Below are 53,396 nucleotides of genomic sequence, written 5' to 3'. Positions count from 1 at the left end.
GGCGATCCTCTGCTTTGAGGCGCTCGGCAAGGGCGGCGACATCGGCCACCCGGTCGGTCGCATGATTGAAGCCATTGCCCTCGGTTGCGATCCAGGCGGCCTCGTTGGAGCGGGAGAGGAGCAGTTGATAATCCTCGAAGCCGGGCGGCTCATGCTGCCGATCGAAGGCGGAGAGGATCACCGGCAGGGCGGCGATCGCGTCAACGATCTGGACAGTCTCCCCGGCTTCATAGTGCGCCAGCACGGCCTTGGCCTTCGCGTCCAGCGGATCGCGGCTGGAGCCGAAGATACGGGCGGCGGCGTTGGCGAACTCGGCGTCGAACCGCTCGACATGGAGTTCGGACAGGAAGAATTGCGGGATCGCTTCGGGGAAGTCGAGGTGGCGATAAGCGCGGCCGGTCATCTTCAGCCGGTTGAGCGGATAGATCGCCGCCATTTCATAGCCCAGAGGCAGGAAGATGCGGGTGAAGGCGTCCTCACCGCCGGGCAGCGCGCCGGTGGTCCCATGCGGAAAACGGATCGAACGCAGCGCGCCATGGTCGAACAGTATCTTGCCGCCGCGCGCCAGAGTATCGGCGACATAGGCGTCGCCGCTCGGCACCCGGCGCAGCAGATCGTCGAACAGGGCGACGTTCATCGCCATGGCGAAGGCGGCGCGGGACACGGTGTCGCCGCGCTCGCCCAGCAGGGCGGGATCGATCGCCAGCATGTCCAGCGTCCGGCGGGCGACATCCTCGCCCAGGGTGGCGATAACCAGTCTTTCTATCGTGCCCATATTCTCATTCGACATGATATGCTCCAGATGACAACGCCCTTATCGCAAGATAGTCATGATTTTCAAAATGGCGACCTGTCATCTACTGATGCGAGTTTGGAATGAGTGTTTTCCGCAAATGGTTGCCGCCGATGAACGCGCTGACCGCTTTCGAGGCGGCGGTGCGCCATGGCGGCTTTTCCCGCGCGGGCGAGGAGATCGGCCTGACGCAGAGCGCGGTCAGCCGCCAGATCGCGCAGCTGGAGGATATGCTCCAGACGCCTCTGTTCGACCGGATCGGGCGGCGGGTGCGATTGAATGAGGCGGGACGCGCCTATGCTGAAGAATTGCTGCCCGCGCTCGACGCGATCCGCCGCGCCACCGCGCGGGCGTCGGCGCGGCCATCGCAGACGGCGTTGCGGGTCGCGACATTGCCCAGCTTCGGTATGCGCTGGCTGGCGCCGCGCCTGCCGCAACTGACGGCGCGCCATCCCGATCTGGTGATCGACTTTGCCGCCCGGTCGCAGCCCTTCGACTTCGGGCATGAGGATTTTGACGCGGCTGTCCATTTCGGTGTCGCGCAGGATTGGCCGGGCGTCGCGATGGACTTTCTGTTCCGCGAGGAAGCGGTGCCGGTCTGCGCGCCGTCTTGGCTGGCGGCAAACCCGCTGCGCACGCCCGCCGACCTGCTGCATGTGCCCTTGTTGAGCCAGACATCGCGCCGCGACGCCTGGCCGCGCTGGCTGGCGGCGGCGGGGGTGGAGGCTTCGGGTCTGGCGGCTGGACCGGCCTTCGAGCATTTCCTGATGCTGGCGCAGGCGGCGGCGGCGGGGGCAGGGGTGGCGTTGATCCCCAGCTTCCTGATCCGGCCGGAGCTGGAGGCGGGGACGCTGGTCATCCCCTTCGCCCGGCCGATGTCGACCGAGCAGGCCTATTATCTGGTGTATCCGTCCGAGGCTCTGGCCAGCCCCGCGGTCGCGCAGTTTCGCGACTGGATGCTGGAGCAGGCGAGCGTGTCGAGATAATCCGACCGTTCGTTTCGAGCCCTTCGACTGCCTGCCTGCGGCAGGCGCTCAGGATAAACTTCATCGCCTTTGGCGATGAAGTCGAGAAACGCGAGCGCAGTTCTATCCGCTTCTCGACTGCGCTCGAAACGAACGGAGGTTGGCTTTATTGAACCAACCTCAAATCTTCTTCGGCATGCAATCCGCGCCGGCGGCCTTGATGCGGGAGCAGAGGCGGCTGGCGTCGGCGCTGCTGGCGATCGGGCCGGCCTGAACGCGGGTGACGGCACCGGCCTTCACCAGATAGAGCTGATAGGCGGACAGGCCGCTGACCTTGCCGGTCAGGCGGTTCCAGAGCGCGCGGGCATTGCCTTCCTCGCCGAACGCGCCGAGTTGCACGCGCCAGCCGCCTGATGCGGCGGGCTTGGGCAGGGCATTGGTCTGTGCAGCCGGCTTGGCCGGGGCGGGCTGGGGCGGCGACGCGGCGGCGACCTGCGGCCTGGAAGCGGCAGGTTTCGGCGCTGGCGTCGGTTTCGCGGGCTTTGGCGGAGTCGAGGCGGGCAGTTCCGCCGTCCGCACGGGCGCGGGGGAGGCGCGTACCGGCGCCGGCTCTGTCGCGGCAAAACTGGCGCCCTTGCCCTGTTCGATATTGGCCGCCATGGCGAGGCCCCGCTTGCGCTGGTCCTCGGGGATATATTTGTCCATCTGGGTCAGGCTGGTCGACGCCTGCGACAGGCCCGATGCCGCCGCGCGGCTCATCAGCGCATAGGCGCGGACCCAGTCCTTGCCGACCAGATCGCCGTTGAAGAGGGCGGTGCCGACGATATATTGCGCGCGCGGTTCGCCCCGCATCGCGGCGCGTTGCAGATAGGGTATGGCGGCGGCGCGATCGCCCTGCTGGAACATCAGCAGGCCCAGATTGTCCTCGGCGCGCATATGGCCCTGAACGGCAGCCTTGCGATACCAGTCGATCGCGACCTTCAGATCCGGCTGGACGCCGCGCCCCAGCTTATAGGCCTGACCCATGTTGAACTGCGCATCGGGATCGCCTTCATTGGCGAGCGGACGCCATTCCCCGATCGCCTTGGCATAGTCGCCTTGCTGCCAGGCATCGACCCCGGTCTTCACATCGGCGAGCACCGGCACGGACAGGCCCAGCATTATGCCGGTCGCCATCATCCTCCAGAAAGGCTTCATATTCACGCTCCTGCGGCAATCCATTGCGGCTGTCATGGTCGAACAAGGTTAAGGTCCAATTAGCATAAGGGAATAGGCTATCGCGCGTCGGCATCGTGCCATGGTGGCACGCGCGGTCATCCGGCGATTAACCAAATCTTAGCGGCGGATATGGCAATTCCTCCGGGAACTGAGATTTTCCTTGGGGGTTAGGCGTGCGGATTTTGGCGTTGGCGTCGCAGAAGGGCGGGTCGGGCAAGACCACCCTGTCGGGGCATCTGGCAGTGCAGGCGCAGCGCGCCGGGGCCGGTCCGGTCGTGCTGATCGACATCGACCCGCAGGGATCGCTGGCCGACTGGTGGAACGAGCGGGAGGCGGAGTTTCCCGCCTTCGCCCAGACCACGGTCGCGCGGCTTGCCGCCGACCTGGAGATATTGCGCCAGCAGGGGTTCAAGCTGGCCGTCATCGACACGCCGCCGGCCATTACCATGGCGATCCAGAGCGTCATTTCGGTCGCCGAGCTGATCGTCGTGCCGACTCGCCCCAGCCCGCATGATCTGCGCGCGGTGGGCGCGACGGTCGACCTGTGCGAGCGCGCGGGCAAGCCGCTGATCTTCGTCGTCAACGCCGCGACGCCCAAGGCGCGCATCACCTCCGAGGCCGCCGTCGCCCTGTCGCAGCATGGCACGGTCGCGCCGGTGACGCTGCACCACCGCACCGATTTCGCCGCGTCGATGATCGACGGCCGCACGGTCATGGAGGTCGATCCCAAGGGCCGCTCCGCCGCCGAAGTGGAGGCGCTGTGGACCTATGTGTCGGACCGGCTGGAGAAGAATTTCCGCCGCACCGTCTTTTCCGTTCCCGCCGGCACCGTCGGCACGATGGGGGCCGCGCGTCCCGCCGGCGGCGGCTTCGGCCGCCGCGTGATCGGCCAGTAAGGAGGGCATCGTCATGGCAGAAGCAAAGCCGCTCGCATCGCTCACCTCCGGCCTGCTCGCCCGCAAGGGGGCAGCCCAGCCGGCGATGCGTCGTCCCATGCTCGGTTTCGGTCGCTCGGCGGTCGCGATTCAGCAGGAGTTTGGTCAGCAGGATGATCTCGGCTGGAACGACATGGGCTTCGACGTGCAGCCCGAACCGGTTCCGGTCGAACAGCCGCCGGTCGCGCTGGGCCTGACCCCGATGGGCGTCACCACGCCGGTCAGCCTGGTGGATGCCGAAGTCGAGCCAGCCCCGGTACCGGCGCCGGTCCCTGCGGTCGTGGTCGAGCGCGAGGAACTGGCCGAGAGGATCGGTGCGACGCAGGAAATCATGGCCTCCGCCGCCAAGGCCGAACGCAATCGCCCCGAACCTAATCGAAAGGCCGCCTTCACGCTGCGGCTGGATGCGGAGCGGCATCTGAAGCTGCGGCTGGCGAGCGCGCTGACTGGCCGGTCGGCGCAGCAGATGGTGACGCAGGCGCTGGACGATTTTCTCAACACGCTGCCGGAAGTGGACCGGCTGACCGAACAACTGCCGCGCCTGCGCGCGGGCAAGTGAAGCGAGGATCAGGCACAATGAACCGCAAGATGTTTGGCAAGGCGGCGCTGGCTTCGCTGATGGTCGCCACCACGATGGTCGGCTGCACCGGGTCGGCATTCCGCCCGTCCGCCTCGATCGCGCCGGCCAAGGGCGATCCGGTGAAATATGTGGCGACCGCCAACAAGGCGCTGGCCGATCGCAATGCCGTCAAGGCGGTGGAGGCGGCCGAGGCCGCCGTTCGGATCGCGCCGCAAAATGGCGAATATCGGCAGATACTGGGCCGCGCCTATGTGCTGGCGGGCCGCTTCGCTTCGGCCGAAACGGCGCTGTCCGACGCACTGGCGCTGGGCAGCACCAATGCGCGCACCATCGTCAGCCTGGCGCTAGTGCAGGTGGCGCAGGGGCGCGCCGACGCCGCGCGCAACCTGCTCGTCAGCCATGCCGATACCGTGCCCGCGTCCGACTATGGCCTGGCCATGGCGATGGCGGGCGACGCGCCGGAAGGCGTGCGCATCCTGTCAGAAGCGATTCATGATCCATCGGCGACCGCGCGGACGCGCCAGAACCTGGCCTATGCCTATGCGCTGGCCGGGCGCTGGAAGGATGCGCGGATTCTGGTCGGCATGGACCTCGATCCCAAGGATGCGAACACGCGCATCACCGATTGGGCGCAGATCGCTGAACCCTCCCTCGCACCGCAGCGCGTCGCCGCGCTGATGGGCGTCACGATCAACGGCGCCGATCAGGGCCAGCCGGCGATGCTCGCGCTCGCCGCGCCGGCGATCACGCCGGTGGACATGGCGGCTGCGGCCGCCGCGCCCGACCCCGCGCAGCCTGCTGCGGTCGAGCCGGTGCAGTTCGCCGATGCCGCGCCGGTGGTGCAGGCGCCTGCTTCGGTGGCGACGCCGGTGCCGGTTGCCAGCCCCGGCTTCACCGTTCAGGAACATGCCCGCCGGTCGGTTGCGGCGCAGCGCACCGTCGCCACGCCGATGGCGCGGGTGCAGAAGGCGGCCTTCGTCAAGTCCGCCGCCAAGGCCAGCAACTGGGTCGTCCAGCTGGGAGCCTATGACAGTCCGGCGGTGGCCAAGGAAAAATGGATGGGCATGGCGGGACGCAGCGCGTCGCTCGCCGCCCTGCCGGTGCTCACCAGTCAGGCGACGGTCGAAGGCCGCCTCTATCACCGGCTGGCGGTCAGCGGCTTTGCCAGCCGCGCCGACGCCGTGACGGCGTGCCGGACGATCCGCGCGCAGCGCGGCCAGTGCTTCGTGCGGGAAACCGCGCCGGACGCGATCGTGCAACGCTGGGCGGTCGCGACCCGCGGGCGTCAATACGCCGGACGTTGATCCTTAGAGCATCGTGCGCAAAAGCCTGTCCTGAGCCTGTCGAAGGGTGGGAACCGGTTTTGCGCTTGAAACGATGCGACAACAAAAACTTAGAGCGCGCGAACTGCGTCGGATTTAACGCCGCGCGCTCTAACTCTCTCCCAAGCAGACTGGCGCGCGGGGCCGAAAGGCTTCGCGCGCTTTTTCTTATGTTCGCGACGGGGAAGGAGCGCGCAATCGGGCGCTGCGGCGAGATTTTCGATGGTGGAAAATCTGGCTCCCCGAGTAGGATTCGAACCTACGGCCATTCGATTAACAGTCGAATGCTCTACCGCTGAGCTATCGGGGAGCGGCCCGGCTTGTGCCGGGCAGGCGCGCCTATGCATTGGCGCAGATGAAATGGCAAGGGGCTTGAAGCGCTCTGGCCAGAAAAAATCGGTCCGCGAAATCCGGAGAGATTCAAGGACTTGGGTGGCGCGCAAGGTTGATTTTTCGGGAGGGGGTTCAGCGCCGGCGGCTGAAGGAAAATCTGGCTCCCCGAGTAGGATTCGAACCTACGGCCATTCGATTAACAGTCGAATGCTCTACCGCTGAGCTATCGGGGAGCAGCCCGGCTTCCGCTGGGCAGGCCGCGCCTATAGCAGCGCTTTTCGCGCAATGGCAAGCCGCAATGTCACAAAAATTTACGCGATGAACTGTTCTGCCGCGATCCGGTCGTCCAGCGTATGTTCGGGATCGAACAACAGGGTGAGTGGCGCGGTGCGGTCGATACGGACTTCCACGCGCGCGACATCGCGCACTTCGCGCTGGTCGGCGACCGCGCTGACCGGGCGCTTGACCGGGTTGAGCACGGTGAAGCGGATCTGGGTCGCTTCGGGCAGGATCGCGCCGCGCCAGCGCCGGGGGCGGAAGGGGCTGATTGGGGTGAGCGCCACCAGCGCCGATCCCAGCGGCAGGATCGGGCCGTGGGCGGAAAGATTATAGGCGGTGGAGCCGGCCGGCGTCGCCACCAGCACGCCGTCGCACACCAGTTCGGGCAGGACGGTGCGGCCGTTCACCTCCACCTCCAGCTTGGCGGTCTGGCGGGTCTCGCGCAGCAAGGAGACTTCGTTGATGGCGGGAATCGAGAATTGCTCGCCATCGACGGTGTCGACCACCATGCGCAGCGGATTGACCTTGAAGCTTTTCGCCTTGGCCAGCCGCTGGTCGAGGCCGTCGAGCCGCCATTCGTTCATCAGGAAGCCGACGGTGCCGAGGTTCATGCCGAAGATGGGCAGGATGCGGCGGCTTTCCAGCATCGAATGGAGCGTCTGGAGCATATAGCCGTCACCGCCCAGCGCGATGATCATCTCGGCTTCTTCCACCGGCACGAAATCATAGGCGGCGCGCAGCCGTTCTTCGGCCGCGCGGGCCGCCTGGGTGGGGGACGCGACCAGGGCGCGCCGGACTTCGCTGCTCATCCGCCGGTGACGCTCATGTGACGATGGGTGGCGGGCCGTTCGCCCGCGCCGATATGGAAATCATGGGCGGCGGGTTTCAGGCGCAGGGCGCGGTCGATGAGCGGCTGGACGGCGTCCGGCCCGCCGTCGCGCAAGGCGGCCTTGAAATCGACATGGTCCTCATGGCCGAGGCACATGAAGATCTTGCCCTCGCAGGTCATGCGGATTCGGTTGCAGTCGGCGCAGAAATTGCGGGTGAGGGGCGTGATGAGGCCGAGCCGGGCGCTCAGTCCGTCGGCGGCATGGTAGCGGGCCGGGCCGCCGGTGCGGTCGGCGATGGGGGTGAGGGGGTGATGCGCATCGATCATGGCACTCACTTGCGTCAGCGGCAGATAATGGTCGGTGCGATCCTCCCCGGTTTCGCCGAGCGGCATCGTCTCGATCAGGGTGAGGTCGAAGCCCTGGCCGTCGCACCAGCGCAGCATCGGGAGGATCTCGTCCTCGTTGACGCCCTTGAGCGCCACCATGTTGATCTTGACCGCGAGGCCGGCGGCGCGGGCCGCGTCGAGGCCGGCAAGCACCTGATCCAGCTTCCCGCCGCGCGTCACATGGGCGAAGCGATCAGGATCGCGGCTGTCCAGGCTGACATTGATCCGCCGCACCCCGGCATCGAACAGGTCGATGGCATGGTCGGCGAGCCGGGTGCCGTTGGTGGTGAGGGTGAGTTCGTCGAGGCCCCGGCCCAGATGGCGGCCTATGCGGCGGACGAGGTCGCCAATGTCGCGGCGGACAAGCGGTTCGCCGCCGGTCAGGCGAATCTTCGTGATGCCGCGCGCGACAAAGAGATCGGCCAGCAGCGCAATCTCCTCCAGCGTCAATACCTGGTTCTTCGGCAGGAACTGCATCCGCTCCGCCATGCAATAGCGGCAGCGCAGGTCGCAGCGGTCCGTCACCGAAATCCGCAAATAGCTGATCCGGCGGCCCAAACCGTCAACCAGAGGTGACAGTTGGGGCTGGAGCGAAAGAGCGGCAATAGCCATGTTCCATAGCTAGGCGATGGCATGGGCGGGTGCAAGCGCCCCCGTTGCGGTATTGCGAACGGGTCGGTAACTCCTTGCTGCTAGGACGGCGCGACGCGCGGCGTCAGGGAGACAGAGTCAAGTGAGTGGTGACGCCCCAGCGGACGGGCAGCGCAGTCTATTCATCCTTTCGCCGGGGGATCGTGACGGGCTGTGCCAGGCGGCGCAGGCGGTCGGCTGGAAAGCGATCGGCGCGCGGCGGCCGGGTGATGCCCCGCAACGCTTCCTGCGCAGCGAGGCGCAGGTGGCGCTGGTCGACCTGCGCGGCGGCGAAGCCGGCAAGCTGCTGGAGCCGCTGGTTCCCGCGACCGAAGCGGGCGGCGGCGCGCTGGTGGTGCTGGTCGATGCGAGCGACGAGGGGCGGGTGCCGGCGTTGCTAGCGGCAGGGGCGACGCATTTCCTGACCATGCCCTTTACGCGCGACCGGCTGCGCGGCGTGCTGGCGTCGGCGCACCGGCTGGTCGAGAGGCTGGGCGGCGGGGTTCGACCCAGCCAGCGGGCGCAGCGTATCCGGCGCGGGGATGCGCTTTACTGGCAATTGGGGCGCGACGGCGTGCTGCGGCTGAGCGAAGCGCTGGCGCGGCATCTGGCGCTGGATGCGCCGGCGGTATCGCCCGCCATGCTGCTGCGCCGACTGCCCCGCACCGAGCGGCATGGCGTGCTGACGGCGCTGAAGGCGATGGCGCGCGCCGGGCGGCCGGCGGCGCTGGCGCATGGCCTGCCCGATCGGCCCGGCGACCGGCTGGTCCATCATCTGCGGATCGAGGACGGGCAGATTGCGGCCGATGTCGAATGGCTGTCCGAACGGCATGAGCGGGACAGTGCGAGCCGCGACTATCTGACCGGGCTGCGGTCGCGGCAGGCGGCGCTCGACTGGCTCGACCGGCGCGTCGGGCTGCCGACCACGGTGCTGCTGCTGTCGATCAGCCAGTTCGAGCGGATGAATGCCGCCTATGGGCAGGTGGTGGGGGACGCGCTGCTGGGGCGGATCGCGCGGCGGATAGAGCGGATGGTCGACGATGTCGCGCCCGGTTCGATGGTGGCGCGAATCGCGGGGACGGAGTTTCTGGTCGGCCTGACCGGCGAGGCGGCGACCGGCGAGCGGGCGACCTTCCTGGCGCGGCAACTGATCGCGGCGATCGGGCGGCCGTTCAGCGCGGGCGACCATCTGATCAGGCTGACCGCCCGCTGCGGCATCGCGCAGGCACGGGCGGAGGATGACGCGACCCTGTTGCTGCGGCGTGCGGGCACGGCGCTGGCCGACGCGCGGCAGGGCGGGGGCGAGGGGATTCGAATCCTGTCGGCCGAGAAGCAGAGCCGGCAGGTCGATCCCGACCGTCTGGAGACCGACCTGCGGCTGGCGCTGGACCGGGGCGAGATCGGCATCGTGTTCCAGCCGCAATATCCCGTCGATTCGCAGCGGATCAGCGGGGTCGAGGCGCTGGCCCGGTGGAATCATCCCCATTATGGCCCGCTGGGCGCGGGCATATTGTTCGGCACGGCGGAGCGGTCCGACTATATGCTGCCTTTGTCGGCGCACATATTGGGCGAGGCGCTGCGGCAGGCGGCCGCCTGGCCAAGGGCGCTGGCCGATCTGCGGCTGTCGATCAACGTCACGGCAGCGGACATCGCCCAGCCGCGCTTCATGACCGACCTTCTGGGGCTGGTGGATCGCAGTGGCTTCCCCCGATCCCGGCTGACGGTCGAGATTACCGAGAGCGGGCTGATCCAGGATGTGGATGCGGCCGCCGCGCTGCTTCATGCGCTGCGCAGCGAGGGGCTGGCGGTGGCGATCGACGATTTCGGGACGGGCTATTCGAGCCTTGCCTATCTCAAGAGCCTGCCGCTCGACTATCTGAAGATCGACAGCGGGCTGGCGCAGGATATCGCCGGCAGCGCGCGCGACCGGATCATCGTGCGCGGGGTCATTCACATGGCCAAGTCGCTGGGGCTGACGGTGGTCGCCGAAGGGGTGGAGACGGAGCAGCAGCTGGACCTGCTCGCCCGCGAAGGGTGCGACTATTATCAGGGTTTCCTGAGGTCGGCGGGCGTGTCTTCGGCCGATCTGCTGGCGTTGGTGTTGCGCTGACACGAAAAAGGGCGCGGGGATGAACCCGCGCCCTTTTTATTTTTCGATGCTGCTGCTTACAGCGCAGCCTTCAGCTTTTCGACCAGGTCGGTCTTCTCCCAGGGGAAGAAGTCGCCTTCGGGCTTGCGGCCGAAATGGCCATAGGCGGCGGTCGGCTGGTAGATCGGCTTGTTGAGGCCAAGATGCGTGCGGATGCCGCGCGGGGTCAGGCCGCCCAGTTCCGAAATGCCCTTGATCGCATCCTCGATCTTGTCGTCGCCGACGGTGCCGGTGCCGTGCGTGTCGACATAGAGCGACAGCGGCTCGGCCACGCCGATCGCATAGGCGATCTGGATGGTGCAGCGCTGGGCAAGGCCGGCGGCGACCACATTCTTGGCGAGGTAGCGGGTGATATAGGCGGCCGAACGGTCGACCTTGGTCGGATCCTTGCCGCTGAACGCGCCGCCGCCATGGGGCGAGGCGCCGCCATAGGTGTCGACGATGATCTTGCGGCCGGTCAGGCCGGCGTCGCCGTCGGGGCCGCCGATTTCGAAGCTGCCGGTCGGGTTGATGTGATAGACGGTTTCGTCCGAGAGCAGGTCGGCCGGGATCACCTTGGCCACCACGCCCTTCACATAGGCCTTCAGCTCGGCTTCCTTCTCACCCTCGTCATAGCCCTTGGCATGCTGGGTGGAGACGACGATGGCGGTGCAGGCGACCGGCGTGCTGCCTTCGTAGCGGAGCGTCACCTGGCTCTTGGCGTCCGGCTCCAGGAAGGGCGCGACCTTGGAATGGCGGTCGGCCGCCATGGTTTCCAGGATCTTGTGGCTGTAATAGAGTGTCGCGGGCATCAGGTCGGGCGTGTCGTTGGCGGCATAGCCGAACATGATGCCCTGGTCGCCTGCGCCTTCATCCTTGTTGCCGCTGGCGTCGACGCCCTGCGCGATGTGCGCGGACTGGGCGTGCAGGTTGTTTTCGAAGCGGAAGCTTTCCCAGTGGAAGCCTTCCTGCTCATAGCCGATGCGCTTTACGGTTTCGCGGACGGTCTTTTCGATTTCTTCCTGAGCGCCCGGCGCCCATTCGTCATTTTCGAACACGCCCTTGCAGCGGATTTCGCCGGCGAGGACGACGAGCTGGGTCGTGGTCAGCGTTTCGCAGGCGATGCGGGCTTCGGGATCCTTGGAAAGGAACAGGTCGACGATGGCGTCGGAAATCTGGTCCGCAACCTTGTCGGGATGGCCTTCGGAAACGGATTCCGAGGTGAAGAGATAGTTGGTACGCATAGGACTCCCGTAAGACGCTTGGGCGAATAGCGATATAAAGAAATGTTTATGTGCCTATTAGCTTTTGCCGCGGCGCAAGGCAATGGCCAGCCCGAGGAGCAAAATGATGAGGCCGAGGGCAGCCCAGTTACCGACAATGGCGAAGACCGTAGGAGGTAGGGCGGAAGGCAGGCCCCCGTCGAGATAGCCGGCGCGGTTGAGACCGAGCGCGCGCACGACCCGACCGCGCGCGTCGATGATCGCCGACACGCCGGTGGGGGTGGAGCGGATGATCGGCACGCCTTCCTCCAGTGCGCGCAGGCGCGCCTGCGCCAGATGCTGGACCGGACCCCAGCTGCCGAACCAGGCGTCGTTCGAGGGATTGAAGAGGAAGGCCGGGCGATTCTTCGCATCGATGACATGGCCGGAGAAGATGATCTCGTAGCAGATCTGGACGCCCATCTTCAGCTCCGGGCGGCCGAGCGTGGCGGGCAGCGTCAGGCTCCGGGCGCCGGGGCCGGGCCAGAAGTCGGCATCGCCAGGGACGAGGCGGGACAGGCCGATGGGTTCCAGGATGTTCCGCATCGGCAGATATTCGCCATAGGGAACGAGATGGGACTTGTCGTAACGGCCCGCGAGGGTCGCTTTGGGTGTCACGATCCAGACGCTGTTGTTGGCGCCGGCAAGCTTGTTCACCAGCGCGCCGTCCTGCTCGACCGGCTTGAAATAGACCTTGTCGCCGCCGGTCAGCAGCAGGTCGCCGGGGCCGAGCAGGCCGGCGAGGCGCGCGCGCCAGTCGGGTTCGAGGTCGAGATAGGCCGGAATGGCGGCTTCGGGCCAGAAGATGAGGCGCGGCGCCGGGCGGGGCTGGCCGGACAGGGTCCGCAGCTTGTTGAAATTGCGATATTCCGCCTCGACCGAATATTTCTCGTCCTGGCCGATATTGGGCTGGACCACGCGGATGCGCGGCGCGCCTTCGGGCGTCGCGGGCGCGGGGGCGAGATGGCCCCATAGCGCGAACAGCAGCAGCGGGGCGAGCAGCGCGATGGCGGGGCGGAACTGGCGGCGAGCGGCAAGCAGGATCGCGCCGGCGGCGAGGATGGCGAGCGCGCCGAGGCCGTAGGTGCCGATGATGGTCGCGGCGATCGCGGCGCCGGTCGGCAACAGGGTGACGCCGAGCGGGTTCCAGGCAAAGCCGGTGAAGAGGGTCGCGCGCAGATATTCGGCGGCGATCCATGTGGCGGCGAAGAAGAGGAGGAGGGATAGGGGCTTCCCGCCGATGCGCCGGTTCAGCCACCACGCCGCCAAGGTCGCAAGGCCCGGATAGACGGCGAGATAGAGCGACAGGAGCAGCACCGCGCCATAGCCGAACCAGTGCGGCATGCTGTCCTGGAAGGTGAAGGCGTGGGCGATCCAGTTGAGGCCCAGGGTGAAATGGCCGACGCCGAACAGCCAGCCGCGGGCGAAGGCGGCGCGGCGGTCGGGCGCGCGCTCGATCAGGAGTATCAGCAGCGCGAGGCAGGCGAGGGCGACGGGCCACAGCCTGAGCGGCTCGAAGCCGGTGGCGGACAGGAAGCCCGCCAGGAGCGCCGCGACCTTGGGGTGGCGGGCAAAGGCGTTCTGCATGGCGGCCTGTCAGCGAATCGTGGCCATGGTGGCGCCCGAGCATTTGTCGCTCTTCGCGCCGCCGCCGCTCAGCATCGATGCGGCGATGAAGCCGCCGACCAGCAGCACGAGGAAGAGGGCGGACAGGAGGGCGAGATATTTCTCGATGAACGCCTTGATCGGGCGGCCGAATTTCCAGAACAGGAAGCCCACCAGCATGAACTGGAAGGCGCGGCTCACTATGCTGGCCCAGAGGAAGGTGAAGAGCGACAATCCGATGAAGCCCGCCGTGATGGTGATGAGCTTGAAGGGGATGGGCGTCGCGCCCTTGATGAGGATGATCTCCGCGCCATAGTCGCGCAGATAGCAGGCCGCGACCGGGAATTTGGCGGCGAGGCCGAGGGCGTGCAGGATCTGCTGCCCGACCGTTTCATAGAGGAAGTGGCCGATGGCATAGCCCAGCATGCCGCCCAGCACCGAGGCGAGGGTGCAGATCAGGCCGAAGCGCAGCGCGCGCTCCGGCCGGGCCAGGCACATCAGCCCCAGCAGCGGGTGCGGCGGGATCGGGAAGAAGCTCGATTCCATGAAGGAAATGGCGAAGAGCCAGCGTTCGGCGTGGCGGTGCGCGGCCTTGGCCAGCGTCCATTGATAGAGCTTGGTGAGCATCGGCGCCGGGCCTAGCCGAGATGCACGGACGCCGCCAGCGCTTTTGCCAGAACGACCATTTCGAGCGGCGGGTCGAGCGGGATCGGAAAAGGACGCTTTTCGGCGGTGAGGACGTAGCCGCGCCGCTGATAATAAGCGATGAGTTCGGCGCGGCGGTCGATGACGGTCATTTCCATCGCGGTGGCGCCGAACAGGCGGGCGGCATGATCCTCCGCCGCGGCGATCAGCCGGCGGCCCAGGCCATCGGCCTGGCGCGCAGGATCGATGCAGAGCAGGCCGAGATAAGCGGTGCGTTCGCCCCTGTCGCTGATCTGGACGCAGCCGATCGGCGCGCCATTCTCGACGGCGACGAGCAGCCGGTCCGCCGGGCTGGCGAGGATCGCCGCCAGCGTGGCGAGATCGGTGCGCGGGCCGGCAAGCAGGTCGGATTCGAAGGTCCAGCCCGCCCGCGCCGCATCGCCGCGATAGGCGCGCTCGATGACGGGATGGAGCAGGGGCAGGTCGGCGGCGGTCGCGAGGCGGATGTCCATGGGGATGGGCTGTAGCGGCGTGGAGGCGGATGCGCCACATGCCTGACGGCACGGCTCGATTGCGCCACAGACCCGCCGGCACGGCGTTGACTGTCCGGTGCCGTCTGGGCATGACCCGTTTCCTTGATTTCTGTTCGGCCGGCGCATTTGACTTTTTCTTCGATTTCCTGGGCAAAAGTGCGGCAGCGTGCAGGTGGCGTGCTGTTCGCGCTGGTGCTGAACCTGTTGCTGTTGCTGGCGCTTTTCACCCTGTCGCCGGGTTTCCAGCCGCCCAGGGAGGATCAGCGCCTGCCCGTCACCTTCGACGTCGAAGCCGGTCCGAAGGCGGAAAAGGAGCAGGCCAAGGCCGAGAAGACGGAAAAGCGCGAGCAGGACAAGGCCAGCCCGAAGAAGCAGGCGGAGCCGGTGGTGCGGCCGCCCATTCCGGTGGAGAAGCCCGCCGAGCAGCCGCCATCGCCCTTCCCCTTCCTGACGCTGAACCGCGAGCAGATGGCGTCGGCCGATATCGGCGCCATGCCCAAGGCGGCGCAGGGCGCAGGCGACGGCAAGGGCGACAGCGCGGCGGTGCAGGGGCCGGGCGAAGGGCCGGGCGGGGTGCAACTGTTCGAGGCGGAATGGTATCGGCGGCCGACCCATGCCGAGCTGTCCACCTATCTGCCCGCCAATGCGCCGGCGCAGGGCTATGGCCTGGTCGCGTGCAAGACGGTCGACCATTATCATGTCGAAAATTGCCAGATGCTGGGCGAATCCCCGCTGGGGTCGGGCTTTGCCAAGGCGGTGCGGCTGGCGGCCTGGCAGTTCCTGGTGCTGCCGCCGCGCGTCAACGGCAAGGTTATGGTGGGCAGCTGGGTCCGCATCCGCATCGACTATACGCGCACCACCGTGCCGGCGGAGGCCGGGCGGTAGCCAATCCGGCGCAAGCGGATCGCACGGCAGGGCGGATCGGCGGGTAGGACGCATCGCTTCCATGGGAGAATAAGCGATGCGGATTGCGATATTGAGCTTTGACGGCTTCAACGAACTGGACAGTTTCGTCGCGCTGGCGCTGCTCAACCGGGTGAAGGGCTGGCGGGCCGGGATTTGCGGGCCGGGGGAGACGCTGACGTCGATGAACGGCGTGCGGGTCGCGGTGCAGCAAGGCATTGATTATATTGAAGAGGCTGATGCGGTTCTGGTCGGCAGCGGGGTGCGGACGCGCGAAGTCGTTACGGATACGAAACTGATGACGCGGTTGCGGCTGGACCCGGCGCGGCAGATTATCGGAGCGCAATGTTCGGGCGCGCTGGTGCTGGCGAAGCGGGGGCTGCTGGGCGAGGCGCCGGTGTGCACCGATGTCACCAGCAAACCCTGGGTGGTGGAGGCCGGGGCGCGGGTGATCGACGCGCCTTTCCATGCGACAGGCAATGTCGCGACGGCGGGCGGCTGCATGGCGGCGCACTATCTGGCGGCCTGGACGATCGCGCGCGGGGCGGGAGCGGCAGAGGCGCGCGCGGTGATCGACTATGTCGCGCCAGTGGGCGAGAAGGAGGAGACGGTCGAGCGGGTGATGGGCGTGGTCGGGCGGTTTCTGTGAGGGTGGGACGCGGCTGGTTGCAGGCACCCATGTCCGTTCGGCCCTTCGACAGGCTCAGGGCAAACGGAGGTTTGCGTCTGGAAGCGACCAGAAGCGGAAATTCAATTGCAAATAAACCTGTTCTAGAACCGGACTAAGCAGGATTTCGCTCCGGCCCATATAAGGGGTCGGGAATAGTCCACACAGAAGGCAAATCTGAAAAGTTTCCCCACAGGCTCCACGCTCCGTTAGCTGCATCAAACGATGCTAGTCCCCATTGGGGTGGGTCAGGCCAGCCAAACCAATCCCGATCAATCAAAAACAAGATTTCGTTGCCAAACTCGGCAACGAATCCCGTTCCCATCTTTCGCGCCCAATCATGGTCGTCTCCGAGTGCGGATATGGCTGGCCAGTCGTTTAAGCCCGCGCGCCGCCAAGTAAGCGGCCAGCTTGCGCGTTCGCGATACCCCTTCTTCATAGAACGAGATCGCAAAAAGCCCGCCTTCCATGGGTTTGATTCCCAAAACATTTGTGATTGGGCCTCTCGTGTCCGGTTCGCCTCCTTTATGCGCCGAAAGCCGACAGACCGCAAACCACCCATCCCGGTCGCTCTGCTTCCTGCCTTGTCGCTACGGCATGCGCTGCGCGATGGGGAGGCCGGTCCGGGAGGATGGGGGCTCGCGCCGATAGTTGCAATTCGAGACTGGACTGGCATGATGGGCCTGCCCGACCGTCGGTCGTCGCTTTTTCGCGATCGTTCGGATCGCCGGATGGCACGTCCGGCGCGACATCGTTTCAGGAGGAGAAACATCATGATCATCCATGGCGCCCGGCCGTCGCCCTTCGTGCGCAAGGTCATCGTCTTTGCCGCGGAGAAGGGGATCGCGATCGAGGTGAAGCCGGCGGGGTTCGGGCGGGGCGATCCGGCGTTCATGCGGGCGTCGCCCTTCGGCAAGATGCCGGCGCTGGAGGATGGCGATTTCCTGATCAGCGATTCGACCGCGATTATAACCTATATGGATGCCCTGCTGCCCGCGCCGAACCTGATCCCGACCGAGCCGAAGGCGCGGGCGCGGACGATCTGGTATGAGGAGTTTGGCGACACCATCGCGCAGGCGGCGGGCGCGCAGCTCTTCTTCAACCGGGTGGTGGGCAAGGCGCTGAAGCTGCCGCACGATCCGGCGCTGGCCGATGTGGCGGAGGCGGAAAAGATGCCGCCGCTCTATGATTATCTGGAAAGCGTGCTGCCCGATAGCGGATGGCTGGTGGAGGATCGCTTCACCCTGGCGGATATCGCCGCGGCCTGTCCGCTGATCAACGTCTGCTATTGTTCCGGGGGGCTGACGGCGGAACGCTGGCCGCGGGTCGCGGCGTGGCTGGACCGGGTGCGGGCGCGGCCGAGCTTTGCCGAAGCGCTGGCGCAGGAAGCGGCAGTCCTGGCTAAAATGGCAGCATGAAATAACCTATCTGGAACATTTCCCTTGACATCGTCACGCTCCTGTGGCAGACATGTGGATATTGGGAAAATGTGAGTCGCCACGGTGGCGGTGCAAGGGCTGGTCCTGTTCGGGGCCGGCCCTTTTGCTGTCCGGGCCGGTTCGGGCATGGGGGGCGGAGGGGCGGCGGCTCAGAGCATGATCCGATCAGATTGAATCAGATCATGCTCTGAAGGTCTTTTGTTTTCCGCATTTTGCGAGCCGTTAGCTGTTCCAGCTAACTTCAAAATGCTTTTGGGGCGTCGACGGAGGGGGGCATGGCAGAGGGGAAGAAGCGCGGGCCGCTGGTGGCGCAGCGGCAGAAGGCGGGCGGCACGGTGCGGACCCAGTTGCGCAAGGCGCGCGGGGACGGCTGGACCAGGGCGGACGTGACGGCTTTCATGGCGGTGCTGGCCGAGACGTGCAATGCGAGCGAGGCGGCGCGCGCCGTCGGCAAGTGCCGGGCGGGCGCCTATGACCGCAAGGCGCGCGATCCCGATTTTGCGCGGGCGTGGGATGCCGCGCTCGATCAGGGCTATGCCGAGATCGAGATGATGCTGATGCGTGCCGCGCTGTTCGGCAGCGAGAGCGAGGAAGTGGTGACGGACGGCGAGGGGGCGGTGAAGACGCGCAAGGTCAAGCGCGCGCCCAGCCTGACGCTGGGCCTGCAATTGTGGCAGCGCTATCGCGACCGGGTGGCGAAGATCCGGGCCGAGGCGGGCGTCGAGCGCCCCGACAGCGCCGATGCCGTCGAGCGGGTGCGCGGCGTGCTGGAGGAAATAAGGCGACGGCGGGCGGTGGCGGGCGAGTAAGTGCCGGTCGAGGCAGGTTCGGATCTGCATGCCGGCATTTCATCCTGTGAAAACAGCAGTTTGACGGCAGGCCGGTAGATCGGCGCGACTTGATGGGCATTAACCATGATCTGCGCCGGAACGGACCCTGTGCCTGGCATCTTTACTCCGACATGACGTTGGAAAGCATGATTTTACAGCGCCTTGGCGCGGGGCCGGTCCAGACTTTGGGCCTTGACGAGGCACATGGGGACGATCTGGCGCTGACGCTGAAATTCATGGTGGCGCGGCGGCAGATCTGCATGAAGGCGGGCTGGGTGTCGCTTTACTGGCATCGACATATGATCGCGCCCGCGTCCGTCCCGGTGCGGCGGGCGATCATGGTGCAGCCGGTGGCGGGCTGACCCCTGCGGCGCGCAGGCCCCGATATGGAAAAGAACCCCCGGCAGGCGCCGGGGGTCGAGGTTCAGGGGGAGTGTCAGCGGCGGCAGAGGGGGATCCGCAGAGGAGTGCCGCTGACAAGAAACGGGATAGCGGCCCTATGCTTCCCGCAGATGTCAGATTTGTAGCGCAGTCTTGAGCGGGGCGGCGGGCTTCATGTCGCTACGGCTTTTGTAACAAAGCGTTGCGGCTCAAGGCGTTGGCGCGATCCTGTTTGACGGAAATCATCAGTAGCGATACGCTACCTATGTCTGTTGAAGGAGTCCGTGATGCGTCTGGCTTATCTTCTTCCTCTTTCTTTCCTGGTCGCTGCGCCGGTGGCCGCGCAAGTCGCTGCAGTCAGGCAGGGCAATTTCGGCAACCCGTCGAAATTCAGTTCGTGGAACAGCGCGCCGGTTGGCGGTTGGGGGGCTGATGCCGGCAATTTTGGCGTCGCCAGGCTGGATTCGAACAAGCTGGGGCAGGCGCAACGGCTGGTGGCGGAGGGCCGCTATGCCGAGGCCGATCCGCTCCTGAACGAACTGATTGGCCGGACGAGCAGCCGGCATGTCCGCTTCCTGAAAGGGCTGGCGGCGCTGGGGTTGGGTGATCCTGCGACCGCGCGGCGCTTCTTCGAGCGAGCGCTGCCCGGCGGCGGGCGCGTCGGTAGTGCCGGTGTGATGTCGGGGCTGGCGCTGGCGGAGATCCGGCTGGGCAATGCGGGCGCGGCACGCGCCATATTGAACAACCTGCGCTATCAGCAGGCAAAATGCCGCAGCGATTGCGACCGGGCCGGGGCGCTGAAGCAGGCGGTGTCGATGGTCGAGCGGGAATTGACCTGAACCGGTTGGAAGATGTGGCTTGAAAGGCCGGTGCGATGAGGATCGCACCGGCCTTTTTGCGTCAATTGCTTGCGGTGATTTCCAGCGACGGGTCGACCAGCGAGGTCTTGGTCGGGGCTGGCGTCGCCGGCGTCGATGCGGGCGCGACGGCGGGTGTGACCGGCGCGGCGGGCATTGCGGCAACCGGGGCGGCCGGGGCTGCAGCGGCGAAGGCGACGCTCACATCTTCGTCGAGGAAGGCGGTGACGGGCGCGCCGAGCGGGATTTTCGCGCTGGTCCCGGTGGTGAAGAAGCCGGCGATGGGGACCAGGGCGATGGCGGCGACGACGCCGGCGGTGCCGGTGACGCCCTTGTCATCGAAGGTGCCGGTCAGGCGGATCTGGTTGCCGTTGGCGCGGACATAGAGGATGCGGCCGGTGATATGGCCGGACTTGCCCCACATGCCCTTGTTGCGGACGTCGGTGACTTCGCCCACGACCGGGCTGCCGAGCGGGATCACGGTCTGGCCGTTCAGCGTGACCGCTTCGGCCACTTCGAGCTGGACGCGCTGGCCGACGCGCAGCTTCTTGCCTTCGGTGGTGAGCGGTTCGGCGGTCTTGAGCGAGATTTGCGTGCCGGCGCGCAGGACGTTGCCGGCGGGCGTCGCGAGAATGGTGGCGACCGGCGCGGCGGGCGCGGTCGAGACCTTGGTCGAGACCTGGGCATGGATGGATGGCGCGCAGGCGCAGGCAATCACGCCGAGAACGGCGCTGGAAATGGACTTCATTGGTACCCCCCAAAATGACTCGGCTCCCCCCGGAGCCAAGGCGTGCGGTGGTGCTATCGGGCGGGGAAGTCGTCAAGCGGTAAATATTTGATCGATATTGGTCTTTGACTGGATGGAGGCTGGTGGTGCGGGAGTGCTTTACAGTCGTGTCCCAGGCGATATGAGTTTGCTCCCATGAAGACAATCATCCTGCTCGCCGCCGCTTCGGCCCTGACCACCCCTGTCCTGACTATTCCGGCCGTCGCGCAGACGAAGGCGCCCGATCCGGCGCGGTTGAAGACGACCGTCGAAAAGCTGGTGAGTTTCGGGACGCGGCATACCCTGTCTTCGGCGACCGACCCCAAGCGCGGGATCGGCGCGGCGCGCAAATGGGGGGCGGGTGAGTTCGAGAAGATCGGCAAGGGGTGCGGCGGGTGCCTGAGCGTCGAGACGATTGCGGATCGCTTCACCGGACCGCGCGCGCCCGACGGCGTCGAGGTGGTCGATGTGCTGGCGATCCAGAAGGGGACGGGTGATCCAAACCAGGTGGTGATCGTCGCGGGACATATCGACAGCCGCGTGACCGACGTCATGAACATCACGAGCGATGCGCCGGGCGCGAACGACAATGCGTCGGGCACGGCGCTGGTCATCGAGGCGGCGCGGGTGCTGGCGGGCGAAAAGTTCGACGGAACGATCGTCTATGCCTTGCTGTCGGGCGAGGAACAGGGGCTGTGGGGCGGCAAGCTGCTGGCCGATACGGCGAAGAAGCGCGGCTGGCAGGTGCGGGCGATGCTGAACAACGATATTGTCGGCAACACGCTCGGCCAGAACGGGCAGATCGTGGCGGACCGGGTGCGGGTCTTTTCCGAAGGCATCCGCTTTGCCGAGGACGCCAAGGCGAACCTGACGCGGCGGGCGATCGGCGGCGAGGATGACGGGCCGTCGCGCGCGCTGGCCAAGAAGATCGACGGCATATCGGAGGCCAATCCGCAGATCGGGCTGGACGTATTCGCGGTGCGACGCTTCGATCGCTTCGGCCGGGGCGGGGACCATTCGCCCTTCCTGGAGCTGGGCTTTCCCGCCGTGCGCTTTTCGGTCGGGATCGAGAATTATGACCGGCAGCATCAGGATCTGCGGGCCGAGAATGGCCGGGTCTATGGCGACACGGTCGAGGGGATGGACTTTCCCTATCTGGCGAAGGTGACGGCGCTGAACGTCGCGACGTTGCGGGAACTGGCGGCGGCTCCGGCGGCCCCGGCGAGCGTGTCGCTGGACGGCGCGCTGTCGATGGATACGCGGGTGTTCTGGGATTCGGTGCCGGGCGCCGCAGCCTATCGCATCTACTGGCGGCGGGCGGACGAGCAGAGATGGTCGAACAGCCGCATCGTCATCGGCGCGACCGAATATGGGCTGAAGGATGTGGTGGTGGACGACCATTTCATCGGCGTGTCGGCGTTGACGAAAAATGGGGCGGAAAGCATCGTGACCTTTGGCGGGATGGCGCCGCGGAAATAACCGATCTTCAGCCCAGGCGGGCCTGCAAAGCGCGATTTCCTGCGCTCCGGTGCTCACGTGCATTTGAGCACGCTGCGCTCCGTTGCTCGGCAATCACGCTTTTCGGCTCCGCCTGAACTGAACCTCGGTCATTTCCGGGGCGCGTATTCAGGGTGCGGAGACGCGGAGAGTTTTGGGGAGGCCGCCTGTTTTGGCGGCCTTTTTCTTTGGGTCGAGCCGTTGGAGGGAGCGATGCAGCTTTCGAATATGGAATGGCTTGCCGGAGTGGATGGGCGCGCGCAGGGGGCGATCCTGAAGCGACTGGACGCCGGGACGGCCGAGCGGCTGGCGCAGGAATGGGCGTTTCTGGCGCGGCCGGCGCAGCTGGCGCCGGCGGGCGACTGGCGCATCTGGCTGATGATGGCGGGGCGTGGGTTCGGCAAGACGCGCGCCGGGGCGGAATGGGTGCGCGGGATCGCCGAGGCTGATCCGGCGGCGCGGATCGCTCTGGTGGGCGCGACATTGGGCGAGGCGCGCAGCGTGATGGTGGAGGGGGCGTCGGGGCTGCTCTCCGTCGCGCCATGGTGGGCGCGGCCGGTCTATGCCCCGGCGCTGCGCAAGCTGACCTGGCCCAATGGCGCGGAGGCGCGACTGTTCGGTGCGGCCGAGCCGGAATCCCTGCGCGGGCCGCAGTTCAGCCATGGCTGGGCCGACGAGATCGCCAAATGGGCAGGGGGCGAGGCGGCCTGGCATAATCTGATGATGGGGATGAGGTTAGGTGCCGCGCGTGCTGGCGACGACGACGCCGCGGCCGGTGCCGCTGGTGCGGGCGCTGGTGGGGCGCGAGGCTGGCGATGTCGTGGTGACGCGGGGGCGGACGGCGGAGAATGCGGGCAATCTGGCGCCCGGCTTCGTGGCGGCGATGGCGGAAAGCTATGGCGGCACGCGGCTGGGGCGGCAGGAGCTGGACGGCGAGCTGATCGAGGAGGTGGAGGGTGCGCTCTGGACGCGTGATCTGATCGAGGCGTGCCGGGTGCGGCATGTGCCGGGGATGTTGGCGCGGGTGGTGGTGGCGGTCGATCCGCCCGCTTCGGCAGGCGGCGATGCGTGCGGCATCGTCGTTGCGGGGCTGGGCGGCGACGGGCGCGGCTATGTGATTGCCGATGCCAGTGTCGAGGGGATGCGGCCCGAAGGCTGGGCGCGCGCGGTCGCGGCGGCGGCGATGGTGCATGGCGCGGACCGGGTTGTCGCGGAGGCCAATAATGGCGGCGCGATGGTGGAAAGCGTGCTGCGCGCGGCGGAGGAGAAGATGCCGGTGAAGCTGGTCCATGCCTCGCGCGGCAAGTCTGCGCGCGCGGAACCGGTGGCGGCGCTGTATGAAGCGGGACGGGTGGCGCATCGCGGCGCCTTCCCCGAGCTGGAGGACCAGATGTGCGGCTTGCTGGCGGGCGGCGGCTATGTCGGGCCGGGGCGATCGCCCGATCGGGCCGATGCGCTGGTGTGGGCGTTGAGCGAACTGATGCTGGCGAAGAGGGGCGAGGCGCGGATCAGGGAGATGTGAGGCGGGGATTGCGACCATCGGCCTGCGGCTTCTGGTCGCGGGAAAACCGTGTTCCTAAAACCGCTTGCGCAGGAAGAACCGCTTTTGGCCGACGGGATGATCGCCGAGCGTGCCGAATATCTCGAACCCCAGCTTTTCATAGAATCCGCTGGCCTGAAATTCGTAGGTGTCGAGCCAGATCCCGATGCAACCTCCGGATCGGGCGATATCTTCTGCTTGCGCCATGAGAGCTGTTCCATAACCCCTGCCGCGATGCTCCGCCGGAACGGCAAGAAGCTCTATGAAGAGCCAATCATAGGCGCACTGGCCCCAAAGTCCGCCAACATGATTGCTCAATTCATCGGTCAACAACAAGGCGACAGGCCGGATACACGGATCGCCCGCGCTATGGACATTGTAGGCGTGTAAAGGCTTGAAGATTGCTTCATAGTCGGCATCGGATGGCTTTTCGGCTATGTTGATCAGTAACGTCATCATGCAAGCATAGTGTGAGACGGTCAGCCTGCAATGGGCAGCAGCGCGACGCCGATGAAAGCGTTCGTGTCGCGCGTGGGTTGAGCGCACGGAACCGGCGCGCGGCCCGGATCGTTGTCATGTCGTAATCAGGAGTATGTGACATGAAGATGGTGAAGCTGATGGCGGTCGCGGTGGGCGTGTCGGTGATCGCGACGCCGGTGCTGGCCGCCAGCCTCAACAGCAAGGATCGCGCGCGGGTGGCGCGGGCGGCTCCGCGCGATCGGGACGATGTGCGCTACTGCCTGCTGAAGGGCAAGCAAGGGCGCGACAAAGGCACGGTGATCGGCGCGGCCGGTGGTGCGGGTGTGGGTCTGATCGCAGGCGGCGGCGTCGGTGAGACGCTGCTGGGCGCGGGCGCGGGTGCGCTGGCGGGCCGGATGATTGGCAAGAGCGAGGGCACCAACTCCACCTGCGACCGGGTGCTGGCGCGGAACCGTTGAGGCGGATAGCCCACCCCGCTGCGACTAACGCGCTGCGCGCGTAAGTCTCGCTACCCCTCCCGTAAAACGGGAGGGAAAATGAGAGGTTTCGGTAAGCGGTGTTGCCGCTGACTTTCATCATCCTCTCCCCCGGTGGGGAGAGGATTTTTGCGTTCTGGGGATGCTCATATGAAATGGTTCGGGACGAAAGCGGCCGCATCGGGCGATGCGCGGCCGGTGCTGGCGCGTGCCTGGGGTTCTGGCGCGGTGGCGCTGGGCGAGTGGCCCGCGAGCTATGAGGCGCAGCTGCGCGCCGGGGTAATGGGTAATGCCGTGGCGCAGCGGGCGATGCGGCTGGTGTCCGAAGGCGCGGGTGCGACCGCGATCAAGGTGCGCGGGTCAAATATCGACGGTGTGGATGCGGCGCGGGTGAAGGCGCTGGTCTGCTGCACCTCTGCGGGGCAGGGGCTGGTCGAGACGCTGGCCTGCCACCTGCTGCTGCACGGCAATGGCTATGTGCAGGTGATCGCCGGCGCCGACGGGATGCCGGCCGAGCTGTTCGCATTGCGGCCCGAGCGCGTGAGCGTCGAGGCGGATGCGCGGGGATGGCCGGCGGCCTATCTCTATCGGGTGGGAGAGAGCGTGACCCGGCTGTCGCCCGAGGATGGCGTGGGGCGGACGAGTTTGCTGCACCTCAAGTCGCTGCATCCGCTGGACGATCATTATGGGCTGGGTTGCGTGGGCGCGGCGGCGGGCGCGGTGGCGATCCACAATGCGGCGAGCGTGTGGAACAAGGCGCTGCTGGACAATGCGGCGCGGCCTTCAGGCGCGATGGTCTATGATCCGGGCGACGGATCGGTGCTGTCGCCCGAACAATATGAGCGGGTGAAGCGCGAGATGGAGGTGGCCTTTGCCGGTGCGGCCAATGCCGGGCGGCCGATGCTGCTGGAGGGCGGCCTTAGCTGGAAGGCGATGAGCCTGACGCCGGCGGAGATGGATTTCGTGGGCCTGAAGAGCGCGGCGGCGCGGGAGATCGCGCTGGCCTTCGGCGTGCCGCCGATGCTGATGGGGCTGCCAGGCGACAATAGCTACGCCAATTATCGCGAGGCCAACAAGGCGCTGTGGCGGCAGGCGATCCTGCCGCTGGTGGCCTTGTGGGAGCGGGTCGTGGCGGCGGATTTCCTTTCGGCGGAAGAGAAGAAGGCGATGCTGGGAATCGCCTAATGTTCGCAGGCGGCGGTGGCTTCTGACCAGCGACCGCCGCTGTCGAGGCAGCGATCCTGGGCGAGCCAATCGCTTTGCCAAAGGCAGGCTCCAGCTGCGGCCAGGATCAGAGCAACGGGCAGAATCAGGCGTTTCATGATGGCCGGGAGAGGCTGTCGAGGCGGCAGAAGCCATTGTCCCAGTTCCAGCGGCCGCCCTGGATCAGGCAGTCGCCGGCGGTGAACAGGTCGAACTGCCAGGCGAGGAGGCCGAGGACGGCCAGGATGATGACGATCAGGGCTTTGCGAGGGGTGCGCTTCATGTGCGTCAGATAGGGCCGATGCGTGGGGATGGAAAGGAGCGCGGGATGAAAGAGGAGATGCTGGCGCGGCTCGTCGCGCAGGCGCAGGGGCGGCCGATGGAAATGGTCATGGTCCGGGCGCTGATCGAGGAGGCGAGCGATCTGGGCGCGGAGCGGGCGCTGGAGCGGCTGGGCCTCGCCGACCGGGGCGCGGAGGGCGATGTGCGGGAATTGCGCGAGCTGCTGTCCGCCTGGCGCGACGCGAAGAAGGCGGCGCGCGGGGCGGTGATCGGCTGGGCGGTAAGGATCGGCATGGCGCTGCTGCTGCTGGGCGTGGCGGTGAAGGTGGGGTTGCTGGGGCTGGTGCGGGCATGAGCGGCGAGGTGGCGCGGGCTGCTTCTCGACTTCGCTCGAAGCGAACGGAGGGAGGGGAAACGGGGGAGGTGCGCTTTGCCGGTTATGCGGCGATTTTCGACCGGGTCGACCGGGGCGGCGATGTAGTGCGGGCGGGAGCGTTCGGGCCGGATGCAGACGGCAAGCTGGCGGCGGCGGGGGTGCCCTTGCTGTGGCAGCATGGGCCGGGCAGCGTCATCGGCCGGATCGAGAAGGCGCAGGAGGATGGGCGCGGGCTGCGGGTGATCGGACGGGTGTCGCGGGCGACGGCGGCCGGGCGCGAGGCGGCGGCGGCGCTGGCGAGCGGGGCGCTGGATGGGCTGTCGTTCGGATACCGGGTGAAGGCGGCGCGGGGGGCAGGGCCGCGGGAATTGCTGGCGCTGGAGCTGGTGGAGGTCAGCCTGGTGACGCATCCGATGCAGCCGCTGGCGCGGGTGTTGAAGGTGGAGGGGTAAGTCCTTTGCCCTCATCCAACTTCGCTTAGCCAGTAAGCTGAAGGCTTAGTATCCTTCTCCCGCGGGGAGAAGGATTTCAGACGCCCAGCCATTCGAGACCGCCCGGAAGGGCATCGGCGCTATAGTCGAGTTGCAGGACGCGGCGGTGGCGGGGGGTTGTCGCGGCGTCGGAGGCGTGGAGGATCGGCGTGGCGTAGAGCCAGATGTCGCCGCGCGCCGCGAGGCAGCCATGAGTGCCGCAGCGGGTGACGAGGGCAGCGACCTCGTTTTCGGGGACGCGGCCGTGGCGGTGCGAGCCGGGCGCGATCAGCAGCGGCGCGTTGGCGGCATCGACCGGATCGAGATGGATGCGCAGGGTCAGCATGCAGTCGAGCAGCGACTGCGGCGGGGCGACATGCTGGATGCCGGACTTGCGCGTCCAGGGGCCGAAGCCCGGCGTGTCGATGCGGGCGCGCACGGCGATGGTGCGGTCCTGATGCCAGCCGAGCGCCCAGTTGGTGGCTTCGCTCTTGTCGAACAGGATGGCGCGGACGGGGCGGGTCGCTGCGCCCTGATGGGCGGCGGCGTGGCGGCCGATGGCGCCGGTGGACGCGAGGATTGCGGCGAGGGCGGGCAGGCTGGCGAGGCGCAGGCCGGGCTGGTCCGGCGGCAGATCGGCGAGCGCGGTTTCGATCGTGGCGAGTGTCGGTGCGTCGAGAGCGGCGGGGATATGCTGCGCGCCGTCGGTGGCGAGGGTCAGGGACATGGTTGCTTCTATCGGATGACTGGGCGTTCGGCGCAAGCGGGGCGCCCAGTCATCCAACTTCGCCTAGCCGCTTTGCGGCAAGGCTTCGTATCCTTCTCCCGTGGGGGGAAGGCATGTTTCGGGCGGTCCGGTGGGCCGCCCTTTTTTGTGGAGACGGGTATGACGGATCAGGTGATGGACGGGCTGGAAGCAAGCTTCGACATGGTGGCGCAGGGGGAGCGGATCGAGGGGCTGGAGAGTGAGGTTGCGGCGCTGAAGGGCGCGTTGCTGGCGCAGCAGCGGCCGGCGCTGGATGGGGTGAAGGGCGGCGCCGTCGATCCGGCGCGGTCGGCCTTCGTCGAGCGCTATCTGCGGCAGGGCATGGAAGCGGGGCTGGAACTGAAGAGCTTTTCGGGCGCGACGGGCGCTGCGGGCGGCTATGCGGTGCCGCGCGAGATCGACCAGCTGATCGGGACGACGCTGAAGGCGATCTCGCCCATTCGGTCGATCGCCAATGTGGTGCGCACCGGCACGGCGGGCTATCGCAAGCTGGTGACGTCGGGCGGCGTCGTGTCGGGCTGGGCAAGCGAGACGGGTGCGCGGGCCGAGACGGGGACGCCGAGTTTCAACGAGATCGTGCCGCCGTCGGGCGAGCTGTTCGCCAATCCGGCGGCGAGCCAGGCGATGCTGGACGATGCGCAGTTCGATGTCGAGGGCTGGCTGGCGAGCGAGATTGCCCGCGAGTTTGCGGTGGCCGAGGGCGCGGCTTTCGTCAGCGGCAATGGCACGAACAAGCCCAAGGGCTTCCTGACCTATACCACGACCAGCGAGGCGGACAGCGTGCGCGCCTTCGGATCGCTGCAATATCTGGCGTCGGGCGCGGCGGGCGCTTTCGCGGCGAACCCGCAGGACAAGCTGGTCGACCTAGTGCAGAGCCTGCGCGCGCCCTATCGTCAGGGGGCGTGCTTCGTGATGAACAGCGCGACGCTGGCGGTGATCCGCAAGATGAAGACGAGCGACGGCGCCTTCATCTGGCAACCGGGGCTGAGCGCGGCGCAGCCCGCGACCCTGCTGGGCTATCCGGTGGTCGAGGCGGAGGACATGCCCGACATTGCGGCGAACAGCCTGTCGATCGCCTTTGGCAATTTCCAGATGGGCTATGTCATCGCCGAACGCAGCGACACCAGCATCCTGCGCGATCCGTTCAGCAACAAGCCGTTCGTGCATTTCTATGCGGTCAAGCGGATCGGCGGCGGCGTGGCCAATTCGGAGGCGATCAAGCTGATGAAGTTCGCGGCGACCTGATCGGCGTCAGGTGGTGGGGCGCGGCCCCACCCCAACCCCTCCCCTGAAGGGGAGGGGCTTTTTTCTCTTTTGCTGGAGAATGGGCGTGGGGATCACGGGGCTGGAGATGGCCGACCTGGTGCGGGAGGTCTGTTACGATACCGGGCGCGGACGGTTGCGGCTGGATGGGGCGATGGCGGGCTATCGCGCTTTTGCCGGGGCGGTCGGCGTGGGGGTGGCCTTTCCCTATGTGATCATCGGGACCGGCGAGCCGCTGCAATGGGAGGCGGGGACCGGGCGGATCGATGCGGACGGGCGATTGGTGCGCGGACCGGTGGCGTCGTCGACCGATGGCGCGGCGGTGGATTTTGCCGCGGGCGAGAAGCGCGTCGGGCTGGCGGTCCATGCGGGATGGATCGCGGCGATGGAGGCGCATGGCCATGGCGTGGGCGATGTCGAGGGACTGGCCGAGACGCTGGCCGGGCGGCAGGCGGCGAGCGGGGAACTGGATGCGATTGCCGGGCTGGCCGGCGCGGCGTTCGGCCGGTCGCTGCTGACGCAAACGAGCGCGGCGGGGGTGCGGGCGAGCATCGGCGCGCTGGGCACGACCGGCGGGCAGCGCATGAGCGCGGCTGAACTTTATATCAATACGGTCGGCGCGGATGACTATGCGGTCGAAGGGCTGCTGGGCAAGGTGAGCATCCTGGCCCCGGCCATGTCCATGTGGATGGACGGCGGGCAGGCGAGTTTCCGCGTGGCGGCGTTCGGGTCGCTGGCGAACAACCGGCTTTATCGCGCCAATGGCAGCTTCGCGGCGAGGGTCGATATCGCGACCAACGATGTGATCGGCGACTATAATAGCTGGGGCTATGTCGGGGGCGGCTTTGCGGAGCTGTCGCGCATCCGCACCACCTATATCGCGGCGTCGCCGGGCGCGACGAACCTGGCGTCGCGGCTGAGTTTCCATGTCGGGCGCAACGGGTCGGCGTCGATGCAGGAGGTGTTGCGGCTGGAATATCAGGCGCTGACGGCGTTCGGCGCGGTGGCGCCTTCTGTCGACAATGGCTTTGCGCTGGGCGGCGCGGCGGCGCGATGGTCGACCGTCTATGCCGCGAGCGGGGCGATCAGCACGTCGGACGCACGGGCCAAGCAGGATGTGGACGCGGTTGATGACGCATTGCTCGATGCGTGGGGCGCGGTGGCGTGGCGACGGTTTCGCTTTGGCGAGGCGGTGGCGGCCAAGGGCGCGGCGGCGCGATGGCATGTCGGGCTGGTGGCGCAGGATGTGCGCGACGCGATCGACGCGCGGCTGGGAGAGGGCGCAGCCGTGCGGCTGGGGCTGCTGTGCCATGACGCGTGGGATGAGGGCGACCGCTGGGGGCTGCGATATGAGGAGTGCCTGGCGCTGGAGGCGGCGTGGCAGCGGCGGCGCATGGCGCGGATCGAGGCGCGGCTGGACGCGCTGGAGGCGATCGATGCTGCAGGGTGAGGCGCTGGGCGCCGGGGTGATCGGCGCGCTGGAAGAGGCGCGGCGCGGCTGGGCGGGGCCGTGGGGCGTCGGTGTGCGGCCGGGGCAGGGCGCGCGCGCCAGGGTGGCCCCGCGGGCGTCGCAGGCGGAAGCGGAACGGGGGAGCAAGATCAGATGAGCCTGTTTGTGAAGGATCCGCAGGCGCGGATCGACCATGAGATCGACTGGTCCGCCTATCTGGCGGCGCAGACTTTGATCGCGAGCAGCTGGGCGGTGGAGCCGGAGGAGGTGGGCGGGCTGGTCGTCGAGGAAAGCGCGTTCGAGGAGCAGCGCAGCAGCGCGCGGCTGGCGGGCGGCGTGGTCGGGCGGCTCTATCGGCTGACCAATCATGTGATGCTGTCCGACGGGCAGGTGGACGAGCGATCGGTGACGATCCGGGTGGAGGAGCGCTGATGCGGACGGAAGCGGAAAGCGGGGGGCTGGCGGCGTCGCTGGCGGAATTGAAGGCCTATCTGCGGATCGAGACGGGTGGCGAGGATGCGGTGCTGGTGGGATTGCTGCGCGGCGCGGCAACATTGTGCGAACAGTTTGTCGGGCAATGGCTGATCGCGCGGGAGGCGCGCGAGACGGTGGCGGGGACAGGCGGCTGGCAGCGGCTGTCGGCGCGGCCGGTGCTGGGAATCGAGGGCGTGGCGGCGGTCGATGCCGACGGGGCGAGCGAGGATTTGCCGGTGGAGGCCTATGCGATCGATATCGATGCGGCGGGCGATGGATGGGTGCGATCGACGCGGGCGGGCGATCGGCGGGTGTTGGCGGTCCGCTATCGCGCGGGGATGGCGGGCGAGATGAACGGGCTGCCCGAAGCGCTGCGGCAGGGGATCGTGCGGCTGGCGGCGGACCATTATCTGGCGCGCGGGACCGAGAGCGCGACGCCGCCCGCCGTGGTGAGCGCGCTGTGGCGGCCGTTCCGGCGGATGCGGTTGGCATGAAGGCGGCGCTGGCGCGGATGGTCGAGGCGCGCGCGGCGTGGCGGCGGGAGCGGATCGCGGTGGCGCTGGCGGCGGAGGGCGTCGAGGCGGTGGTCGAGGGCGAGGATGTGCGCGCGTCCGGGCGGGGGCTGGCGGGACGCTGGTGGCGCGATCTGGCGCTACGCGAGGCGGGGAGAGTGCGATGAGTGCGGAGGTGGCGGTGCGGGCGGCGGTGATCGCGGCCCTGCGGGCGGATGGGGCGCTGATGGACCGGGTCAATGCTCTGTACGACGGCGAGCCGGCGCGGGCGGCGGCGCCCTACGGGGTGGTCGGCGAATGTCTGGGCGCGGACTGGGGCGGCAAGCAGGTCGAGGGGCGCGAATTGCGGCTGACCATCGGGCTGGTCGTGGCGGACGAGACGCCGGGGCGGCTGGCCGGGATGATGGCGCGGATCGATCCGGCGATCGGCGCGGCCGGCGCGCAGGATGGATGGCGGATCGTGAGTGTCGGGCTGCTGCGGTCGCGGGTGGCGCGCAATGGTGGCGCTGCGCCGGGATGGCGGGCGATGATAGATTATCGGATGCGGGCGGTGCGGGAGGGGGAGTAGGTCGATAACCTTCCGCTGAAAGAATGACAGCTGGACCCCGGCTCAAGGCCGGGGTGACGAGCCTAGAGAATGATCGCGCGTGATCCAGTCGGCTGTTCGCCGGTTAGACGTGGGATCGCGCTGAGCGGCGTCCGGATCAGCTTGGGCTGCTGCTTTCTTCGAATTCGCTGGTGATCTTGTCGACATATTCCGAAATCTGGTCGTCGGCGTCGCTGCTGGCGTCGGCGTCGGACATCTTGTCTGCCTTGTCCTGGGCGATGATGGCGGCGCGGAAGGCGGCTTCCTTGTCGGCGCAGGCTTTCTTGATGGTGGACTGGAAGTCGCCGACGGTCAGCTTCTTGTCGAGAGAGGGCTGAATCTGGGCGCTGAGGCACTTGGAAAAGTCCTTGCGGCCATTGCCGACCGCGTCGGCGGACGGGGCCGCGGCAAGCATCATCACGAGCGAAGCAGCAACAAACATCGGGACCTCTCCATAAACCCCAGATTCACGCTGAGACGGGGCGCGCAGGGCGTGCCTCATGTCTCCTGTTTTTTCGCGATTTTCCGGGCCGTAGCAAGGTGCTGCGCGCGTCGGTGTCGCTTGGCTGGAGAATGCGCCATGGGCGTCGAAAAAGGAAGTGCGTTTTTGCTGAAGGTCGGCGACGGAAACGTTCCGGCAACCTATGCAACGGTGGCAGGAATGCGCACCACCCAATTGTCCGTAAACGGCGAAGCGGTGAACATCACCAGCAAGGATTCGGGCGGCTGGCGCGAATTGCTGTCGGGCGCGGGGGTGCGGTCGGTCAGCGTGTCGGCGGCGGGGCTGTTCACCGGGTCGGACGCGGAAGTCCGCATCCGCAACCATGCGCTGTCGGGCACGATCGAACATTATGAACTGAGCTTCGAGAGCGGGGAGCGGATGCGGGGGCGATTCCTGGTCACGCGGCTGGACTATGCCGGCGATTATAATGGCGAGCGCAACTATGCGCTGAGCCTGGAAAGCAGCGGCGCGGTGGTGAGCGAATGAGCGGCGTGGCAAACCCGGAACGGGGCGAGGCGGCGCTGGAGGTCGGTGGCGAGACTTTGGCGTTGCGGCCGAGTTTCGCGGCGCTGGTGGCGGCGGAGGAGGAACTGGGGCCGCTGTTCGAGCTGGTCGAGCGAGCGGCCGACGGGAAGCTGTCGCTGGGCGATCTGGTGGCCCTGTTCTGGCATTGCCTGGTCGATCGCGACCGGCTGACGCGCGAGGCGCTGGGCGAGGCGGTGCTGGCGGTCGGGCTGGCACGGGTGACGCCGGTGCTGAAGGCCATTTTGCAGCAGATATTGGCGGGGAAATGACGCGGTTTCGCGAGGCGGCCGGGCGGTTGGCGGGGGTGGCCGGGTGGCTGCTCGGCTGGCGGCCCGACGAATTCTGGCGTGCGACCCCGGCGGAACTGGCGGCGGTGCTGCGCGCGGCGCGCGGCGAGGAAGCGCCGGGGGAGGGCGTGGATGGGGTGGAGTTGCGGCGGTTGATGGGGGTGATGCCGGATTGAGGCGAGCGTCGGGTGGGAGTGGGGAGCATGGACGAGGAAATCGAGACTTTGGTGGTGCGGGTGCGGGCCGATACGCAGGGGCTGAACCGCGACGTCGAGGCGATGCGCGGGACTCTGGAGGGGCCGCTGGCGACAGGGGCGGAGCGAGCCGGGCAGCGGATCGAGCAGGGACTGTTGCGCGCGGTGCGGACCGGGAAGTTCGGCTTCGAGGATCTGAAGCGGATCGCGCTCAGCGTGCTGAACGACATTGCGGCGAGCGCGCTGCGGTCGGCGACGGGCGGCGGGAGCGGCGGGCTGTTCGACCTGGGAACGACGGTGCTGTCGTCGGCGCTGGGGCTGCCGGGGCGTGCGACGGGCGGACCGGTGACACCGGGGCGGGCCTATATGGTCGGCGAGCGCGGGCCGGAGGTCTTTGTGCCGACGACGAGCGGGCAGGTCGTCGCGAACGGGGGCATGTCAGGGAGTGGGGGCGCGCGTGATGTGCGGGTGAGCATCGCGGTTAGCGGGCGCGGCGGGGAGAGCGAGCCGCGACTGCTGGCGCGGAGCGCGCGGCAGGTGGCGCGGGCGGTGAGGGGAGCGCTGGAGCGATGAATATGGGCTATTGGCTGGCCGATGCGCGGCGGGGGCAGGAGGCGGGTTTCCTCAAGCGCTTTGCCGCGACGCACTGGACGGTGAATTTTCCCCGGCCGATGATGGCGAGCGTCGTCACCACCGCGCCCGATGCGGTGCGGGTGGATACGGTCTTTTACGGGTCGGGCGATCTGGCGGGGCTGATCTGGGAGTCAGAGGATCGGTGGAGCCATAAGCTGCTGGCCTATGAGACCAGCCGGGATTTTCGGGACTGTATGCTGTCCTTTCGCTGGCGCTCGTCCGGGCTGCGCAGGCTGGACGAGACGCATGGGCCGACGCTGACGATCGAGGGGAGGGACGAGGCGGGCGTGGCGCGGGCCTGGTATGTGCGGCTGTGGAACCATGCGAGCGGCGGGCCGGAAGATGCGGTGGTGACGCTGGATTTTTCGGCGCTCGTCGGTGGATACGATCTGCCGGAGGATAGTGATCCGGTGTGGGCGGGGGATGTGGACCGGATGTTCATCTCGCTCGTGCCGCCGGATTATGATGAGGGGGATACGCCCTTTCCCGTCGCGGTCGAGGGCTGGGCGGAGCTGAGCGATATAAGGTGCGATGGCGCGGGGTCGGTGCTGGCGGTCGGCGATGTGATGCTGCCCGAACATGGGCTGTCGATGGCGACCGGCTATGATGACGGCTTCAACCAGACGCCGGAGCGGATCATCGCTGCGATCCATGCGCTGGGCTATCGCGGGGCGATCAACCATTATGTCGGGATGAGCCATTATTTCCGGCTGGAGCGGTCGGGAGCGGAGCTGTTCGTCAGTCTGGCGGAGGGCGTGCTGAACGGGCCGTGCGCGGCGTGGCACAGGGATTTTGCGGTAAGGGCGAAGGCGCTGGGGTTCGGCGTCATCTGGTCGCTATCCTATGAACTGTTCGATGCGCATTGTTGGAACGACTGGAAGCAGAGGGCGGAGAATGGCGATCCGGCGCTGACCGGATGGGCGCCGCCCTCTACCCTGCTGTCGCCAGCGCATATGGGAGCGATGGCCTATTTGCAGGCGGTGGCGGGCGCGTTCGTTGCCATCGGGTTGGAGGCGGGATTGCCGATCCTGTTTCAGGTCGGGGAACCCTGGTGGTGGGTGATGCCGGGGGATGGGCGGATATGTCTGTACGACGATGCGGCGCGGGCGGCATTTGGCGGCGCGCCGGTGTCGATACCGAATGTATGGGGTGCGTTGAGTGCGGCGCAGTGCGACCTGCTGGATGCCGCGGGGGCTTTGCTGGCGGCGTCGACGGCGGCGCTCTGTGCAGCGGTCAAGCTGGTCGCGCCGGGGGCGGTGACGCATCTGCTCGCCTATCTGCCGACCATCCTCGATCCGCGCGCGCCGGAGGCCAAGCGGGCGAACATGCCGGTGGGCTGGGCTTTCCCGGCTTTCGATGTGCTGCAGCTGGAGGATTATGACTGGGTGACGGAAGGGCGGCCCAATCTGACGGCGCGGGGCGTAGAACTGGCGACGGCGCAGCTCGGCTATCCGATTGAGGAACAGCATTATTTTTCTGGCTTCGTGCTGTTGCCGGAGCAGGCCGGGCAGTGGCGCGAGATTATGGCGGCGGCGCGGGCGTCGGTGGCGCGCGGGACGGCGGCGACCTTCATCTGGGCGCTGCCGCAGGTCTGCCGCGACGGCTTTACCTGTTTCAGGATCGATGGGGAGGATGATGTGCAGGCCTTTGATGATGTGCTGTTCCCGATCGCTATCGGCCGCGAGGCGAGCCTGGCGCCGGCCTTTTCGACGCAGATCGTCGAAAGTCCGTCCGGGCATGAGCGGCGGTCGAGCGACTGGGCCGATGCGCGCCTGTCCTATGATGCCGGGCCGGGGGTCAGGTCCGAGGCGGATATCGCGACACTGATCGAGTTTTTCCGGGCAAGGCGCGGCGCGGCGCGCGGGTTCCGCTTTACCGATCCCTATGACGATCGCAGCGGTGCGCCGGGGGCAGCGCCCTCGCCGCTCGACCAGCGGCTGGGCGTGGGCGACGGGGTGCGGTCCGAGTTTCGGCTGATGCGCTATTATGGTGCGGGCGAGGCGGCGCAGGCGCGGATCATCACCCGGCCGGTGGCGGGGAGCATCCGCGTCGCGGCTGATGGCGTCGAGATGGCGAGCGGCTGGAACCATGCGGGGCTGGGCGTGATCGCGTTCGATGTGGCGCCTGCGGCTGGCGTGGTGCTGAGTGCGGGCTATCGTTTTGATGTGCCGGTGCGCTTTGCCGAGGATCGGCTGGAGATTAGCCGCGCGACCTTTGCCGCGGGGGAGGCGGTGTCGGTGCCGCTGGTGGAGATACGCGAATGAGCGGGGGGCTGGACGAGCCGCTGTGCACGCTGGCCTTTTGCTGGCGGATCGAGCGGCGGGACGGGGTGACGATCGGCCTCACCAGCCATGATCGCGATCTGGAGATGGACGGCCTCCTCTATCGCGCTGCGCCGGGGATGACGCCGGCGGCGGTGCGGAGCGGCATCGGGCTGGAGGGCGAGGATAGCGATGTGGCGGGCGCGCTGTCGAGCGATGCGATCAGCGAGGCGGACCTGATGGCGGGGCGCTGGGACGGGGCGGCGCTGGAACTGCGGCTGACCCAGTGGGAAACGCCGGGCGCGCTGTGGCTGCTGCTGGCGCGGGGCGAGATCGGCGCGGTGTCGCGCAAGGGGGCGAGCTTTTCGGCCGAACTGATCGGGGCAGCGGCGGTGCTGGGGGAGCCGGTGGCGCCCTCCACATCGCCCGACTGTCGCGCAAGGCTGGGCGACCGGGCGTGCCGGGTCGATATGGCGGGGCGTCGGCGGGTCGTGACGGTGGCTGCGGTGGAGGATGCCGAGGTGACGGTCGGCGGGTTGGCGGTGGGGGCCTATGCCTTCGGTACGTTGCGCTGGATGAGCGGAGCCAATGCGGGGCTGGTGCAGGCGGTGGTCGATAATGACGGCGATGGCGTGACGCTGGCCGATCCGCCGGCCTTTGCCGTGGAGGCGGGGGCGCTGGCGCTGCTGGTCGAGGGGTGTGACCGGCAACTGGCGACCTGCGCGGCGCGGTTCGGCAATGTCGCGAACTTCCGGGGCGAGCCTTATCTGCCGGGCATGGACCTGCTGACCCGCTATCCCGGCGCATGAGCGGGGCGGTCGAGCGGGCGCGGGCGCTGGTCGGGGTGCCGTTCCGGCTGCATGGGCGGGGACGGGACGGGCTGGATTGCGTGGGGCTGGCGGCGCTGGCGCTGGGCAGGACAGGCGTGCCCGATGCCTATGGGCTGCGCAGCAGGGATATCGGGCGGGCGGAAGAATGGCTGCGGGCGGCGGGATTGCGGCCGGTCGCGTGCGGCGGGGCGGGTGAAAAGCCAGGTGATTTGGCGCTGGTGCGGCCGGGGCCGTTGCAACTGCATCTGATGGTCGGGACGGGCACGGGCTTCGTCCATGCCCATGCCGGGCTGGGGCGAGTGGTGGAGACGCCCGGCCCGTCGCCCTGGCCGGTGATTGGCTGGTGGCGGGTGCCGTAGCACATCCGTTTCTCGACCTTCGCCTGTCCTGAGCGCCTGCCTTGGCAGGCAGTCGAAGGGCTCGAAACGAACGGATGTTGGTAGGAGAATCTTATGGCGACAGTGGTGCTGACGGCGGTGGGGACGGTGCTCGGCGGGCCGGTCGGCGCGGCGATCGGGGCGGTGATCGGCAACGTCATCGACAATCAGGTCCTGTTCAAGGCGAAGGGGCGTGAAGGCGCGCGATTGTCCGACCTGCTGGTGCAGACGTCGAGCTATGGCATGCAGGTGCCGAAGATTTTCGGAACGATGCGCGTCGCCGGGACGGTGATCTGGGCGACGGACCTGAAAGAGACGAAGACGAAGAGTGGCGGCGGCAAGGGGCGGGGAAGCGTCACCAGCTACAGCTATTCGGCGAGTTTCGCCGTCGCGCTGTCGACACGGCCGATCCGGGCGATCCGGCGGATATGGGCTGATGGCAATCTGCTGCGCGGGGCGGCGGGCGATTTCAAGAGCGAGGTGTCGGCGTTTCGCGTGCATGCTGGCGGCGAGGCGCAGATGGCCGATCCGTTGATCGCCTCGGCCGAAGGGATGGCGCTGGCGCCCGCGCATCGGGGCATGGCCTATGTGTTGTTCGAGGATCTGGCGCTGGCCGACTATGGCAATCGCATACCGTCGCTGACCTTCGAGGTGGAGGCGGATGCAGCGGCGGTGACAATGGCGGAGATCGCGGCGGACCTGAGCGCCGGGCGGCTGAGTGGGACGGCTTTGCCGGGCGTCGACGGTTTTGCGGCCGGCGGCGCCGACGTGCGCGAGGCGATCGCGCCGCTGGTGGAGGCGCAGGGACTGGCGTTGCAATCGGGGGAGGCGGATTTGCGGCTGGTGGCGACGCCATCGGTGGCGGATGGCGTGGCCGGCGGCGCGGCGCTGGTGCGGCGCATCAACGGGCAGGCGGTCGATCCGGTCCAGCGATCGGGCGGCGCGGCGGACGGGGTGCCGGTCGCGATCAGCCTGCGCCATTATGATGCAGCGCGCGACTATCAGGCCGGCGTCCAGCGGGTGACGCGGCCGGGACCGGGGCGGCTGGAGAGCGGGGTCGAACTGCCCGCGGTGCTGGGGGCCGACGCAGCGCGGGCGCTGGCGGCGGCGCGGATCGGTGCGGCCTGGAGCGGGCGCGCGACGATGACGCTGCAATGCGACTGGCGCGCGCTGGCGCTGGCGCCGGGGATGGTGGTGACGGTCGCCGATGCGCCCGGCCTCTGGCGGATCGAGGAACGGGAATGGGAGGCGATGGTCGTGCGGCTGGCGTTGCGGCGGGTGCCGGGCGGCGCGGGCGCGCTGCCTGCGGGCGCTTCTTCCGGTGCGATCGTGCGGCAGGTGGATGCGCCCCATGGGGCGACGACGCTGATGCTGGCCGACCTGCCGCCGCTGCGCGACGGGCCGGCCAGTGCGCCGCTGGTGGTGGCCGCGGCCAGCGGCGGGGCGGGATGGCGCAACGCAGCGTTGTTCATGACCGGCGCGAGCGGCGAGGCGACGCCGATCGGGCGGAGCGCGCCGCGTGCGGTGATGGGGGTGGCCGGCGAGGCGTTGCCGGTGGGGACTGCGATGCTGGTAGACAGGCGCCATGCCCTGACGGTCACGCTGCTGGCGGACGATATGGAGCTGTTGTCCACCGATGAGGCGGGACTGGCGCAGGGGCGCAATCTCTGCCTGTTGGGGCATGAGTTGATCCAGTTCGGGCAGGCGGCGCGGATCGGGCCGGCAAGCTGGCGCCTGACGGCATTGCGCCGTGGTCTGCGCGGTACCGAATGGGCGATGGACGAACATGCGCCCGGCGAGCCTTTCCTGCTGATCGAGGAGGAGAGGCTGGTCGAACCGCTCGCCATGGCGGGGCGTGAGGGCGAGGCGGGCGGAGTGCTGGGCCTGCTGGCGATCGGCATCGGCGATGCCGAACCGGCCGAAGCGTCGCTGACCATCGCGGGCGAGGCGCTGATGCCGCCAGCGCCCGTGCATCTGACGGTGCGGTCGGACGGCAGCGGCGGCCAGGCGATCAGCTGGACCCGCCGCAGCCGCATCGGCTGGCGCTGGCTGGGCGGGGCCGACGTGCCGATCGCCGAGGAGAGCGAACGCTATGCGATACGGGTGATGCAGGGAACGACGCCGATCCGCAGTGCCGAGACGGGCGCGTCGAACTGGGCCTATGCGGCGGCGATGATCGCTGCGGACGGAACGGCGGGGACGGCGCTGACGGTCGAGGTGCGGCAATTGGGAAGTCTGGCGCAGGGACGGGCGGCGCGGATCGGAATGGCGGTCTGAACGACCATGGGCAAGAAGAGGAGGGCAAGAGATGGACGCAACGCCGCGCTGGGCGCTGCCGCTGCTATATGCAGGGCAGGCGCAGAAGGAAGTTTTTCATAATGAAGCGTTGGCGCTGGTCGACGCGCTGTTGCACGGAGTGGCGGAAAGTGCCGATCTGGCCGCGCCGCCGGCCGCGCCGGCAATCGGCGGATGCTGGATCGTCGCGGCGGCGGCAAGCGGCGAATGGAGCGGCCGGACAGGCATGGTCGCCTGCTGGACCGAGGGCGGATGGCGGTTCGTGGCGCCGCGAGCGGGCCTGTCCCTTCAGATCGCCGACCGCGGCCATGCGCTTTTTCATGATGGAACGGCGTGGCGCGCATCGACCATCCGGGTCGACGGCCTGTATCTGAACGACGACCGGGTCGTGGGCGAGCGGATGGCCGCTATTCCCGACGTCGGCGGCGGCGGCGTGATTGACCTGGAAGCGCGATTAACCATTAGTGCGATTTTGACGGCACTGCGGACACATGGGCTGATCGAAAGCTAATATTACCCAATTATGCTTTTCATATTGCAGCATCGCGTCAATAGCCTAGCATTGACGGCCATTAGCCTGCGAGGTCTGCATGGAGTGGGCTAGTGCGTTATTTTTGCAACGGTTTCACTAATTGTGGACTTGCCATGAAACCTTCTTGCCGATACAGGGTTTCAGCAGTCCTTCGTGACACTTTTGAAAGGGGAATTCATATGCGGAAGCTTGCCCTCGCGGCTGCGCTTGCGACCAGTGCCCTGGCCACCCCGGCCCTGGCGCGTGATAACAGCTGGTATGTTGGCGTAGACGCCGGCGTGCTCCTCGTCGAAGATCAGAATCTGACCTTCGATTCCGTTCCTGTCGGTGGTTCGGCGGTTCCGTCGATCGACTACCATAAGGGTTATGATTTCGACGCGAACATCGGTTACGACTTCGGTGGCTTCCGCCTCGAAGCCGAAGCCGCCTACAAGCGCGCTAAGATCGACATCGACAAGACCGCTGGCGGCTTTGGCGGCGCGGCTTCGGCTCTGTCGTTCATGCTGAACGGCTTGCTCGACTTCGGTCCCGATGACGGCCTGCAGGGTTTCGTCGGCGGCGGTGTCGGCGTGTCGCGCGGCAAGCTGGCTTCGGACATCGTGAACGACAGCGACACCGGCTTCGCCTGGCAGGCGATCGCGGGCGTTCGTTACCCGGTCACCAACAATGTCGACGTCTCGCTGAAGTATCGCTTCTTCAACCAGGACGATATCAAGCTGATCCCGGCCTATTCGAGCATCTACGGCAACGCCGGTTCGAACGCCGAAACCAAGCTGCGCACACACAGCCTGCTGCTCGGCCTGACCTACAACTTCGGCGCTCCGGCTGAAGCGGCTCCGCCGCCGCCGCCTCCCCCGCCGCCGCCCCCGCCACCCCCGCCGCCTCCGCCGCCCCCGCCGGCTGCTGAGTGCGCGCCTGGCCCGTACATCGTCTTCTTCGAATGGGACAAGTCGGACATCACGCCTGACGCCGCCACCATTCTGGACAACGCGGTTTCGGCCTACAGCAGCTGCGGCAGCGCCCAGGTCATGCTGGCCGGCCACGCGGACAAGTCGGGTTCGGCTTCGTACAACGTCGGCCTGTCGCAGCGCCGCGCTGACGCGACCAAGGCCTATCTGGCCTCGAAGGGTATCCCAGATGGTGTCATGACCACCCAGGCCTTCGGTGAATCGCAGCCGCGCGTCGAAACCGCCGACGGCGTCCGCGAAGTCCAGAACCGTCGCGTGGAAATCAGCTACGGTCCGGGTTCGGGTCAGTAATCAGATAGTCCGTCCTTCAGGGGACAGACGAGAGAAGGGGGCCGGTCGCAAGATCGGCCCCTTTTTCGTTGGGTGTGCAGGTCCGTGTCATATGATCGAGTGACGGGCGGAGCCAGGCGGATGCGATGATGCTGCGCGGTCGCCATGTCGGCTGATCCGCTCGCGGCGGAGCGCTGGCTGTCCGATGCCGGATCGGGCGAGTTTCGGTTGTCTCGGTTTGTATTTGCAGCGAAGCCGATGCTGCGGTCATTGCCGCGCACCCTATGGGGCGTCGGCATCGGGTGGCATGAGGTTGCCACGTTCCGCCATTTTACCGGGCCATGAAATCATCCATGCGCGATGCCGGAATGCGCGGCGTTACCGAGGCAGGTCGCGCGCTCCAGGTTTTAGTGGTCGCATCGTTCAGGCGGAAGATAATGCGCCAGATTGTTCCGGCGTCAGGCATGCAGCGTTGGGCCGGAATGCGGGGGCGGGGAGCGGGCGGGGCGCAGGAATATGGAAACACCGGAGCGTCTGATGTCGCGGATGCCCGGACGCCCTTCGACTGTGGTGGTCGCGGCGGGCGCGCATTCAGGCGTCGGTCGTAAGCGCGGGGTAATCTTTGTCCGGTCGGGCCGGGGCAGGCTATTCCGGTGATCGAGGTGGTCGGTTGCTGCTGCGTATTGAGGGGGCTGAAAGCCGGGGTGGTGAAACGAGGCGCGGTGGAGCGTCCGTTGCTGGGCGCGTCTTTACGGATCGCGCGCTGTCCATCATGTCTCCGGTCGGCCCCAGATCCAGCTGCCGCCGATCAGCGCGGCGGCCAATGGCACGAGAAACCAGGGCCAGGGAGAAAAGAGCAGCGCAAGCAGCGCGCTGAAGGCGAAGGCGGCGAGGGCGGCCTTCTTGCCCCGGCGGCTGATCGCGCCATGTTCGCGCCAGCGGCGGATGTGTGGGCCAAAATGCTTGTGATCGAGTAGCTTCGCCTCCAGCCGCGGACTGGAGCGGGCAAAGCAGAAGGCCGCAAGAATCATGAAGGGAACGGTCGGCAGCAGCGGCAGAAAGGCGCCGATCGTACCGAGGCCGATCGATAGAAAGCCGGCTATGAGGTAGAGGTGCCGCCGCATATATCCTGTTCCTGTCGACCGGATGCGCCTTCGTGCCATGCTATTGCTTCGCAGCTGCGCGTGGATGTGGCAAGGGTTGGGGGATGCGGACGGTCATTTCGTTTGCCGGTGCAAGTGCGGATGGGCCATTCATCCGGCCGGGCGAAGCTGTATCGTTGGACAATCGGTGTGCCTCGGTTCTGCCGGAGGCGTTCCTTTCGTCAGCATGATATGCCAATGGGCGAAAAATTTGCCGAACATGCCGGACGGATTGTCTTTTGCCATTCGTGGCCATGGAGGGCGGTTCTGCAGCGCCGGAGGTCGAGGCTTGGCAAGGCTCGGGGGGAAGGTTGCTTTGTCGGGCGGCTTTCGGGCGATGTCGGTGGACAGTCACGCCTTGCCGCGATCGGCCCGATCCAGGGTCGGCGGTTCCTGTGTTTACGGTGCGCACGGCTGGCGGCCATGGTCACGGGGTGCTGCCCTGCGGTCGCGCGCAAACGAAAAGAGCCGGACCCTAGGGAAGGTCCGGCCCTGTATTTGAACCAGAAGAAAAGTCAGATCAGACGTGGCAGGCCTGTGCGCCCTTGCCGGGAACGGTGATGGTCACGTCGTTGCCCGATCCCTTGACTTCATAGCCGCCTTCGGCGGTGAAGGGCTGGCCGGCCTCGGCAGCCTTCAGCGAGGTTGCCGCGCCGTTCTTTTCGGTGCGCAGCAGCGCCGTCTTGTCGTCGCTCATGAAGTCGACGAAAAGCAGGCTGTTGTCCTTGCAGCGATACTGCTTGTTGGCTTTTACCGACGGCGGCAGTTCGACCGGCGCGGCGTTGGCAAGCTGAGCCGCCATCGGGTCGGCAGGGCCGCCCACGACTTCGGGTTCGTCACTTTTGTTGCAAGCCGACAGCAGCGCAACGCTGGCGAGGGCGATCAGGGGGAGATACTGTTTCATAGCGATCCTTTTATGTGCATGTGCAACAAGGTGCGTCAACGCAAAATGACGGGATAACCGCCATTCCCCCTGATATGACGTCATGACTGTTTGATGACAGCATTGGCCGAAGAAGGAAATGGCATATGTTATTGCCGTGTGCGGGCTTGACCGGGGCCGTAGGCGCGGCCAATGCAGGGAACATGGCTGAGGATGTTTCCACCCCCGATCTTTCGACCCTGTCTTTCGAGGATGCGTTGCGCGCCCTGGAACAGATTGTGCGCCGGCTCGAAAGCGGGGACGTACCGCTGGACGAATCGATTTCGCTCTATGCCCAGGGCGAGGAGCTGCGCAAGCGGTGCGCCGACCGGCTGCAGGCCGCCGAAGCGCGGATCGCGAAGCTGACGGTCGACGCCAATGGCGCCGTGACCGGCGCTCAGCCTTTCGGCGCGGATTGATCGCTGTGGCTGGGGGAGGGGAGGCCTCCGCAACCGCTCTGGTGAAACTGCGCGCGGCAAGCGTTGCAGGCGATATCGACGCCGCCTTCGATCGGTTGCTGGCGGTTCCGGACGATCCGCGCCGCCGGCTCTATGACGCGATGCGTCATGCCGCGATCGGCGGCGGAAAGCGGCTGCGCCCGCTGCTGGTGGTGGCAGCGAGCGACCTGTTCAACATTTCGCGCGATTCGGCGCTGCGCGTCGGCCTCGCGATCGAGTGCATCCATGTCTATTCGCTGATCCACGACGATCTGCCGGCGATGGACGATGACGATCTGCGCCGTGGCAAGCCGACCGTGCACAAGGCGTTCGACGAAGCGGCCGCGATACTGGCGGGCGACTGTCTGCACGACCTGGCGTTCGAGGTGCTGGCCGATGAGGAAACGCATCCCGATCCCTTCGTCCGGATCGAGCTGGTCAAGGCGCTGGCCGTGGCCAGTGGTCTGGCCGGCATGGCCGGCGGGCAGATGATGGATCTGGAGGCGGAAAAGACCCGCTTCGACCTGGCCACCGTCACCCGCTTGCAAAATCTCAAGACCGGGGCGCTGATCGCCTTCTGCGTGGAGGCCGCCGCGATCATGGCGCGCCTGCCGCACGACGCGCGCACGCGGCTGCACGGCTATGCCCGCGATATCGGTCTTGCCTTCCAGATCGCCGACGACCTGCTCGATGTCGAAGGGGACGCGGACCTGGCCGGCAAGGCGCTGGGCAAGGATGCGGCGGCGGGCAAGGAAACCTTCGTATCGCTGCTGGGCGTGGAGCCGGCGCGCGAGCGGGCGCTTATGCTGGTCGCTCAGGCCAAAGCGCATCTTCATGCCTATGGCGCGGAGGCGGACCTGCTGCGCGCCATTGCCGATTATATTGTGGAAAGGGACCGCTAAGTTCATGGCGAAACAGCGCATCGGCGTCTATCCCGGCACCTTCGATCCCATCACCCTGGGACATATGGATATTATTCGGCGCGGCGCGAAGCTTGTCGACAAGCTGGTGATCGGCGTCACCACCAATATCAGCAAATCGCCCATGTTCACCGACGAAGAGCGGCTGGAGATGGTGCGCCGCGAATGCGCGGGGATCGATACGGAGATCGTCGTCACCGGATTCAATTCGCTGTTGATGGATTTTGCCGAATCGCAGGGTGCGAGCGTGATAATCCGCGGTCTGCGCGCCGTCGCCGACTTCGAATATGAATATCAGATGGCGGGGATGAACCAGCAGATCAACGGCCGGGTCGAAACCGTATTCCTGATGGCGGACGTGTCGTTGCAGCCGATTGCGTCGCGGCTGGTCAAGGAAATCGCCCTTTACGGCGGACCGATCCACAAGTTCGTGAGCCCCACCGTGCGCGACGAAGTGGTTGCGCGGGTCGACGAGATCGGTCGCAAGGGGGAGTGATTCTTTGCTGGAGAACCGCACCGGCCCGCACCCCCACCCGACCGCCCAACAGGATACTGCCGTGGGTGGCCGGGCAGGGGTTCAAACGAGTCACGTGCCTCGTTTGACGGCCGGTGCCGCTCCAAAATGCGCTCTTCCGCGCATTTTGCAAAGAAGCCCTTCCGTTTCAGCCTGCGTTCAGTTGCCAATCGCGATCAGCGCGTTATCAGGGCGATGCGACCCATCGGGCAAGTTTGTTTAAGGAAAGCCTCATTCATGCGTTTCACTAGCGCGCTCAAGACCGTGGCGATCGGCTTCGCCCTCACCGCGTCCGGCGTGGCCTTCGCCCAGGGCGGGGGCGGCGGCAATGCCGAGGAGATGAAGAAGGCGGAAGCCGCTGTGCGCGCGCAGCAGAACGTCAAGTCGCTGGAATCGGACCCGACGCTCAAGCTGCCCCCGGCCACCGTGCCGGCCGATCCGCAGAATATCTGGGATCTGGACCTGTCGAGCGGCGGTCGTGTGCGGATTCAGCTTCGCCCCGATATCGCGCCGAACCATGTCAAGCGGATCAAGGAACTGACGCGCCAGGGCTTCTATAATGGCCTGAAATTCCACCGCGTCATCCCCGGCTTCATGGCGCAGGGCGGCGATCCCAAGGGCGATGGCACCGGCGGATCGCAGCTGCCCGACCTGAAGGCCGAGTTCAATCCGATGCCGCATCTGCGCGGCACGCTGTCGATGGCGCGTGCGCAGAGCGAGGACAGCGCCAACAGCCAGTTCTTCATCGTGCTGCTGCCGCGCATGCAGCTCGACAAGAAATATACCGTCCTGGGCCGCGTGATCGAAGGCATGCAATATGTCGACGCGATCCATGAGGGCGAGCCGCCGGCCGACCCGACGGTGATCCTGCAGGCATCGATCGAAAGCGATGGCAAGCCGCCGGTGACGGCCGCGCCGCCGCCACCGCCCGCGCCGCCGGCCTCGATCATCGCCGCGCCCGCTTCCAAGAAGCCGGCCCCCGTGAAGCCCGCCGCGAAGAAGAAATAAGCCGGCTCGTCCGGCCCGTCGTTATGCGCGTAGACCTGTTCGATTTCGACCTGCCGCCGGAGAATATCGCGCTCCGGCCGGCTTCGCCGCGGGACAGCGCCCGGCTGCTGCTCGTTCCCGGCGCGGACGCGATGGAGGATCGCGTCGTGCACGACCTGCCCTCGCTGCTGCGGGCGGGCGACGTGCTGGTCTTCAACGACACGCGGGTCATTCCCGCCCAGCTCGAAGGAATGCGCGGTCAGGCGAAGATCGGCGCGACCCTGCACAAGCGTATGGGGTTGCGGTCCTGGCAGGCCTTCCTGCGCAACGCCAAGCGCGTGCGCGAAGGCGACCGGATCGATTTCGGCGCGGACGTGACGGCCATTGCAGGCGCACGCGACGAAGATGGTGGGGTGACGCTGGACTTCGAGGGCGAGGAGCCGGTCGAACTGCTGCTGGAGCGGGCCGGGCGGATGCCGCTGCCGCCCTATATCGCGAGCAAGCGCCCGACCGACGAGCGCGACCGCAGCGATTACCAGACCATGTTCGCGCGGGAAGACGGGGCGGTCGCGGCACCGACCGCCGCGCTGCATTTCACGCCCGCATTGATGGCGGCGATCACCGAGGCGGGCATCGCGACCGAGACGCTGACGCTGCATGTCGGCGCGGGCACGTTCCTGCCGGTGAAGGCGGACGATACCGACGACCATCGCATGCACGCCGAATGGGGCAGGATCGACGTCGCGACCGCCGATCGCCTGAATGCCGCGCGGGCGGCTGGCGGGCGGCTGATTGCGGTCGGCACCACATCCCTGCGCCTGCTGGAAAGCGCGGCGGGCGAGGATGGGCTGCTTCGCGCCTTCGCCGATGAGACGCGCATCTTCATCACGCCCGGCTATCACTTCAGGGTCGTGGACGGACTGATGACCAATTTCCACCTGCCCAAATCGACGCTGTTCATGCTGGTCAGCGCGCTGATGGGGCGCGATCGGATGCAGACGGTCTACGCTCATGCGATCGAGACGGGCTATCGCTTCTATTCTTACGGGGATTCCAGCCTGCTTCTGCCGCAGCGATAGGAGAGTCAGGGCAGGGGCGTGTCCACCCGGTCGCCATGGCTTTTGGGCGAGGATGTCACCAATATCTCCACCGGCCTATCGCTGCGGTTCCGGGCCTGGTGCGGGATGCCGGGCGCGATCTCGATACCTTGCCCGCGGGTCAGCCGATAGGTGTGGCCGTCGACTTCCATGGTCAGTTCGCCAGTCAGAATATAGAAGAATTGCCGCGCAGCGCGATGATAATGGCGTAGCTCGGCCGATCCGGGCGCCAGCTTTTCCTCGATCACCGACAGGGCCGGCTGCTTCACCAGATGCCAGCCGTCGTTGACCATGCCCCAGACATAATGTTCGGCCCCGGCCTTCTCGATCGGTGCGGGCGGGGTTGCGGCGAGCAGGAGCAGGCAAAGGGCGGACGTCATGCCGGGATAAACGGATTTAGCCCGTCACTCCGCCATGCCGGCGGGGGGAGGGAGCGCCGATGCGTTGCCCGAAGAATTATGCGCCATATCCTGACGGCTCAGGCCCGTCCCACGAACAGGAACCCCACGGCGCCCATGATGCAGACGAAGGCGGCCAGGTGGCGCCAGTGGAGCGGTTCGCCCAATATCGTCACCATGAAGCCACCGAAGACGATCAGCGCGATCGCTTCCTGCACGATTTTGAGCTGGCCCGCGCTCCAGCCATGGGCATAACCGATGCGGTTGGCGGGCACGGCCAGGCAATATTCGATAAACGCGATGCCCCAGCTGATCAGGATGACCAGCAAGATCGGCTTTTCCATCCCGCCTTTCAGATGCCAGTACCAGGCGATGGTCATGAAGATATTGGACAGGACGAGCAGGATGATGGTCGGCATGTGGACCTCGCGCGGGACGGGGCTGATGCTTTGGCACTGTCCCCCGATGCGGCGCAAGCGGGCATGAAAGAGGCCCGGTCGTAAACACGGCCGGGCCTCTTGTCGTTCATCGGCGAGATTCAGCGATAGCGATTGCCGCTGTAGCTCGTACTGCTGCTGGCATGGCCTTCGCTGGTCCAGCCGCTGCGATCCTGATCCCGATCGCCGAACAGAGCATTCTGCTCGCGCTCGGTGCGCCAGGCCGTCTGGGCTTGCTCGGCGGTCTTTTCCAGCGTCACCTTGGTCGCGTCGACCGACTTGATCCAGCTCGACGGAATGGAATGGTGTACCCCGCCGGCATCCTGGTCGCTCTTGGTCAGGATGATCCGGTCGCCGCGCAGCTTGTCGACGGTGCCGACATGTTCGCCATCGCTGCCGACCACTTCCTGATGCTCCTTGACCTGCTGGACGGCCTGGCGCTGTTCGCCGCGGCGGTTGCGCCAAGTGCCGAATTCGCTGTTGAAGCGGTCGCGATTTTCACGCTGATATTCCGCATAGTCGCGGTCTAGTTCGTCGATCCGCTGCTGGCGCCAGCTATGATAATTGCTGTCGTGATGTGCGCCATAATCATGTTGTGCACCGAAGGCGCGGTTGCGATAGCCATGATCTTCGTTGCCATATCCACTGCGTTCGCCGCTATATGGCCTGAAGCCGCGTCCCGGCAGATAGTCGTTGCCCGATGCGGAGGCATAGCCCAGTCGGCTCGACTGATCGCGCGGATCGCCATAGGGGCGGTTATAATATTCATCGAACTCCCGGCGGCGCTCGGCGTCTTCATCGCCGAACCAGCTGCGGACTTCATCGCCCGCGCGATCGAAAAAGCCGCGTTCCTCATAATCATAGTCGGCCGGGGGGCGACGCAGATCGGGGCCGCCGAACTGGCCGCGCGTGCCGTAGCGCGAGCCACGATCGTCGCGCCAGTCGCGTTGCGCGCCATAACGGTCTCCACGGTCCCAGCCGGTCGAATAGCGATCCTCGCCATAGCGGCGTCCGCCTTGGTAACCCATCGTCCTTCTCCTTGGTCTGTTCTTGGCGACGCATCGTCGGCGTCGTCGAAGGATCAATGGTCGGGCAGGAGCATCGTTCCGGGCGTTACGCAGGGGTAATGTCCGGCCTGAACACCGCCTTGCCGCGCCGGAATCCGGCAGATTTTCGCGGGCTTGATCGAGATCAGCCAAGGCCGCAATTTTTTCCGCAAAAGACCGTTGCAAGCGCCAAATCCCTCGCCTATAGGCAGCGCTCCTTTGGGGCCTTAGCTCAGCTGGGAGAGCGCGTCGTTCGCAATGACGAGGTCAGGGGTTCGATCCCCCTAGGCTCCACCATTTTCCCAAGCATCCATTGATTTGACGGGTGGATCGGAATTCCGATCTGCCACTTGTTGCTTGGTTCCGGCGGTATCGAGCCGGTTTACGGCTTGCCGTCGGCGACGACTGTCCATGGAACGGTCAGGGATCGGCGCGTTCGAAATGGCCGACGCGCAGGAAATGGGTGATCTGATCGACCACAGGACGGGCATAGAGCATTGCCGTGTGCGCGACGGGCAGGACGATATGGTCGGTCTGGCCGACGCAATGGGTGGCGGCCACGCGGACCTTGCCGTCATTGGGCGCGCGAAAGATCAGGTTGGGAAGCAGGCCATTCAACGGTCGGTCGCCGGCAATGATGCCGAGCGGATAATCGGCCTGGCCCAGCAATGCTTCCATCGCCGGCTTGCGCTTCGTGCGCAGCAGCGCGCCGGCCTGGTGCAGGATCAGCGGATGCACGCGCAGGCGATAGGCGAGGTCGGCCAGTTCGCTGCCGCCATTGGGAGGGCCGAGCATGACCATACTGCCAAGCCGGGATGGACGGTGGCGCGCCAGATAAGCGCGCAACAGCAGGCCGCCCATGGAATGGCCGATGAAATGCACGCGCTGCGCGGCAAGGGCGGGGGAGGACGCAATGCGGCGATGGAGGTGGACCAGCACCTGCTCCGCAGACCAGCGCCAGCTCGGATAGCCGATATTGGCGACGGCATAGCCGGACTGGCGAAGGCGGCGCGCGAGCAGCGCGGTCTGGATCGGATGGCCGCCAAAACCGTGCAGCAGGACGATGCTGTCAGTTGCGGGCATGACTGTCTTCATCGTCGAGCGGTTCATAGATGCCCGTCTCGAAATTGCGCAGCCATGCCGAACCAACCGGGGCGTCGATCAGGTGCAGCCAACTGTCATCGGCTTTCAAGACCTTGCCGATGGCGATATATTCGGCCTTTCGGGCATGGAGATCTTCGTCACTCAGGTCGCGATAGTCGCCCCTGATCCGCCATCCGCTGTCAGGATGTTCGTCATTTTCACCGGCCATGTCTGGCTGGTCACGATAGATATAATAGACCGGTACGCCGTCATCGAGGACGCAACTGTCCACCATGCAGCGATCCCAATATTCGCGTCGAGGCGGCCGGGGCGGTATGTCGCGTTCGCCTTCATAGAGGAGGTCGATGATGTGGAAGGGATGGAATTTTAGGAGGCTGCCTTCGCGGAGTTGGGGCATGTCGAAAGGCGTGTTCGCCAGAGTGCCGCTCCAGCCGTCTGGCGCGATCGTTTTTACCTCTACCCACATGCGTTCGGCATCCCATTCGAGGCCGGGCGGATGGCTGCGGATGACGAGCCTGACCAGATCACCGGGTTGCAAGGCGGCGATCTCATTCTGAGGGGGCAGGAAATAGGTGTAGGGCGCGTCGGCCTGAATGGGGCGCGGATCGTCGATCGACTATGAGCCGAAAAGGCGGCGGCGCAGATTGTAGAGGCGGTGCTTGAGGCGCATTCCGAGCGAAACTAGCGGGGGCTTGCTGGAAGACAAGGCGACTGGAGGGGATATGTTGCTGTCCCCCTCATCCAACTTCGCCTAACGCGCTGCGCGCGGAAGGCTTCGTATTCTTCCCCCTTAGGGGAGAAGGTAAAAGAGAAAGGGCGACCCTCGCGGGCCGCCCTTTTCATTTCGTTATCAGAGGCGCTTATTTCGTGCCCTCGGTGGTCTTGGTCTTGCCGCCCTTCTTGCCCTTTTTGGGGGCTGCGGGGGTGATTTGGAAGGCGAGGGCCTCATCCTTCATATGGACATGGACCTCGCCGCCATGGACCAGCTTGCCGAACAGCAGTTCCTCGGCCAGCGGCTGCTTGATCTTTTCCTGCATCAGGCGGCCCATCGGGCGGGCGCCATAGAGCTTGTCATAGCCCTTCTTGGTGAGCCACGCCTTCGCGTCCTCGTCCAGGGTGATGTGGACGTCGCGGTCGGCCAGTTGCAGTTCCAGTTGCAGCACGAACTTGTCGATGACGCGGGCGACGATTTCCGGCGGCAGATAGCCGAAGGGCACGATCGCATCGAGGCGGTTGCGGAATTCGGGGGTGAAGAGCTTCTTCACCGCGTCCTCCTGCACATCCTCGCGGGTCAGTTCGCCGAAGCCGATCGATTCCTTCGCCATGTCCGACGCACCGGCATTGGTGGTCATGATGAGGATGGTGTTGCGGAAATCGACGGTCTTGCCGTGATGATCGGTCAGGCGGCCATTATCCATCACCTGCAACAGGATATTGAACAGGTCCGGGTGCGCCTTTTCGATTTCATCGAGCAGCAGCACGCTGTGCGGTTGCTGGTCGACGGCATCGGTCAGCAGGCCACCCTGATCATAACCGACATAGCCCGGAGGGGCGCCGATCAAGCGGCTGACCGAATGGCGCTCCATATATTCCGACATGTCGAACCGCTGGAGCGGGATGCCGAGCAGGGTCGCGAGCTGGCGCGCCACCTCCGTCTTGCCGACGCCGGTAGGGCCGGAGAAGAGATAGTTGCCGATCGGCTTGTCGGGATCGCGCAGGCCCGCGCGCGACAGCTTGATCGCGCTGGACAGCACCTCGATCGCCTTGTCCTGACCGAAGACGACGCGCTTGAGGTCCGTGGTTAGCGATTCCAGCACGCTCTTGTCGTCGGACGACACGGTCTTGGGGGGGATGCGGGCCATGGTCGCGATGACCTGCTCGATCTCCTTGGGCGTGATCGTCTTCTTGCGCTTGGAGGGCACCACCAGCATCTGCATCGCGCCGACCTCATCGATCACGTCGATCGCCTTGTCGGGCAGCTTGCGGTCGTTGATGTAGCGGGCCGACAATTCCACCGCCGCCTTGATCGCGTCCGGTGTGTATTTGACGTGATGATGTTCCTCGAACGCGGTGCGAAGCCCGGTCAGGATCTTGATCGTATCCTCGATCGTGGGTTCGTTGACGTCGATCTTCTGGAACCGGCGCAGCAGGGCGCGGTCCTTTTCGAAATGGTTGCGGAATTCCTTGTAGGTGGTCGAGCCGATGCAGCGGATCGTGCCGCCCGACAAAGCGGGCTTCAGCAGGTTCGACGCATCCATCGCGCCGCCGCTGGTCGCGCCCGCGCCGATCACCGTGTGGATCTCATCGATGAAGAGCACGGCGTGCGGCATCTTTTCCAGTTCGGTGACGACCGCCTTCAGCCGTTCCTCGAAATCGCCGCGATAGCGAGTGCCCGCCAGCAGCGCGCCCATGTCAAGCGAGTAGATGACCGCTTCCTTGAGCACATCGGGGACTTCGCCCTCGATGATCTTGCGCGCCAGGCCTTCCGCGATCGCGGTCTTGCCCACGCCTGGATCGCCGACATAGAGCGGGTTGTTCTTGGACCGGCGGCACAGGATCTGGATCGTGCGCTCCACCTCCGCAGTGCGGCCGATCAGCGGATCGACCTTGCCGCGATCCGCCTTTTCATTGAGGTTGACGGTGAACTGGTCGAGGGCGCTGTCCTTCTTGGCCTTACCGTCCTGCACCTTCTTTTCCTCCTCGGCGGCGCCCTTGGTCTCCTGACGCTCGGGCGTGGGCGTGCCCTTGCCGACGCCGTGGCTGATATAGCTGACGGCATCCAGACGGCTCATGTCCTGTTGTTGCAGGAAGTAGACGGCATAGGATTCGCGTTCGGAAAAGAGCGCGACCAGGACGTTGGCGCCGGTCACTTCATCCTTGCCGGACGACTGGACGTGGAGGATGGCGCGCTGGACCACGCGCTGGAACCCGCTGGTGGGGGACGGATCGCTCGACCCCTCGACCTTCAGGCTGTCCAGTTCGGTGTCGAGATAATGGGTGACGGCATCGCCCAGTTCGCCCAGTTCCACGCCGCATGCCTGCATGACCTTCGACGC

Annotated in this window: 59 protein-coding genes, 3 tRNA genes and 1 pseudogene (2 of these 63 cut by a window edge); 40 read left to right on the top strand and 23 right to left on the bottom strand. The window is 66.6% G+C overall.

The features are described 5' to 3' along the window. A protein-coding gene (locus DM806_RS21050; protein ID WP_179045113.1) for a DUF1338 domain-containing protein crosses the window boundary here: on the bottom strand, nucleotides 1-790 show its 5' portion. The gene continues 239 nt to the left of window position 1, outside the view; 790 of the gene's 1,029 nt are visible here — the first part of the coding sequence; its start codon is at nucleotides 788-790; its stop codon lies beyond the left edge, outside the window. Nucleotides 791-876: 86 nt separating this feature from the next. Here DM806_RS21050 and gcvA point away from each other — a divergent pair, with 86 nt between their 5' ends. Beyond that, entirely contained in the window at nucleotides 877-1,779 is a 903-nt protein-coding gene (gcvA, locus tag DM806_RS21045) for a transcriptional regulator GcvA (RefSeq protein ID WP_179045112.1), read from the top strand. Between the two features lie 159 nt (nucleotides 1,780-1,938). Here gcvA and DM806_RS21040 read toward each other — a convergent pair whose 3' ends face one another. Continuing rightward, entirely contained in the window at nucleotides 1,939-2,955 is a 1,017-nt protein-coding gene (locus tag DM806_RS21040) for an SPOR domain-containing protein (RefSeq protein WP_179045111.1), read from the bottom strand. A 194-nt stretch (nucleotides 2,956-3,149) separates the two neighbouring features. Here DM806_RS21040 and DM806_RS21035 point away from each other — a divergent pair, with 194 nt between their 5' ends. The 3 genes from DM806_RS21035 to DM806_RS21025 are packed head-to-tail and all read left to right on the top strand — an operon-like array spanning nucleotide 3,150 to nucleotide 5,795. Then, entirely contained in the window at nucleotides 3,150-3,872 is a 723-nt protein-coding gene (locus DM806_RS21035; RefSeq protein ID WP_179045110.1) for an AAA family ATPase, read from the top strand. Nucleotides 3,873-3,885: 13 nt separating this feature from the next. Further along, nucleotides 3,886-4,470, top strand: coding sequence for a hypothetical protein (locus DM806_RS21030; RefSeq protein WP_179045109.1), 585 nt, complete (start codon nucleotides 3,886-3,888; stop codon nucleotides 4,468-4,470). Between the two features lie 17 nt (nucleotides 4,471-4,487). Next, entirely contained in the window at nucleotides 4,488-5,795 is a 1,308-nt protein-coding gene (locus DM806_RS21025) for an SPOR domain-containing protein (protein WP_179045108.1), read from the top strand. A gap of 253 nt (nucleotides 5,796-6,048) precedes the next feature. On the opposite strand, the gene DM806_RS21020 is transcribed toward DM806_RS21025, so the two are convergent. From DM806_RS21020 to moaA, 4 genes are all read right to left on the bottom strand, one after another. Continuing rightward, nucleotides 6,049-6,123, bottom strand: a tRNA-Asn gene (locus DM806_RS21020). A gap of 181 nt (nucleotides 6,124-6,304) precedes the next feature. After that, nucleotides 6,305-6,379: transfer RNA gene (locus DM806_RS21015), tRNA-Asn, on the bottom strand. A 78-nt stretch (nucleotides 6,380-6,457) separates the two neighbouring features. Beyond that, nucleotides 6,458-7,234 carry an NAD kinase gene (locus tag DM806_RS21010; RefSeq protein WP_179045107.1) on the bottom strand — a complete coding sequence of 259 codons (777 nt, stop codon included), beginning with the start codon at nucleotides 7,232-7,234 and terminating at the stop codon, nucleotides 6,458-6,460. Then, entirely contained in the window at nucleotides 7,231-8,253 is a 1,023-nt protein-coding gene (gene moaA / locus DM806_RS21005) for a GTP 3',8-cyclase MoaA (RefSeq protein ID WP_179045106.1), read from the bottom strand. The genes DM806_RS21010 and moaA overlap by 4 nt, the downstream gene beginning before the upstream one ends. A gap of 121 nt (nucleotides 8,254-8,374) precedes the next feature. Here moaA and DM806_RS21000 point away from each other — a divergent pair, with 121 nt between their 5' ends. Further along, a complete protein-coding gene (locus DM806_RS21000) occupies nucleotides 8,375-10,381 on the top strand; it encodes a putative bifunctional diguanylate cyclase/phosphodiesterase (RefSeq protein ID WP_179045105.1) in 2,007 nt (668 codons plus the stop codon). 56 nt (nucleotides 10,382-10,437) lie between these two features. Here the strand turns inward: DM806_RS21000 and metK are convergent, their stop codons facing one another. Genes metK through DM806_RS20980 form a run of 4 tightly spaced genes read right to left on the bottom strand, consistent with a single transcriptional unit; the run spans nucleotide 10,438 to nucleotide 14,423 of the window. Further along, on the bottom strand, nucleotides 10,438-11,643 hold the full coding sequence (gene metK / locus DM806_RS20995) for a methionine adenosyltransferase (RefSeq protein ID WP_179045104.1): 1,206 nt from the start codon (nucleotides 11,641-11,643) through the stop codon (nucleotides 10,438-10,440). Nucleotides 11,644-11,700: 57 nt separating this feature from the next. Beyond that, nucleotides 11,701-13,248, bottom strand: coding sequence for an apolipoprotein N-acyltransferase (gene lnt / locus DM806_RS20990; RefSeq protein WP_179045103.1), 1,548 nt, complete (start codon nucleotides 13,246-13,248; stop codon nucleotides 11,701-11,703). A gap of 9 nt (nucleotides 13,249-13,257) precedes the next feature. Next, on the bottom strand, nucleotides 13,258-13,893 hold the full coding sequence (locus tag DM806_RS20985; RefSeq protein ID WP_179045102.1) for a YqaA family protein: 636 nt from the start codon (nucleotides 13,891-13,893) through the stop codon (nucleotides 13,258-13,260). Between the two features lie 11 nt (nucleotides 13,894-13,904). Continuing rightward, nucleotides 13,905-14,423 (bottom strand): GNAT family N-acetyltransferase, encoded by a 519-nt coding sequence (locus DM806_RS20980; protein ID WP_179045101.1) that lies wholly within the window; start codon nucleotides 14,421-14,423, stop codon nucleotides 13,905-13,907. A 147-nt stretch (nucleotides 14,424-14,570) separates the two neighbouring features. Here DM806_RS20980 and DM806_RS20975 point away from each other — a divergent pair, with 147 nt between their 5' ends. The 6 genes from DM806_RS20975 (at nucleotide 14,571) to DM806_RS20950 (ending at nucleotide 19,503) form a co-directional block, all read left to right on the top strand. Beyond that, nucleotides 14,571-15,329, top strand: coding sequence for a hypothetical protein (locus DM806_RS20975; protein ID WP_179045100.1), 759 nt, complete (start codon nucleotides 14,571-14,573; stop codon nucleotides 15,327-15,329). A gap of 76 nt (nucleotides 15,330-15,405) precedes the next feature. Further along, nucleotides 15,406-15,996 (top strand): DJ-1/PfpI family protein, encoded by a 591-nt coding sequence (locus tag DM806_RS20970; protein WP_179045099.1) that lies wholly within the window; start codon nucleotides 15,406-15,408, stop codon nucleotides 15,994-15,996. Nucleotides 15,997-16,787: 791 nt separating this feature from the next. Further along, nucleotides 16,788-17,432, top strand: a complete 645-nt coding sequence (locus tag DM806_RS20965; RefSeq protein ID WP_179045098.1) for a glutathione S-transferase family protein — start codon at nucleotides 16,788-16,790, stop codon at nucleotides 17,430-17,432. A gap of 296 nt (nucleotides 17,433-17,728) precedes the next feature. Further along, nucleotides 17,729-18,262, top strand: a complete 534-nt coding sequence (locus DM806_RS20960; protein ID WP_179045097.1) for a hypothetical protein — start codon at nucleotides 17,729-17,731, stop codon at nucleotides 18,260-18,262. A gap of 92 nt (nucleotides 18,263-18,354) precedes the next feature. Then, entirely contained in the window at nucleotides 18,355-18,645 is a 291-nt protein-coding gene (locus tag DM806_RS20955) for a hypothetical protein (RefSeq protein ID WP_179045096.1), read from the top strand. Nucleotides 18,646-18,951: 306 nt separating this feature from the next. After that, nucleotides 18,952-19,503, top strand: coding sequence for a hypothetical protein (locus DM806_RS20950; RefSeq protein ID WP_256869420.1), 552 nt, complete (start codon nucleotides 18,952-18,954; stop codon nucleotides 19,501-19,503). Nucleotides 19,504-19,564: 61 nt separating this feature from the next. Here DM806_RS20950 and DM806_RS20945 read toward each other — a convergent pair whose 3' ends face one another. Next, nucleotides 19,565-20,269, bottom strand: a complete 705-nt coding sequence (locus DM806_RS20945) for a hypothetical protein (protein ID WP_179045095.1) — start codon at nucleotides 20,267-20,269, stop codon at nucleotides 19,565-19,567. 174 nt (nucleotides 20,270-20,443) lie between these two features. On the opposite strand from DM806_RS20945, the gene DM806_RS20940 reads away from it, so the two are divergent. Continuing rightward, on the top strand, nucleotides 20,444-21,766 hold the full coding sequence (locus tag DM806_RS20940; RefSeq protein WP_179045094.1) for a M28 family peptidase: 1,323 nt from the start codon (nucleotides 20,444-20,446) through the stop codon (nucleotides 21,764-21,766). Nucleotides 21,767-21,997: 231 nt separating this feature from the next. Further along, nucleotides 21,998-23,306, top strand: a pseudogene (locus tag DM806_RS20935) (DNA-packaging protein). 54 nt (nucleotides 23,307-23,360) lie between these two features. On the opposite strand, the gene DM806_RS20930 reads toward DM806_RS20935, so the two are convergent. Continuing rightward, the gene (locus tag DM806_RS20930; RefSeq protein WP_372859677.1) at nucleotides 23,361-23,660 is read right to left on the bottom strand and encodes a GNAT family N-acetyltransferase; all 300 of its coding nucleotides are present in this window, start codon (nucleotides 23,658-23,660) and stop codon (nucleotides 23,361-23,363) included. 263 nt (nucleotides 23,661-23,923) lie between these two features. On the opposite strand from DM806_RS20930, the gene DM806_RS20925 reads away from it, so the two are divergent. Together DM806_RS20925 and DM806_RS20920 are read left to right on the top strand one after the other, a co-directional pair. Beyond that, complete coding sequence (locus DM806_RS20925) at nucleotides 23,924-24,262, top strand: hypothetical protein (protein ID WP_179045092.1); 339 nt, start codon at nucleotides 23,924-23,926, stop codon at nucleotides 24,260-24,262. Nucleotides 24,263-24,430: 168 nt separating this feature from the next. Further along, the gene (locus tag DM806_RS20920; protein WP_179045091.1) at nucleotides 24,431-25,465 is read left to right on the top strand and encodes a phage portal protein; all 1,035 of its coding nucleotides are present in this window, start codon (nucleotides 24,431-24,433) and stop codon (nucleotides 25,463-25,465) included. Nucleotides 25,466-25,598: 133 nt separating this feature from the next. Here DM806_RS20920 and DM806_RS20915 read toward each other — a convergent pair whose 3' ends face one another. After that, on the bottom strand, nucleotides 25,599-25,766 hold the full coding sequence (locus DM806_RS20915) for a hypothetical protein (RefSeq protein ID WP_179045090.1): 168 nt from the start codon (nucleotides 25,764-25,766) through the stop codon (nucleotides 25,599-25,601). Between the two features lie 45 nt (nucleotides 25,767-25,811). Here DM806_RS20915 and DM806_RS20910 point away from each other — a divergent pair, with 45 nt between their 5' ends. Both DM806_RS20910 and DM806_RS20905 read left to right on the top strand, forming a co-directional pair. Beyond that, nucleotides 25,812-26,120 (top strand): DUF6127 family protein, encoded by a 309-nt coding sequence (locus DM806_RS20910; protein WP_179045089.1) that lies wholly within the window; start codon nucleotides 25,812-25,814, stop codon nucleotides 26,118-26,120. Then, nucleotides 26,117-26,593, top strand: coding sequence for an HK97 family phage prohead protease (locus DM806_RS20905; RefSeq protein ID WP_179045088.1), 477 nt, complete (start codon nucleotides 26,117-26,119; stop codon nucleotides 26,591-26,593). Before DM806_RS20910 ends, DM806_RS20905 begins: the two co-directional genes overlap by 4 nt. Before the next feature lie 76 nt (nucleotides 26,594-26,669). Here the strand turns inward: DM806_RS20905 and DM806_RS20900 are convergent, their stop codons facing one another. Continuing rightward, nucleotides 26,670-27,338, bottom strand: a complete 669-nt coding sequence (locus DM806_RS20900) for a phytanoyl-CoA dioxygenase family protein (protein ID WP_179045087.1) — start codon at nucleotides 27,336-27,338, stop codon at nucleotides 26,670-26,672. A 159-nt stretch (nucleotides 27,339-27,497) separates the two neighbouring features. On the opposite strand from DM806_RS20900, the gene DM806_RS20895 reads away from it, so the two are divergent. From DM806_RS20895 to gp17, 7 genes are all read left to right on the top strand, one after another. Continuing rightward, a complete protein-coding gene (locus DM806_RS20895) occupies nucleotides 27,498-28,622 on the top strand; it encodes a phage major capsid protein (protein ID WP_179045086.1) in 1,125 nt (374 codons plus the stop codon). An 85-nt stretch (nucleotides 28,623-28,707) separates the two neighbouring features. Continuing rightward, complete coding sequence (locus DM806_RS27630) at nucleotides 28,708-30,090, top strand: tail fiber domain-containing protein (RefSeq protein ID WP_179045085.1); 1,383 nt, start codon at nucleotides 28,708-28,710, stop codon at nucleotides 30,088-30,090. After that, on the top strand, nucleotides 30,077-30,247 hold the full coding sequence (locus DM806_RS20885; RefSeq protein ID WP_179045084.1) for a hypothetical protein: 171 nt from the start codon (nucleotides 30,077-30,079) through the stop codon (nucleotides 30,245-30,247). Before DM806_RS27630 ends, DM806_RS20885 begins: the two co-directional genes overlap by 14 nt. Beyond that, complete coding sequence (locus tag DM806_RS20880; protein ID WP_179045083.1) at nucleotides 30,244-30,522, top strand: phage fiber-tail adaptor protein; 279 nt, start codon at nucleotides 30,244-30,246, stop codon at nucleotides 30,520-30,522. The genes DM806_RS20885 and DM806_RS20880 overlap by 4 nt, the downstream gene beginning before the upstream one ends. After that, nucleotides 30,522-31,058, top strand: coding sequence for a head-tail connector protein (locus DM806_RS20875; RefSeq protein ID WP_179045082.1), 537 nt, complete (start codon nucleotides 30,522-30,524; stop codon nucleotides 31,056-31,058). The genes DM806_RS20880 and DM806_RS20875 overlap by 1 nt, the downstream gene beginning before the upstream one ends. After that, nucleotides 31,055-31,243 carry a hypothetical protein gene (locus DM806_RS20870; protein ID WP_179045081.1) on the top strand — a complete coding sequence of 63 codons (189 nt, stop codon included), beginning with the start codon at nucleotides 31,055-31,057 and terminating at the stop codon, nucleotides 31,241-31,243. Before DM806_RS20875 ends, DM806_RS20870 begins: the two co-directional genes overlap by 4 nt. Then, on the top strand, nucleotides 31,240-31,644 hold the full coding sequence (gene gp17, locus DM806_RS20865) for a tail completion protein gp17 (protein WP_179045080.1): 405 nt from the start codon (nucleotides 31,240-31,242) through the stop codon (nucleotides 31,642-31,644). The genes DM806_RS20870 and gp17 overlap by 4 nt, the downstream gene beginning before the upstream one ends. A gap of 136 nt (nucleotides 31,645-31,780) precedes the next feature. On the opposite strand, the gene DM806_RS20860 is transcribed toward gp17, so the two are convergent. Further along, nucleotides 31,781-32,104, bottom strand: coding sequence for a hypothetical protein (locus tag DM806_RS20860; RefSeq protein ID WP_179045079.1), 324 nt, complete (start codon nucleotides 32,102-32,104; stop codon nucleotides 31,781-31,783). Between the two features lie 138 nt (nucleotides 32,105-32,242). Between DM806_RS20860 and DM806_RS20855 the strand changes: the two genes are divergently transcribed. The 10 genes from DM806_RS20855 (at nucleotide 32,243) to DM806_RS20810 (ending at nucleotide 41,357) form a co-directional block, all read left to right on the top strand. Then, the gene (locus DM806_RS20855; RefSeq protein ID WP_179045078.1) at nucleotides 32,243-32,650 is read left to right on the top strand and encodes a phage tail tube protein; all 408 of its coding nucleotides are present in this window, start codon (nucleotides 32,243-32,245) and stop codon (nucleotides 32,648-32,650) included. Next, nucleotides 32,647-32,958, top strand: a complete 312-nt coding sequence (locus DM806_RS20850) for a gene transfer agent family protein (RefSeq protein WP_179045077.1) — start codon at nucleotides 32,647-32,649, stop codon at nucleotides 32,956-32,958. Before DM806_RS20855 ends, DM806_RS20850 begins: the two co-directional genes overlap by 4 nt. Continuing rightward, entirely contained in the window at nucleotides 32,955-33,152 is a 198-nt protein-coding gene (locus DM806_RS20845) for a phage tail assembly chaperone (protein ID WP_179045076.1), read from the top strand. Before DM806_RS20850 ends, DM806_RS20845 begins: the two co-directional genes overlap by 4 nt. A 27-nt stretch (nucleotides 33,153-33,179) precedes the next feature. Next, complete coding sequence (locus DM806_RS20840) at nucleotides 33,180-33,743, top strand: phage tail tape measure protein (protein ID WP_179045075.1); 564 nt, start codon at nucleotides 33,180-33,182, stop codon at nucleotides 33,741-33,743. A 2-nt stretch (nucleotides 33,744-33,745) separates the two neighbouring features. After that, a complete protein-coding gene (locus tag DM806_RS20835) occupies nucleotides 33,746-36,067 on the top strand; it encodes a DUF2460 domain-containing protein (RefSeq protein ID WP_179045236.1) in 2,322 nt (773 codons plus the stop codon). Further along, nucleotides 36,064-36,873: a DUF2163 domain-containing protein gene (locus DM806_RS20830; RefSeq protein ID WP_179045074.1), complete on the top strand. Its 810-nt coding sequence runs from the start codon at nucleotides 36,064-36,066 to the stop codon at nucleotides 36,871-36,873. Before DM806_RS20835 ends, DM806_RS20830 begins: the two co-directional genes overlap by 4 nt. Next, nucleotides 36,870-37,253, top strand: coding sequence for a peptidoglycan endopeptidase (locus DM806_RS20825; protein WP_179045073.1), 384 nt, complete (start codon nucleotides 36,870-36,872; stop codon nucleotides 37,251-37,253). The genes DM806_RS20830 and DM806_RS20825 overlap by 4 nt, the downstream gene beginning before the upstream one ends. 93 nt (nucleotides 37,254-37,346) lie before the next feature. Then, entirely contained in the window at nucleotides 37,347-39,548 is a 2,202-nt protein-coding gene (locus DM806_RS20820; RefSeq protein WP_179045072.1) for a phage tail protein, read from the top strand. A gap of 31 nt (nucleotides 39,549-39,579) precedes the next feature. Beyond that, nucleotides 39,580-40,077, top strand: coding sequence for a DUF2793 domain-containing protein (locus tag DM806_RS20815; protein WP_179045071.1), 498 nt, complete (start codon nucleotides 39,580-39,582; stop codon nucleotides 40,075-40,077). Nucleotides 40,078-40,277: 200 nt separating this feature from the next. Next, nucleotides 40,278-41,357 (top strand): OmpA family protein, encoded by a 1,080-nt coding sequence (locus DM806_RS20810; RefSeq protein WP_179045070.1) that lies wholly within the window; start codon nucleotides 40,278-40,280, stop codon nucleotides 41,355-41,357. A 749-nt stretch (nucleotides 41,358-42,106) separates the two neighbouring features. On the opposite strand, the gene DM806_RS20805 is transcribed toward DM806_RS20810, so the two are convergent. Both DM806_RS20805 and DM806_RS20800 read right to left on the bottom strand, forming a co-directional pair. Then, nucleotides 42,107-42,460 (bottom strand): YbaN family protein, encoded by a 354-nt coding sequence (locus tag DM806_RS20805; protein ID WP_179045069.1) that lies wholly within the window; start codon nucleotides 42,458-42,460, stop codon nucleotides 42,107-42,109. A 538-nt stretch (nucleotides 42,461-42,998) separates the two neighbouring features. After that, nucleotides 42,999-43,382 (bottom strand): hypothetical protein, encoded by a 384-nt coding sequence (locus DM806_RS20800; protein WP_179045068.1) that lies wholly within the window; start codon nucleotides 43,380-43,382, stop codon nucleotides 42,999-43,001. A 182-nt stretch (nucleotides 43,383-43,564) separates the two neighbouring features. Here DM806_RS20800 and DM806_RS20795 point away from each other — a divergent pair, with 182 nt between their 5' ends. From DM806_RS20795 to queA, 5 genes are all read left to right on the top strand, one after another. Beyond that, on the top strand, nucleotides 43,565-43,819 hold the full coding sequence (locus tag DM806_RS20795) for an exodeoxyribonuclease VII small subunit (protein ID WP_179045067.1): 255 nt from the start codon (nucleotides 43,565-43,567) through the stop codon (nucleotides 43,817-43,819). Nucleotides 43,820-43,824: 5 nt separating this feature from the next. Continuing rightward, nucleotides 43,825-44,739 carry a polyprenyl synthetase family protein gene (locus DM806_RS20790; RefSeq protein ID WP_372859672.1) on the top strand — a complete coding sequence of 305 codons (915 nt, stop codon included), beginning with the start codon at nucleotides 43,825-43,827 and terminating at the stop codon, nucleotides 44,737-44,739. A 4-nt stretch (nucleotides 44,740-44,743) separates the two neighbouring features. Further along, the gene (coaD, locus tag DM806_RS20785; protein WP_179045065.1) at nucleotides 44,744-45,253 is read left to right on the top strand and encodes a pantetheine-phosphate adenylyltransferase; all 510 of its coding nucleotides are present in this window, start codon (nucleotides 44,744-44,746) and stop codon (nucleotides 45,251-45,253) included. Nucleotides 45,254-45,508: 255 nt separating this feature from the next. Next, the gene (locus tag DM806_RS20780; RefSeq protein WP_179045064.1) at nucleotides 45,509-46,279 is read left to right on the top strand and encodes a peptidylprolyl isomerase; all 771 of its coding nucleotides are present in this window, start codon (nucleotides 45,509-45,511) and stop codon (nucleotides 46,277-46,279) included. A gap of 23 nt (nucleotides 46,280-46,302) precedes the next feature. Beyond that, the gene (gene queA, locus DM806_RS20775) at nucleotides 46,303-47,337 is read left to right on the top strand and encodes a tRNA preQ1(34) S-adenosylmethionine ribosyltransferase-isomerase QueA (protein WP_179045063.1); all 1,035 of its coding nucleotides are present in this window, start codon (nucleotides 46,303-46,305) and stop codon (nucleotides 47,335-47,337) included. Nucleotides 47,338-47,342: 5 nt separating this feature from the next. Here the strand turns inward: queA and DM806_RS20770 are convergent, their stop codons facing one another. The 3 genes from DM806_RS20770 to DM806_RS20760 form a co-directional block, all read right to left on the bottom strand. Beyond that, nucleotides 47,343-47,735 (bottom strand): cupin domain-containing protein, encoded by a 393-nt coding sequence (locus tag DM806_RS20770; protein WP_179045062.1) that lies wholly within the window; start codon nucleotides 47,733-47,735, stop codon nucleotides 47,343-47,345. A 98-nt stretch (nucleotides 47,736-47,833) separates the two neighbouring features. Then, the gene (locus tag DM806_RS20765; protein ID WP_179045061.1) at nucleotides 47,834-48,172 is read right to left on the bottom strand and encodes a DMT family protein; all 339 of its coding nucleotides are present in this window, start codon (nucleotides 48,170-48,172) and stop codon (nucleotides 47,834-47,836) included. Between the two features lie 119 nt (nucleotides 48,173-48,291). Then, nucleotides 48,292-49,218, bottom strand: coding sequence for a DUF2171 domain-containing protein (locus DM806_RS20760; RefSeq protein ID WP_179045060.1), 927 nt, complete (start codon nucleotides 49,216-49,218; stop codon nucleotides 48,292-48,294). 239 nt (nucleotides 49,219-49,457) lie between these two features. On the opposite strand from DM806_RS20760, the gene DM806_RS20755 reads away from it, so the two are divergent. After that, nucleotides 49,458-49,533: transfer RNA gene (locus tag DM806_RS20755), tRNA-Ala, on the top strand. A 123-nt stretch (nucleotides 49,534-49,656) separates the two neighbouring features. Here the strand turns inward: DM806_RS20755 and DM806_RS20750 are convergent. The 3 genes from DM806_RS20750 to clpA all read right to left on the bottom strand — a co-directional run. Next, nucleotides 49,657-50,319 (bottom strand): alpha/beta fold hydrolase, encoded by a 663-nt coding sequence (locus DM806_RS20750; protein WP_179045059.1) that lies wholly within the window; start codon nucleotides 50,317-50,319, stop codon nucleotides 49,657-49,659. Further along, nucleotides 50,306-50,878, bottom strand: coding sequence for an immunity protein Imm33 domain-containing protein (locus DM806_RS20745; RefSeq protein WP_179045058.1), 573 nt, complete (start codon nucleotides 50,876-50,878; stop codon nucleotides 50,306-50,308). The genes DM806_RS20750 and DM806_RS20745 overlap by 14 nt, the downstream gene beginning before the upstream one ends. Before the next feature lie 322 nt (nucleotides 50,879-51,200). Further along, nucleotides 51,201-53,396: the 3' portion of an ATP-dependent Clp protease ATP-binding subunit ClpA gene (gene clpA, locus DM806_RS20740; protein ID WP_179045057.1), read on the bottom strand. Its footprint extends 123 nt past the window's final position; 2,196 of the gene's 2,319 nt are visible here — the last part of the coding sequence; the start codon falls outside the window, past its right edge — the gene reads right to left on this strand; its stop codon occupies nucleotides 51,201-51,203.

Origin of the sequence: Sphingobium lactosutens (assembly GCF_013393185.1) — a bacterium.
GTDB classification, from domain to species: Bacteria; Pseudomonadota; Alphaproteobacteria; order Sphingomonadales; family Sphingomonadaceae; genus Sphingobium; species Sphingobium lactosutens_A.
Note: the sequence above shows the minus strand (reverse complement) of the source record. Positions and strands in the feature narration are given on the sequence as shown.

Excerpts from the sequence above, each read along its gene's own strand:
- DM806_RS20920 (WP_179045091.1), top strand. The coding sequence starts at position 24,431 with ATGAAATGGTTCGGGACGAAAGCGGCCGCATCGGGCGATGCGCGGCCG.
- DM806_RS20815 (WP_179045071.1), top strand. The coding sequence starts at position 39,580 with ATGGACGCAACGCCGCGCTGGGCGCTGCCGCTGCTATATGCAGGGCAG.
- DM806_RS20960 (WP_179045097.1), top strand. The coding sequence starts at position 17,729 with ATGGCAGAGGGGAAGAAGCGCGGGCCGCTGGTGGCGCAGCGGCAGAAG.
- DM806_RS20750 (WP_179045059.1), bottom strand. The coding sequence starts at position 50,319 with ATGCCCGCAACTGACAGCATCGTCCTGCTGCACGGTTTTGGCGGCCAT.
- DM806_RS20860 (WP_179045079.1), bottom strand. The coding sequence starts at position 32,104 with ATGTTTGTTGCTGCTTCGCTCGTGATGATGCTTGCCGCGGCCCCGTCC.
- coaD (WP_179045065.1), top strand. The coding sequence starts at position 44,744 with ATGGCGAAACAGCGCATCGGCGTCTATCCCGGCACCTTCGATCCCATC.
- gp17 (WP_179045080.1), top strand. The coding sequence starts at position 31,240 with ATGAGTGCGGAGGTGGCGGTGCGGGCGGCGGTGATCGCGGCCCTGCGG.
- DM806_RS20765 (WP_179045061.1), bottom strand. The coding sequence starts at position 48,172 with ATGCCGACCATCATCCTGCTCGTCCTGTCCAATATCTTCATGACCATC.
- DM806_RS20940 (WP_179045094.1), top strand. The coding sequence starts at position 20,444 with ATGAAGACAATCATCCTGCTCGCCGCCGCTTCGGCCCTGACCACCCCT.
- DM806_RS20915 (WP_179045090.1), bottom strand. The coding sequence starts at position 25,766 with ATGAAGCGCACCCCTCGCAAAGCCCTGATCGTCATCATCCTGGCCGTC.
- DM806_RS20760 (WP_179045060.1), bottom strand. The coding sequence starts at position 49,218 with ATGGGTTACCAAGGCGGACGCCGCTATGGCGAGGATCGCTATTCGACC.
- DM806_RS20840 (WP_179045075.1), top strand. The coding sequence starts at position 33,180 with ATGGACGAGGAAATCGAGACTTTGGTGGTGCGGGTGCGGGCCGATACG.
- DM806_RS20910 (WP_179045089.1), top strand. The coding sequence starts at position 25,812 with ATGAAAGAGGAGATGCTGGCGCGGCTCGTCGCGCAGGCGCAGGGGCGG.
- DM806_RS20770 (WP_179045062.1), bottom strand. The coding sequence starts at position 47,735 with ATGACGTCCGCCCTTTGCCTGCTCCTGCTCGCCGCAACCCCGCCCGCA.
- DM806_RS20850 (WP_179045077.1), top strand. The coding sequence starts at position 32,647 with ATGAGCGGCGTGGCAAACCCGGAACGGGGCGAGGCGGCGCTGGAGGTC.
- moaA (WP_179045106.1), bottom strand. The coding sequence starts at position 8,253 with ATGGCTATTGCCGCTCTTTCGCTCCAGCCCCAACTGTCACCTCTGGTT.
- queA (WP_179045063.1), top strand. The coding sequence starts at position 46,303 with ATGCGCGTAGACCTGTTCGATTTCGACCTGCCGCCGGAGAATATCGCG.
- DM806_RS20955 (WP_179045096.1), top strand. The coding sequence starts at position 18,355 with ATGGGCATTAACCATGATCTGCGCCGGAACGGACCCTGTGCCTGGCAT.
- DM806_RS21025 (WP_179045108.1), top strand. The coding sequence starts at position 4,488 with ATGAACCGCAAGATGTTTGGCAAGGCGGCGCTGGCTTCGCTGATGGTC.
- DM806_RS20800 (WP_179045068.1), bottom strand. The coding sequence starts at position 43,382 with ATGAAACAGTATCTCCCCCTGATCGCCCTCGCCAGCGTTGCGCTGCTG.
- DM806_RS20900 (WP_179045087.1), bottom strand. The coding sequence starts at position 27,338 with ATGTCCCTGACCCTCGCCACCGACGGCGCGCAGCATATCCCCGCCGCT.
- DM806_RS20885 (WP_179045084.1), top strand. The coding sequence starts at position 30,077 with ATGCTGCAGGGTGAGGCGCTGGGCGCCGGGGTGATCGGCGCGCTGGAA.
- DM806_RS20825 (WP_179045073.1), top strand. The coding sequence starts at position 36,870 with ATGAGCGGGGCGGTCGAGCGGGCGCGGGCGCTGGTCGGGGTGCCGTTC.
- DM806_RS20970 (WP_179045099.1), top strand. The coding sequence starts at position 15,406 with ATGCGGATTGCGATATTGAGCTTTGACGGCTTCAACGAACTGGACAGT.
- DM806_RS21010 (WP_179045107.1), bottom strand. The coding sequence starts at position 7,234 with ATGAGCAGCGAAGTCCGGCGCGCCCTGGTCGCGTCCCCCACCCAGGCG.
- DM806_RS20855 (WP_179045078.1), top strand. The coding sequence starts at position 32,243 with ATGGGCGTCGAAAAAGGAAGTGCGTTTTTGCTGAAGGTCGGCGACGGA.
- DM806_RS20950 (WP_256869420.1), top strand. The coding sequence starts at position 18,952 with ATGCGTCTGGCTTATCTTCTTCCTCTTTCTTTCCTGGTCGCTGCGCCG.
- DM806_RS20795 (WP_179045067.1), top strand. The coding sequence starts at position 43,565 with ATGGCTGAGGATGTTTCCACCCCCGATCTTTCGACCCTGTCTTTCGAG.
- lnt (WP_179045103.1), bottom strand. The coding sequence starts at position 13,248 with ATGCAGAACGCCTTTGCCCGCCACCCCAAGGTCGCGGCGCTCCTGGCG.
- metK (WP_179045104.1), bottom strand. The coding sequence starts at position 11,643 with ATGCGTACCAACTATCTCTTCACCTCGGAATCCGTTTCCGAAGGCCAT.
- DM806_RS21030 (WP_179045109.1), top strand. The coding sequence starts at position 3,886 with ATGGCAGAAGCAAAGCCGCTCGCATCGCTCACCTCCGGCCTGCTCGCC.
- DM806_RS20805 (WP_179045069.1), bottom strand. The coding sequence starts at position 42,460 with ATGCGGCGGCACCTCTACCTCATAGCCGGCTTTCTATCGATCGGCCTC.
- DM806_RS20905 (WP_179045088.1), top strand. The coding sequence starts at position 26,117 with ATGAGCGGCGAGGTGGCGCGGGCTGCTTCTCGACTTCGCTCGAAGCGA.
- DM806_RS20845 (WP_179045076.1), top strand. The coding sequence starts at position 32,955 with ATGACGCGGTTTCGCGAGGCGGCCGGGCGGTTGGCGGGGGTGGCCGGG.
- DM806_RS20880 (WP_179045083.1), top strand. The coding sequence starts at position 30,244 with ATGAGCCTGTTTGTGAAGGATCCGCAGGCGCGGATCGACCATGAGATC.
- DM806_RS20985 (WP_179045102.1), bottom strand. The coding sequence starts at position 13,893 with ATGCTCACCAAGCTCTATCAATGGACGCTGGCCAAGGCCGCGCACCGC.
- DM806_RS20980 (WP_179045101.1), bottom strand. The coding sequence starts at position 14,423 with ATGGACATCCGCCTCGCGACCGCCGCCGACCTGCCCCTGCTCCATCCC.
- DM806_RS20875 (WP_179045082.1), top strand. The coding sequence starts at position 30,522 with ATGCGGACGGAAGCGGAAAGCGGGGGGCTGGCGGCGTCGCTGGCGGAA.
- DM806_RS20835 (WP_179045236.1), top strand. The coding sequence starts at position 33,746 with ATGGGCTATTGGCTGGCCGATGCGCGGCGGGGGCAGGAGGCGGGTTTC.
- DM806_RS20820 (WP_179045072.1), top strand. The coding sequence starts at position 37,347 with ATGGCGACAGTGGTGCTGACGGCGGTGGGGACGGTGCTCGGCGGGCCG.
- DM806_RS20780 (WP_179045064.1), top strand. The coding sequence starts at position 45,509 with ATGCGTTTCACTAGCGCGCTCAAGACCGTGGCGATCGGCTTCGCCCTC.
- DM806_RS20810 (WP_179045070.1), top strand. The coding sequence starts at position 40,278 with ATGCGGAAGCTTGCCCTCGCGGCTGCGCTTGCGACCAGTGCCCTGGCC.
- DM806_RS20870 (WP_179045081.1), top strand. The coding sequence starts at position 31,055 with ATGAAGGCGGCGCTGGCGCGGATGGTCGAGGCGCGCGCGGCGTGGCGG.
- DM806_RS20830 (WP_179045074.1), top strand. The coding sequence starts at position 36,064 with ATGAGCGGGGGGCTGGACGAGCCGCTGTGCACGCTGGCCTTTTGCTGG.
- DM806_RS20965 (WP_179045098.1), top strand. The coding sequence starts at position 16,788 with ATGATCATCCATGGCGCCCGGCCGTCGCCCTTCGTGCGCAAGGTCATC.
- gcvA (WP_179045112.1), top strand. The coding sequence starts at position 877 with ATGAGTGTTTTCCGCAAATGGTTGCCGCCGATGAACGCGCTGACCGCT.
- DM806_RS20925 (WP_179045092.1), top strand. The coding sequence starts at position 23,924 with ATGAAGATGGTGAAGCTGATGGCGGTCGCGGTGGGCGTGTCGGTGATC.
- DM806_RS20945 (WP_179045095.1), bottom strand. The coding sequence starts at position 20,269 with ATGAAGTCCATTTCCAGCGCCGTTCTCGGCGTGATTGCCTGCGCCTGC.
- DM806_RS21040 (WP_179045111.1), bottom strand. The coding sequence starts at position 2,955 with ATGAAGCCTTTCTGGAGGATGATGGCGACCGGCATAATGCTGGGCCTG.
- DM806_RS20895 (WP_179045086.1), top strand. The coding sequence starts at position 27,498 with ATGACGGATCAGGTGATGGACGGGCTGGAAGCAAGCTTCGACATGGTG.